This window comes from Solibacillus sp. FSL W7-1464 (genome assembly GCF_038004425.1).
Taxonomy (GTDB): Bacteria; Bacillota; Bacilli; order Bacillales_A; family Planococcaceae; genus Solibacillus.
Window position 1 is genome coordinate 3,605,172 of sequence record NZ_JBBORC010000001.1, and the last position, 57,671, is coordinate 3,662,842.

Sequence of the window (57,671 nt, forward strand, 5' to 3'; positions counted from 1 at the left end):
GAAATTATTTTGAGTTTTCTTAAAGACAAAAATTTATCAAAAAACAAAAAAGCTAAAGTACAACGTCATGGCAACGTACTTTAGCTTTATATTTCCATTATTATTTTACAACATAAATTTCATATTTCTGATAATCCGCCTCTTTAAGCTCAAGCGTTAATAATGTACCCTCTTCTTCATACTCCGTTTCCAAAACAGTTGCCTGCTCATTTAAATAGGAAACAATTCCACCCTGATTATATGGAATAAGCATTTGACATGTAACATAATTCGCAAAAATTTGTTGTTTAATTTGTTGAAGCAACTCTTCAAGTCCTACATCTTCCTTCGCAGAAAGCCAAATATTATCCCCGCTAACTAACGGATATTCCACATCAGCCAAGTCTGATTTATTGTATACATATATAGTAGGAATATTTTCAACATCAATCGCTTTTAATGTTTCATTCGTTACATCCATCATAAAACGGTATTCCTCATTAGAAACATCGACTACATGCAGCAGCAGGTCGGATTCTCGTGCTTCTTCCAATGTCGATCGGAATGCTTTTACTAAGTGATGCGGCAGTTTACTGACAAAACCAACCGTATCAGTCAGTAAAAAGGATTTATTATCTTCCAGTTCAATATTGCGGACCGAAGTTTCAAGTGTCGCAAACAGCATATCCTTTTCAAACACTTGCTTCGTATTATCCTGCCCTGCCTTAGCAAGCAGCTGGTTCATAATTGTGGACTTCCCTGCATTGGTATAACCTACAATTGATACGACAGGTACTGCATTTTTACGGCGTTGCTTCCGCTGTGTTTCACGCTGTTCTTTAACGGATTCAAGCTCTTTTTTGATTTTCGAAATCTGATCTTCAATTTTACGGCGGTCGAGTTCAAGTTTTGTTTCCCCTGCACCACGGTTTTTAAAGCCGCCGCCTGTTCCTCCCCCTTGACGGGATAGTGAAGCATGGAGCCCAACTAGGCGCGGGAGCATATACTGTAATTGAGCGAGCTCTACTTGTAATTGTGCTTCACGTGTTTTCGCACGGCGACTGAAAATATCTAAAATAAGCATTGTACGGTCAATTACTTTACATTGCAAATCACGTTCTAAATTACGGATTTGCGATGGTGATAGTTCATCATTAAAAATAACAATGTTGGCATCTGTTTCGTCAAAAAATGCCTTAATTTCTTCAATCTTTCCTGTACCTACATAATGTGAAGGTGTCACACGTTCCAGATTTTGCGTCACCATGCCGACAACTTCTACATCTAAAGCTTGTGCTAAATTTGCCAACTCTTCCATTGAATAATCAAAATGCTCATCCTTTTGTAAATTGACGCCAACTAATATACCGCGTTCAATCAATACTTCAACATCTTTCAAATTAATGCCTCCTTGCTTCCATCCTTAGTTTTTCCCATCGTATCATACAATTCAAAAGCCTGTACAATGACAACATATAAGCGCATTATGATACTATAGTGACACAATTACACCGAGTCGTAATTAATGAAAAAAGAAAAGGCGGTTTTTATGGAATTCGAACAAATGAAAGTGCAGCTTCATGCACTCATTTCTAATAAAACACTACTGCAGGCTACTATTAGCCAGCCACGTCAAAAATCCAGTGACTTAAAACGGGTCAAACTCAAGCCCGTGGAAATTCGCGGAGAATATATGATTCAGCTGGAATATCAATATGAGCGCATTTTAAAACATGAAAATATTACACTTGAAGATTTACCCGCTAAGCTCGATACTCTTTTTGAACAGTTCCGTCAAGTACATGCTGAGTTTCAGGAGCAGACTGTACAAGTGCAACTCTCGAAGAAAAATAAAGTACTGTGGAAATCCGATAAAAATACAACAGCTAAACAGGTGAACTTATCCCATAACCGAAAAAAACAGTATTTATTGGATGATTCACGTGTTCACCCGTTTTTAGTCCGTTTAGGTGTGCAGTCAGAGGACGGGAAAATAAAGAAGCAGAAATACGATAAGTTTAAACAAATCAATCGCTTCGTTGAGTTTATCGATGATTCTTTAGCCCATTTGCCGAAAGACAAAACAATCCGTATTTTAGATTTCGGTTCAGGTAAATCCTATTTAACTTTTGCTTTGTATCATTACTTGAAAATTGAAAAGGGTCTTGATATCCATGTCACAGGCCTGGACCTGAAAAAGGAAGTGATTGAAGAATGTAACCGGATTGCGGCTGATTTGCAGTATGAAGATCTGCAATTTTTAGTGGGGGATATTAATGACTTCAATGAAGAGACTGCTGTAGATATGGTCGTAACCCTTCATGCTTGTGATGTTGCGACAGATATGGCATTAGCCCGAGCTGTAAAATGGGGCGCAAAAGTTATTTTAAGTGTTCCTTGCTGCCAACATGAGCTGAACCGTCAGCTGCAGGCACCTGCATTATCGATCATGACACAGCATGGTTTAGTGAAGGAGCGCTTTGCCGCATTAGCTACGGATTCAATTCGCGCTGAACTTTTATCCCTTGTCGGCTATGATACTCAGTTATTGGAATTTATCGATATGGAAAACACCCCTAAGAATATTTTAATCCGTGCTTATTTTACCGGAAAGAAGCCATCGAGTGAGCAGCGATTAAAGTATGACGAATTTGTACGGTTTTTGAATGCGAAGCCGTTTCTGGAAAATGAGCTGCAAAATTTACTTCCACAATAAAATTGTTTTCTCGTTTTTACGTATTTTTTCTAAATTATGACCAATTTAGATTTCTTATTCAACTTTTCCTTTTGTTACAGAATTGTAAAGATTGATAAGGTTAGAGTAAAATTTGTATAGATTTTTTTAAGTTTTTGTTATGATAATTGAGGTTAATTTTTAAAATTATTTTAATTATATATATCCAGGAGGCATTCCATGTTTAGTTCAAAGAAGCAAGATCCGTTTTTCTCAGCCTTATTGAAAATTGCTGAAAATATGCGTGAAGGTATCCATTATGCAAATGATTTCCGCATTGAAACGGTTGCAGACTTAAAGGAAATCAGCATTCGTATGAAACAATACGAAACAGCGGGTGATAAATTAATCCATGAATTAATCGTCATGCTTAATAAGTCATTTATGACGCCAATTGAGCGTGAAGATATTTTATCATTAGCAATTCGTATGGATGATGTGTTAGATGGCGCAGAAGGTACGATTGCACATTTTGAAATGTTCTCATTAACAGAGATCGATGAGTCGATGCGCGATTTTCTAGCATATATCGCAAAATCTACTGATGAAATTGTTAAAGCGATGAAACTATTGAACAAAAAAGATCTTGTTGGGATGCGCCAACACGCAATTTTAATTAAAGATTATGAGCGTGAATGTGATGAAGTGTTACGTTCTTCTATTAAAAAGCTGTTTTTAAATGAAAAAGATCCTATTCGTCTAATTAAATTCAAAGATATTTATGAGCAGTTAGAAGAAATTGCCGACTACTGTCAAACAGTTGCTAACACAATCGAAACAATCATTATGCGTAATGCGTAATTAATGAGGAGTCCTTTTAATGAATACACTACTTATCATTACTGTCCTAGTAGTCTTTTTTGCCCTTGCATTTGACTTCATTAATGGTTTTCACGATACGGCAAATGCGATTGCAACATCCGTTTCAACACGTGCGCTACCTCCTCGAGTAGCGGTAATCATGGCAGCGTTTATGAATTTCCTGGGTGCCATTACATTCGTAGGTGTTGCAAAAGCGATTGCGTCAGATATTGTTGATCCTTTTGCATTATCTTCACCTGATGCACCATTAATCGGTACTGTGGTTATATTGGCCGCTCTATTATCGGCGATCACATGGAACCTAGTCACTTGGTATTTTGGAATTCCATCAAGTTCTTCCCATACATTGATCGGTTCGATTGCAGGTGCTGCCATTGCAGCATCTGGAATCGGGGTTTTAAACTATAGCGGATTCACAAAAATCATCATTGCATTATTAGCATCACCAATCATTGCGATTTGTGCCGGCTATATCATGATGACAATAATGAAATTCATTTTTAAGAATATGAACCTTTATAAAACAAATAAAGGCTTCCGTATTATGCAAATATTCACTGCAGCCATTCAATCATTTACCCACGGAACAAACGATGCCCAAAAGGCGATGGGTATTATTACGATGGCACTTATTGCAGCAAATTGGCAAACAACGGATGATGTACAAGGTTGGGTACGTTTCGCCTGTGCTTTAGCAATGGGGCTTGGTACATCAATCGGCGGTTATAAAATCATCAAAACAGTCGGCGGTAAGATTATGAAAATCCGTCCTGTAAACGGCGCTGCTGCAGACCTTGCTTCCGCATCCATTATTTTCGGTGCGACATTAATTCACTTGCCAGTATCTACAACACATGTTATTTCTTCTGCAATTATGGGTGTCGGTTCGGCTCAAAATGTAAAAGGCGTAAACTGGGGTATGGCTCGGAAAATTGTTACAACATGGATTATTACAATGCCTATATCTGCTGTCATGGCAGCGATTATTTATACAGTATTAAATCTATTCTTTTAGTAAAGAGGGCAGGTATGTTTCGGAAATTTTTCCGGACAAACCTCCCTCTTTTCTTTTTTTCTATGAATCCATTACACTGTAATTATGGAAAAAGAAAGGCGGTAATTTATGAAACAGTTCGCAGTATTCATTACAAAATTTGCAAAACCGATCGTTCTAATATGGTGTGCAATTTTAGTTATTCTAGCATTTTTTGCACTTCAACTCCCTTCTAAACTGCAAGGGGATGGATTTTTCTATGATGGCGACCACTCGTATGTAACGAACGAGCTGTCAGATACATTCGATTTACCCGCAAAAACAATTTTTGTACTGTTTGAAAATAAAACAGATGAGGAAATCACGTCTGCCCTTGAAAGTTTAGAAACGATTGAAGAAATTCAAACAATCACATCTCCTGTAGGTGTCGAAGAATTAAATAAAGACGGCTATGCCTATGGAATGCTGGATTTTGATAATTCTGTGGATGATTATTTCCCGATTATTGATGAGCTGCGTGAAAAGCTCGGCGAAAATAACGGAATCTCCATTACAGGTGAACCGGTTATTTCAAAGGATATTAATGTTGCAAGTCAAAATGATTTAATTAAAGCGGAAACGATTGGCCTTCCAATTGCTTTAATTGTTTTACTGCTGGCATTCGGTACGATTGTAGCTTCTCTACTGCCGATTTTAGTCGGCGGTGCGACAGTTGTCATCACACTTGGTCTATTGGCTCTTTTAGGAGACAGTGTGAACTTGTCGATTTTTGTATTGAATATCGTCCCGATGCTCGGGTTGGCTTTAAGTATCGATTTTGCATTGCTGCTTATTAACCGGTACCGTGAAGAACGCAATACGCAATCGATTGAGCAGTCTGTTCAAATTGCGATTCAAACAGCCGGACGCTCGATTATCTTTTCTGCCCTCTGTGTCATGATTGGTCTTGGTGCAATGATTGTTATTGATGTGGAAATTTTCATGAACATCGCACTTGGCGGATCAATTGTCGTGTTTTTGGCTGTTTTAACAGGCATTACACTTTTACCGGCAACATTGATGCTTCTTGGTGACCGTTTAAATAAAGGCCGTGTTTTCCGTATAAAACCGACTGCCTCCCGTTGGCAGAAGTTCGCCGCCTTTGTCATGAAGCGACCTGTCACAATTATAGTTGTGGCCATCATATTGCTATGTGTTGCTATGGTACCTATCAAAGATATCGAGTTAACGATTCCTTCTACAGAATCATTGCCGGAATCGTATGAATCGCGCCAAACGTTCGATACGCTCGATGAACAATTCGGGCTCGGCGATAATACACCGGTATTCCTTCTGGCAGAAAATGAAGATGCCGATGCCTGGGATACGACAGATGGCCGCGAGAAAATATTCGATATTCAGCAGCAGCTGTTGGATGACCCGCTAGTCGATCGTGTAACGTCGATGTTTACAGTAGCTAATATCGAATCCGTTGAAATGTGGGAAATGGCAAACAGCAACCCGCAAGCACCCGGTGCACTGGATGAAGTGGCGGAAAGTTTCATTCAGGAAGATAAAATGTATATGGTCGCTTATTTAAATACAGAAGGTTCGTCATTCGAAGCGCAGGATTTTGTACGCGAGTGGAGTGAAAAAGACTTAGGTGTCGATTTCGCCTTGTCCGGCCAGGCAAAGTTCAATCAGGAAATCTTTGATGAGATTGCCGGTAAAGTTCTCATTGCCATTACGATTATAATTGTATCTACCTTCTTTATTTTAATGATTGCATTCCGTTCGATTTTAATTCCGTTGAAAGCGATTCTAATGAACATTCTTGGCTTAGGTGCGACATTCGGTATTCTTGTCTACATTTTCCAATATGGCCATTTCGGTCTGGAAGCGACGACAATTGTATTGATTATTCCGGTGCTGACCTTCTGCTTAGTATTCGGCTTAAGTATGGACTATGAAGTATTTTTAATTTCCCGTATTCAGGAAGAATATCTAAAAGGGGCAACAAATACAAAAGCAACGGTCGATGGACTTGTCTCGACAAGTAAAATTATTACATCCGCTGCGCTTATTATGATTGTTATTACCGGTGCATTCGCATTTACGGACGTTATGCCCGTGAAGCAAATCGGAGTCGGCATTGCTATCGCGATTGCCATTGATGCATCAATCATCCGCCTGATGCTCGTCCCTAGTTTCATGAAGCTGTTTGGCGACTGGAACTGGTGGCTGCCGTTTAAGAAGAATACGAGATAATGTTCTATAAATAGTCGTCCGGCCTGTTGTAAATAGGCTGGGCGGCTGTTTTTGTTTGGGTTTTGAGTTTATTAGAACAATTGTCGGGGATATTGGACCTTCCGTAGCTTTTATTAGAAAACCGCGGGATACGGGTGACTTTCCTTTCAATTAGAGGGCGGCCGGGTGACCGGTTTTGAGTTTATTAGAACAATTGTCGGGGATATTAGAAGAAGTTGTGCGGATATTAGAACTTCCATAGCTTTTATTAGAAAACCGGTTGTATCGGGTGACGGTTACGCTGTTTTTCCTTATATTAGAGGGGTTCCGGGTGACCGGTTTTGAGTTTATTAGAACATCTTGCACAGATATTAGAACAACTAGTTATGATATTAGCACATCCGACCCCGATATTAGAAAATCTTAAACACTTATTAGCACATTGAGCAAAGATATTAGAAGACCGGACTTTTATTAGAACATTTTAAAATATATTAGAACATTCTACCTGGTTATTAGAAAACCACCACCACCGCCCACCACCTAACACAAACAATAATCCCCCTCGCCACGATGCCGGCGAAGGGGATTATTTAACCTATATAGAACTGTTCCTCATACGGATGCAACAATGATACTGCACCGCTCGATGCTTCACTTTTGTTCAACTCGATTTGTTTCGGGTCTTTCGGTTCCCACAACATGTAAAATACTTGAATTACAATGACAATAGCAATGGATACTACTAAAATTGTACCGATGATAATTTTGACCATTTTATTTCCGGACATTTCCTTCGATGAATTCTGCTGTGTCATACTTCAATTCCCTCACTTATCTATTTTGAAAGTCGGAAACCTTCCTCACGTAAATAAGCAATAGCGTCTTCACGCGTACCGAAAGATTCCTCCAGATTTCCTTGATGATAAATATTCCAAGAGCGATCGTTAAATTCCAGTTCAAGTTTCGTGCCTTCACGCGATGTCCATGTTTCGACAATCGGTAAAATCTCTTCTTCTTCCTCAGATAAATAGTTGATTGCATCGCGTACGATTTCACGTAACGCTTCCTCGCTGTAATCTCGAATATTAACAAGCCCGTTGTCGCCTGCTTCTTTTTCATATTTCAATAAATCACCGACGAAAACAAAGCCATTGCCGTTTGGATGCAATTTTTCTACAACGATTGATTTTTCGTAAAGGCTTCCTTCAAAGTGATAATTCACACGTTTTAATGAAATTTCCTTTTTAGTCAACTGGGAAAACGATTCGATAATTTCTTGTTTTTGTTCAAATGTTAGCATTGTCTGCTCCTTTTAAATGTCTTTTCAATTAATAAGTATACCGTTTCCGGCGAAAATTAAAAAGCGAAGCATATGCTTATCACATATGTCCCGCTATATTAACCCTAGCTAAATCTGTTACACATTCTTCGTTGCTGCTTCTTTAATCTGTTTTCGTTGTTCATAAATATTTTGAACGATTACTTTAAGGACACAGTACGTAGGAATGGCGATTAAAATTCCAATGAATCCGGCAATATTTCCTGCTGCCAATACGATTGAAATGACTGTCAGCGGGTGAATATCCAAAGATCGCCCCATAACATTCGGTGTAATCAGGTTACTTTCTACTTGCTGTGCGACAAGCGTTACAACACCGACCCAAATAACGTCAAATGGATCATTAAGAAGTGCTACAATCACCGCCGGTACAAGGGAAAGCCACGGACCGATAAACGGAATCATATTCATGAAAAATGCAAATAGAGCAAGTAATAATGAATACTCCAACCCAATGATTAAATAACCGATGTACATCATGATCGCGAGTAAAAAGCTGACCAATACTTGTCCTTGGACATAGCTTCTTAATACGTTATCAATGTCTTCTAATGTTTTCTTTACCCATGTGCGGCTCTCACCGTTAAATATACCGTAAATTTGAGGCGCGAATTTTTCATGGTCTTTCAACATAAAGATAAAGAAAAATGGTGCCAGTACTAATGTTAATGTTACCGTTACCGCTCCACTTAAAAATGATACAAGATATTTACTGCTTGCAACCGCAATGTCTTGTATGGAATTGGTAACAGATCCTATAAACTCTTCAATTTGCGGTGGCAGCATCGGAATATTTTCCTTATTATCAATAATGAAATCAGCTGCTTCTTCAATATCCTTAGCGATTGTCGGTGCATTTTCAACAAGTTTGTTTACTTGGTTTGCAATTGGAGAACCGACTAAAACTAAAAAGGTTGTGAATAAACCCGCAATGATAAGGACTATTGTTATTAAACTTCCCCATCTCGGCATACCTCGTTTTTCCAATATGCGCTGCAATGGCTCTGAAATATAATAGAGCACCCCACCAAGTAATAACGGTACAAGAATTGTCGAAAAAATAATGATAATCGGATTAAAAATCGGATGAATTTCAATAAAATATTTAATAATTAATAAAGTAATTAAAATACCTACGCCAACTTGGAACCACAGTTTTCTAGTCATCGGCTCACTCACTTTCTCAATCTTTCTTTACTGTTAATTTTCACTATAACTATGTACGTTTTAGCATGCCATAAAGCTTCATAAAATACAAAAAATAAAAAGGTTTGTTTCGCAAAGTATTTATTGCGAATCGCACCTTTTAAATTTTATAGCTTTTTATCATCGATTGAATTTAAATAGTCTTCGATTGTTCCTACAACCGATTCCACACAGCCGTCGTCAAATGGCGAGATTAAGCCCGCTTCCTCAACAAGCTTTGTGAAAGCAAATGAACCGCCAAGGCTGCATAGATGCAGATAGTCTTTCCAAGCTCCATCAAAGTCTTCTCGTGAACGTTTCCAGAACTGGAATGCACAAATTTGCGCTAACGTGTAGTCGATATAATAGAATGGGCTTGAATAAATATGGCCTTGTCGCTGCCAGAAGGCTCCTGATTCTAAGTAGTCATGACCGTCATAATCGCGATGCGGTAAATACTTCGCCTCGATTTCCTTCCAGGCAGCATTGCGCTCAGCCGGTGTCATTTCCGGGTTTTCATACACGACATGCTGGAACTCATCAACTGCTACACCGTATGGCAAGAATAGTAACCCGCTGCTTAAGTGCGAGAATTTATACTTATCTGTTTGATGTTTGAAGAATAGCTCCATCCATGGCCATGTAAAGAATTCCATACTCATAGAATGGATTTCTGCTGACTCATATGTCGGCCATAAGTATTCCGGAATTCCAATATTTCGGCTTGAATACACTTGGAATGCATGTCCTGCCTCATGTGTCAGTACATCGATATCTCCAGATGTACCATTGAAGTTCGAGAAGATATACGGTGATTCGTAGTCTTCGATAAACGTACAGTATCCGCCGCTTTCCTTACCTTTTTTCGCAACCAGATCCATTAAATCATGCTCGATCATATAGTTGAAGAACTCGCCAGTTTCTTTAGAAAGTTCTTCGTACATTTTTTTACCGTTATTAATAATCCACTCCGGATCCCCTTGAGGAACGGCATTTCCTGTTAAGAATGTTAAACCCTCATCATAGAATTTGAAGTCTTTCACACCGATGCGTTCTGCTTGGCGCTCGTACAGTTTAGTTGCAAGCGGCACAATATATTCGCGCACTTGTTCGCGGAATTTCGCTACCATCTCTGCATTGTAGTCAATCCGGTTCATATTGACGTAGCCAAGTTCCACATAGTTTTTGAAGCCTAACTTTGTCGCGATTTCATGACGAAGCTTTACTAACTCATCATAAATCTGATCGAACTTTTCTTTGTTTGATGCATAGAAATCTGCACTCGCTTCACGTGCTGCTTTACGAACATCACGCTCAGTAGATTCTGCATATGGTCCAAGCTGTGCCAACGTCAGTGTTTTGCCGTCAAATTCAATCTGAGCTGAAGCAACTAGCTTGCTATATTCAGACGTTAGTTTATTTTCCTTTTGCATAAGCTCGATTACTGCAGGCGAGAAACCTTTTAATAAGTTTTCAGCTAAAGCAAACAGCTGCGTGCCCCATTTTTCTTCTAGTTGTGCACGGAAAGGCGATTTCACCAGTTCTGTATAGTAATTAAATACAAGCTCGTCTGCCATTGGGCTTACTTCATCGAAATGATCACGCTCTTTTTGGTAATATTCATCATTTGTATCAATCGATGCACGTACATATACGATATTAGCCATCGTAGAAAATGTGTTGCGAATTGCATTTAATTTTTCGATCACTTCGCTTTGTTCTTCTACAGTAGTTGCAGCTTTAAATTCTTCCAATAATGCTGCTGTCTGTTCTTTCATTTGTTCTAAATCCGGACGTTTATATTCAAAGTCTTTAAATGTTACCAAACTCATTCACCCCATCTGTTCACTTCATTCGGAATTCGAAATTCCTTCTTTTATTATTTATGATTCTGGCAGAAATTGCAATTATTTTCAGAATATTTGTCTGTCTTTGTTTCAGGTTAAAAGGCATAAAAAATAAGCAGCCGAGGAAAGTCTCAACTGCTTATGTCAGTCATTATATCTTGAACTTATCCATTTCCAATACGACTTGTTGTGAATGGCTATCCAATTCCTGAACCGCTTTCGTTAAATCATCGACTACAAGTGTTTGCTCATCTGAAGCATGCGCCAAATGTTTTGCATAGTCGGATGTATCATTTACTAAACGACTCATTTCCTCAGTGGAAGCTAAAATTTGTTCTGCACCTGCCGACATTTGCTCAACAACTGCTGAGTCGTCCTGAATGCGATTGTTGACGTTTAGTACAGAATTTAAAATCTTATCTAAGCGCTGGCCAATTTCACCTACCGCCATCGTTCCTTCTTTTACATCTGTTGTCGTCATATCAATTTCAACAAGCAAACGATCCGTAATATGCGAGAATTTTTGAAGATGACCTGAAATTTCCTCCGCAGATGTACGGGACATTTCAGCCAGTTTCTTCACTTCATCTGCTACAACCGCGAATCCTTTTCCGGCTTCCCCTGCACGTGCCGCTTCAATCGCTGCATTAAGTGCCAGTAAGTTCGTCTGATCCGAAATATTCGTTATGACTGTCACCATTTCTTTAATAGAGTGGAAATTCTCTCCCATTTCTTTCACCAGCGTAGCCGTATTTTCCACCGATTTTTCTACCCCTTGAATCTGGTAAACTACCTTAACGGAACTTTGTGCACCATCTTCAACAAGATTTGTCATGTCTGAAGAAATTTCAGCAATCTCATTGAATGTATCGGCCAGTTTCTGAATACCGATTGCCATTTCATTCATCGCAGCATTTACTTCATTATTGCTTACTTGCTGTAATGACCCGCTGTGTGAAATCGTGGTGATATTTTCCACCATTTTTTCATTTGATGTATTCACACGTTCTGTAGATGTTTCGATTAGATCCACTACTTCTCCGAGCCCATCTGTACGTTCCTTCAACACTTTGAATGTGGCTGATAACTCGACAAGCGAGCTTTGGAAATTTTTTGCGAATGCTGTTATCTCATTATTCGTTTTAAAATTCAGCTTGTCTAATATAGCCTGTGACTCAACAATATCACCTGAAGCCAGATTTTCCGCCGCCTTATTCAATGTTTGTAATGGCGATAATGCTCGACGGATATAAGTATAAATACCGAGTAAAGCTACTATAAAAATAATAATGAAAATGAGCGCAATAATCGGGACAATCTCTTTTGCTACATTCTTTGTTAAAGAAGCAACATACGATGCATCGATATCAACACCTAAATAGGCAATCGTTTCCCCTGCATCATTTTCAACCGGAACAATGCCGGTAATATATTCACCGAAATCACTGCTTAAAAGGTCTGTTGCAAATCGACCGTCTTCAATAACCCGCTCAATATGTTCGTACTTTGTAGAAGACGATGGGTCACCAAGCACCCCGGCGTTTTCAGTATCATCTGCTGGCATGCCATCAACTAAAAAGGTAACTTCCCCGTTTTCTTCCGGTACAAAATAGGTATAGGCATACATGACACCATTGTATTCGCGTAATTCATTTAACTGTTCGCGCAATTCCCAATATGTTGCATTTTCTTCTGGTTCTTCAATAAGCTGCTCATACTTTTCTACATCTATGTAATTTAAAATATTACTTGCTACTTCAATCGTACGTTCTTTCACAGATGACTGGACTGAACGCGCTGAATTAAATTGAAGCATAATAACTGTTAATAGCAAAATAATGGAAAATATAATGCCGATCATCAATATAATTCTACTACCTAATTTGTCCATTCTTTTCATAGCCTATTTTGTCTCCTAATATAATATTTGATTGTTAAATTTATTTTGAATTAAAGGTTAATTAAATGCAATGTCTTTTAGTGAATCCTATATATTATTAATGAATAATAAGAATATAGCACTACTCAATTCCCGTTAGTTTCCAATGGAAATTGCAGGCACAAAAAAGCCCGAAGAATTAATCTTCGGGCCGCTTTTTTTATTCGCCTAAATCAGCATTGTGGTATACGCGTTGCACGTCTTCCAAATCTTCCAATGCATCAATCATTTTTTCGAACTTCACTAGATCATCACCGGCTAAAGCAACATCTGTCATTGGCAGCATCGTTAACTCCGCTACAGTAAATTCTTCGATGCCTGCTTCTTTAAATGCTTCTTGTGTGGCATGGAATTGTTCCGGCTCAACATAAACGATAATTGTGCCTTCTTCGTCCATAATGTCACGCATATCCAGATCGGCTTCCATTAAAATTTCAAGAATTTCATCTTCTGATTTTCCTTCAATTCCGAAAACAGCTGTATTTTGGAACATATGCGCCGCTGAACCGGAAACACCCATGTTACCGCCATTTTTACCGAACGCTGCACGTACTTCAGAAGCTGTACGGTTTACGTTGTTTGTTAATGCATCAACGATTACCATTGTACCTGCTACACCGAATCCTTCGTAGCGTAACTCGTCGAATTGCTCATCGCCGCCGCCTTTTGCTTTGTCGATTGCTTTTTCAATAATGTGTTTTGGTACAGAGTAAGTTTTCGCACGTTCTAAAACTGTTTTCAGCGCACGGTTAGATTCCGGATTTGGTTCACCTGATTTTGCCGCCACGTAAATTTCACGACCGAATTTAGCATAAATACGACTATTTGCTGCGTCTTTCCCAGCCTTTTTATCTTTAATGTTATTCCACTTACGACCCATTTTATTCACTCTCTTTCATACTCTATTAGTAACGTTATTTAAAAACGAAAAAATATATTTAACTTATTTATTATACATAAACTTGAAATAATTTTAAATTACTCTGCATAAAAAAATGTAAAAACCTATAGCATTTTTTCTATGCTATAGGTCTCGTTTATAATTGTGAAGCTTCTAAGCTAAATGTATCGCCGCCTTGCAGTGTTCCGGCATTATAACCTTTTTTGAACCAGCGCATCCGCTGCTCGCTTGTACCATGTGTAAAGCTTTCCGGAACGACATAGCCTTGCGCTTCCATCTGCAGTGTATCGTCGCCAATGGCATTTGCTGCAGTTAAAGCCTCCTCGAAGTCGCCTTCCTCCAAATAGCCTTTGTCCTGGACATGGTGTGCCCACACACCGGAGTAATAGTCCGCCTGCAGTTCCAGACGCTTCACCGCTTCATTGTACTCGGCTTGCGATACTTTGCCGTTTAAGGCATGTACTTGTTCGGACGTGCCCAATAATGTTTGGACATGGTGCCCGACTTCATGTGCGACCACATATGCCATGGCAAAATCACCCGGTGCATCAAACCGGTTTTTTAACTCTTTATAGAAACTTAAGTCAATATAAAGCTTATAGTCTGCCGGACAGTAAAATGGTCCAACCGCAGCACTTTGCATCCCGCATCCGGAGCTTACACTATCCGTAAATAATACGAGCGTCGGATTTTCGTAGGTCAGCCCATTATCGGCAAACAATTGTTGCCATATATCCTCTGTATCCGCCAGTACTACAGAAACGAATTCCGCCAGTTCCTCTTCTTCGGCGGTCGGTTCATAGTTTTCGGACGTTGCACCATTTTGCGTAATACTCTTTGATACTTCCGAAACAACATCCCCTGCATCGCCGCCATTGAGCAATGTAAAAATAATGGCAATAATAATCCCGACTCCACCAAGACCTCCGCCGATTTTCCCGGCACTCATCCCCCGACGATCTTCCACGTTACTGCTTTTTCGTCTCCCCTTCACATCCATAGCTATTCCCTCCATACGAATCTTTGCATACTTTGACATATAATTACCCTCAACAATGCTACTTATAACAGGCTGTCGTAAATAACATTAGCTAACAAACAAAAGAATAATAAAAAAAGCGAAGCGGATGAAGTCCACTTCGCTTTTCCTTATAAATCCGCTTCAATTTTTTCCAGCAATGCCTCGCAGCCTTCCAAGCATAGATCGTACGTTTCCTGGAAATCTCCCGTATACCAAGGATCCGGTACATCTTTTTTATGTGTCGTCAGATCAAGGAAGCGGAACACTTTTGCATCTGCTTCGGCACGGAGCATTTCCATCGTATTTTTCACATTGCTTTCATCCATACACACAATATAGTCAAAGCTGTCTAAATCGGAGGTACATAATTGTCTTGCAAGCATGCCTGTTGTCACAATACCGTATTCCTGTAATTTCGCCGTCGTCCCTTTATGCGGGGGTTCTCCAATATGGTAATTGCTCGTGCCGGCTGAGTCGACTGCAATTTTATCCGTCAAACCGCGTTTAGCGATTAAATCACGCATAACGGCCTCCGCCATAGGAGAACGGCAAATATTGCCCAAACATACGAATAGTATTTGCTTCATCTTTTCTTTCACTCCTAATAAAGAAGCCGCACGAAGATTTTCGCGCAGCTCCTATTATTTTATTTCCGGATGCATTTCTTTTAAATGTGCTGTCAATCGGTTCAGTTCATCTTCCAAAAATTGAACGGATTGTTCACGGCCTTCTTTTCCGGCGCCAACCGTAAATGGCTTACCGTAAATCAAATAGCCTTTTTGACGTTTAAATACACCTTTTGCATCTTTAGGACCAATATAAGCAGCCGGTAAAATCTCTGTCTTCGCCAGTTGGGCAATCGTCACTGCTCCGGCTTTTAATTCCGAGTTTTCAGAGCTCCTTGTTCCACTCGGGAAGATTCCGACTACTTTTCCTTCTTTAATAAGCTGACGAGGAATTTTAATAACACTTGGTCCCGGATTGTCACGATCCACCGGGAATGCATTTAGTCTCGTAATAAGCCAGCCTAATCCTTTCACATCAAATAGTTGTTTCTTAGCCATAAAATGTACTTCTTTTGGCAGCATCGAAATCCCAAGGTTTAAAATATCGATATAGCCATTATGTGTACAGGCAACAACAAAGCCGCCTTCTTTCGGTATATTTTCTTTCCCGTATACCTTTGCCTTTGACCCGTTGACCCCTAAAATTCCATATACAACTCTTGCAATAAATTTATACACGTTTCATTCCTACCTTATCGTTAATCTCACTTCATTTTAATTGAAAGTCGTAACTACGTTCAATTACTGTTGCTTGACCGTAGTTCCTGCAATTTGCTCGATTAATGGAGTCAGCCAATCTTCAAGCTGGCTGAACGAAAATCCTAATTGCTCCGCCTTGTCATTTTTCATATACCATGTTGCGGGAATCGCGTATGGCGAACGGATTTCCTCTGTCCCAAGAAGCGCAATTTTGGCACGCTCGCCTGTCTTTTCTTCAATAAGAGAAATAAGGTCTTTTAAAGAAATGACACCATTTGCTGTCGCATTAATCGGTCCTTCCACATAATTATTACCTGCCCACTCTAAAAATCGAGCCGCTTCTGTTGCCTGAATAAAGGACATTTCCGCATCCATGTTCACAAATCCGATCGGTTCTTTATTAATGATGCGCTCAATATGGAAATGCAAACGGCGTGTGTAATCATCTTCTCCCATAACTATCGGGAAACGGACTGCGACTACAGGGAACTCGGCAAACTTATAAAATACCGCCTCTGCCAGGCGTTTACCTTCACCATAAGTAAATTCATGTGTGTCTCCCATGATGATGCCATATGAAGTCGGATCGAAATCTTCTTCCGGATGCGGCTTGCCATCTGCCTCATATACAGCTAGTGTAGATGTGAAAACGAGCTTGCCGATTTTCCCATTGAACAGATTGCACAGCTGTTTTGCTTCGTTTGGCGAATAGCAAATATTATCATACACAATATCAAATGTACGATTTTCCAGAGCTTTCTCGAAAGCCGCTGTATCTTTACGGTCCACTTTAATATGCTCCACCGCATCGCCAAAAGGATTTTCCGACATTCCGCGTGTGACAATTGTTACTTCATGCTTTTGCTCCAATAAAAGTTCAACTAATTTACGGCCAAAAAATCGTGTCCCGCCTAATACTAGGATTTTCTTCATCTACGATCACTCCATTCCAATTAATAAATCTAAATCAATTGTAATTTCCTGTAATTGAATACTTTCTTTATCGTCAATATGCCAGCCCATCGGTGTCATTTCAAGCAGGTTTTGTACTAAATGTACTTCAAGCGGTACTGTATACGTAATTCTTTTTACTTCGGTATTTGCAAAACTTGCTTTAAAGCGCTCTACAGTTTGGGCATTTGTATAGCTTTCCTTATCCGAATCTGCAAACGCCTGTTTACGCAGTTCACTTAAATAATTTTCCTGTGGCACAACTTTTATTACTTTGCCGCCTCGCTTTAATAGACGTTTAAATTCATCGTAATTTGCAGGGGATAAAATATTTAAAATCGCATCAAAAGATTGCTCGTTGAACGGACTATTCGCTAAATCACCGACACACCAAAGCTCTTCGGGGTTATACTTTGCCGCTGCGATGATCCCTTCCTTAGAAATATCGATTCCTACACCAACAGGACGATCAAGCTGTTCGCAAATACGATGTAAATGAGAACCCTCACCACAACCTGTATCCAAAATTACCGGTTGTGCTACATTGATTTCCCGGGCAATCGCCGCTTGTAACCGATCATAAATGCCTGCTTGAATGACCATATGGCGCGAATCGAATAATTCTTTTCCATACATTGATTGGACAGGACGGTTTAACATATAAACATAGCCTTGTTTTGCCACATCAAATGTATGATTCGATAAACAGCTCATTTTTCCTTCATTACTTATCTCTATTTCCTGTTTGCAAATAGGACATGCAAACAATCGGCTATTGAATTGAAACTGCTGAATACTTAACGCTCGTTTTGATAATAGACCCATGATGGATCCTCCTTCATATGTGTTCGCTAGTATCGTACCATAAACTCATTCAAATAAAAAAAGGAAATAGTGGTCACTGCTCCCTTAGCTGGTGAATAAAAAAAAGCAAAGCAGAAAATACTGCTTTGCTCTGTTTACTATTAACTTACCGGCGGTGTAGCGGTTTTTGAACGTAATATTGCCTTTTCCCCGTGCATTAAGGATTCCAATGTCGCGTACAAAGTTTCAATCTCAGTTTCTGATAATCGTTTTCCTTCAAGTGTTGCTGCCCACTCTTTCAATTCCGCGATTTTCAGCACTTCGACATCGGATGATTGAATTTCAATATGCTGGAATGAACAATTATTCGTAAAAACTACCATTGTTTCAAAAAGTGATCCATCTACTTCCGTTAGTCGGTCTTTTAATGCATGGGTTAAACGCTTTGTTTCATGGATTGGGTTATTAAATACTCTTTTTTGATCTTTATGCAATAGCTCCATCCATTCGATGCTCTGTTCCCGTCCGTTAATCCAGCCTGACTTCTCTATCACATTCACTACATAAACCCCTGATTCATGCAGTAAAAGTGCGTCAATTGTTTGTACTTCATTGTGAACAGGAAGTTGCAGATTCACCATTATTTTTTTTGTACCTTGAATATGCTCCAATTCCTTCGTAAGTTGGTAGGAAGTTCGGACACTTTTATTCATGAGGACATTAAAATAGGAATAGCCGGTCAATTGATAAAACGTTGAATTGTCATGAATATATAATTTAAAACTAAAATAACCTATAATCGCAATTAGAACGACCAGAAAAAATAAGGTCATTGCGTTCACTCCTTGCTGCATCATCGCATTTCATTTTATATAATACTTAAAGCCTTTACTAAATTTTCACAGGCTCTTGAGAGTTAGCTTTATGACTGTTTATAATCGGTAAAAGTTGATCCAGCTTTTGTATTTCATAAGTGGGACGAATTGTTGATGGTACTGTATTCAACGGGTTGAGCCAGCATGTATCGATTCCGGCATTAGCGCCCCCGGTAATATCCGCACTGTAAGAATCACCAATAATCATCGCCTTGTTCGGGTCGAAATTCGGAATCCGTTCAAACACATAATCAAAAAATGGCTTCATCGGCTTTTGATAGCCTGTATTTTCCGAAACGAAAACTTGCTTAAAATAGGGTGCCAACCCTGTCACTTGGAGGCGTTTTATCTGGGTCTCCGCCAATCCATTCGATGTAATATATAGTTCGTATTCAGGTGCCAATGTTTGAATCAGCTCCAATGCCCCTTCTACAAAAACTTTACTTTCTGCTAAATAGCCACGGTACTCAGCGTCCAATGCCCGGCCATCCACTTCAACTCCAAAATGCTCGAATGTTTTGCCAAAGCGGTTTTCCATTAAAAAGTTACGAGTAATCAGCCCTTCTTCAAGAGAGCGCCATAAACCTGTATTAATTTCCCGGTAAACTGCTTCGATTTGAGGCGTTAATGGTAGCTGATGTGCTTCAAACAATTTCGGCAAAGCTAATCTTTCTGCCGCTTTAAAATCCAATAATGTATCATCCAAGTCAAATAATAAAAATCGATATTCCTTCATTTGTGTACTCCGTTTCCATTATACTAATATATTACCTTATCATAATCGAATCATAATTTTAACTATTTACACTACTCCTGATTTTCGATAGCATGAGTGTATTGCTCTATGTGAAGAAAGAAGGGTTTTTTTTATGGGATTTGAGTTAGACCCACAACTAGTTATTATTTTAATTTGTTTTGGTTTTTTAGCAGCATTTATCGATTCTGTTGTGGGAGGCGGTGGTCTTATTTCACTGCCTGCATTAATGTTTGCCGGGCTCAGTCCCTCTGCAGCTGTTGCGACAAACAAACTCGCCGGGACAATGGGATCCTTAACGAGTACTATTACCTTTTATCGGTCTGGAAAGCTAGATATTAAATCCGTCATGAAGTATTTTCCGTGGGTTTTTATCAGTTCGATGATCGGGGCTTGGATTGTCCATTTACTTGATCCTAACTTATTGAAACCATTAATGCTGATTATGTTGGCTGCTGTAGCGGTCTATACAATTTTCAAAAAAGATTGGGGCAGTATTTCTGCGGTTAAATCACTGTCAAAGACAAAGTATATTCTATTTTTCTTTGTAATTTCACTGATTGGTTTTTATGATGGTTTTTTAGGTCCTGGTACTGGATCATTCCTGATTTTTGCATTTCTAATGGTCGGCTATGATTTCTTAAAGGCAGCCGGTAATGCAAAACTCCTTAACTTCGGGAGTAATATCGGGGCGCTTTTAATGTTTATCTATTTAGGGCAAATTAATTATACATATGGCTTGATAATGGGGGCCGCTCAGATTGTCGGAGCGATTGTCGGTTCAAGGTTTGCAATTAAGCGTGGAAGCGGCTATGTGCGTGTCCTTTTCATCATCGTCACAATTACATTACTTGCAAAAAATAGCTATGATTTTTTCCTGAAATAAATGTACCGGATGTCCAACTTGAAAATTGGACATCTTTTTTTCATCAAAAAAGCCCCGAAACATGTTCGAGGCTCAGTTCTTATTGCATTTCTTTTGTAGGTCCCATTACTGGCGGTACTGTCAAGCCTGCTTGGCGTAGTAATACAGTCATTTGGCCAACATGATGTGTTTGGTGTGAAATTACTTTGCCGAGTAGTTCGCCGCGCTTCATCATACCGCCAAAAGCAGATACTTCTTCTAAAAGCTGCTCCTCTGTTAATGCTGCCGCTTCTTTTTTATACGCTTCGCGCACCATTTCATACTTCTCCACGATTTCCGCCATTGTCGCTGGCTGTGGCATATCAGGACCCGGTCCCGGAATTTGCAATCCTGCAAAATGGCCGAATGCGCCTGCTACACTTACTAAATGCCATGATAACCATCCTAATGAATTGTGCTCATCTACAATGGCGATATGCATTTTGTCATCTGGAATAGCTTGCATTACTTTCAATGCACCTTTTGATGAGATTGCCCAATCTTTTACAAAATCTTCTGCTACACGATACATTTATAAATCCCCTTTACTACGGTTTGTTTTTATCATACCGAATAAGATCGGATTGCGCTATCAATCAACAGTTAAGATTTTTGATTAAGATAAATAATCCAGCAAGATGCTCCATATCTCAACTTTTTCATCAAAGCTTTTAATATTCTTTCCTGGAATCGGGCTTGTAGATGGCATTTTTTTATACGCCCTTCCGTCCAATACATCGAGTCCAATATGTCTTTTAAAAACATCGAAGCTTTTCCCGCCGTTAAATAGGACGAGCTGTATTTGCGGATATTTTTTAAAGAGCTCCGAAAAGTTATTCGGTACTTCATTTTTTATTGTTGCATCAAGGCTGCCTTCGCGTTCACAGCTTTCGATCGAGTCCCATAGCCCAATATGATGTTTACGAAGAAGTGCAATTTTTTCATTATAGTCTTCCGGAATATCGGTTGCTAGAAGCCTTTCTATAATCGGCCAAAAGTGATTCCGTCGGTTGCCGTAGTATTGCTGCTTTTCCAGTGATTGCTTTCCTGGCATCGAACCAAGGATAAGCACTTTTGTTTTTTCATCCACAATTGGAGGTAATATATTTTGGATAGATTCCATCACAACTTTCACCTTTTCTTTCCAGTCATTTTTATTAATGATAAAAGAACCACATAAATGTATGCGGTTCTTTCACTATAGTATGAATTATTTTTTATATACGATTTTTCCTCCAACAACGGTCAACAATGCATTCGTCTTTAAAATTTCTTCCGTACTGCAGTTCATTAAATCCGTATCAAGTATTGTAAAGTCTGCATCATACCCTTTCCGGATATAGCCGCGTACACCTTCTTTACAGATCGCCTCGGCACTTCCAACTGTGTACATCTTCACTGCCTCAAAACGGGAAAGTTTCTGCTTAGGGTTATAACCTTCATGTGGATCTGTTGGCTTCTTTCGCTCGATGGCTGCATAGATCGTTTCGAATGGACTCATTGCTTCAATCGGCGCATCGGTACCTGCAGCACATATGAAACCTTCATCTATAAACGTTTTCCAAGCATAATGGTGACCAGCGCGGTTTTCACCAAGCTTCTCAGTTACCCATGGATAGTCTGATGTAACAAAGGCCGGCTGCAAATCCAGTATAACCTGCAGTTTCTTCATTCGGAAAAGCTGTTCTTCTGATACGACGCAACAATGAATCAGGCGATCGCGCTTCCCTTCAGCTACAGGATATTTTTCTAAATATTGAAGCACCTGTTCCATAGCACCATCACCGATTATATGAATGGCCACCGCTTCATTATATTTTCGCGCTAATTGAATGAGCGCTTCCATTTGAACATCTGTATGAATGAGCATCCCTTTATTATGTTCTTCATTTGCATATGGAGCCAATAGTGCAGCAGTAGAGCCACCTAACGAACCATCGGCGAAAATTTTCATCGCACCAGGTTCGATAAATGGTTCATTAAATTGCGCATTATTCATAATCATTTCCTCAAATACAGTATGATGACGCAATAAGTTGACGCGGAAATGCTTCCGTTCTCCGACTACGCGCTGATAGGCCGTTAATGGATTCATATAATGACCATAATAGCTCATCTCTTCTGTATGTCCACCAGTTAAACCGTAAGACTGCATATGTTCAATCGCCAGCTGCAAGGACTGCTCCAAGCTTTCAATATAGCTTTCTCCCTCTTGTTTAAATAGTGAAGATACTAGATTTGTTGCCTGTTCGTACAACAATCCGTTTAGCTCACCATTTTCATGTCGTCCTATCTTTCCTCCTGCCGGATCTTCATTACCTATTGTAATCTCCGCTAATTGGAGTGAGGCTGTATTGACTAAGGCAACATGATGGCATACACGATTAAGGAATATCGGGTTTTTAGTTACTGCATCTAATTCTTCTTTTGTTGGGATGCGGCCATCTGTAAATTGATTTTCATTCCAGCCATCCCCAATGAGCCACTGCCCTTCCTGAAGTTGATCTGCAGCGTTTTTCACCAATTGTACAAGCTCTTCACCGCTTGTCGCTACCGTCAAATCAAGGCGCATCAACTTTTCACCGTGACCAATCATATGAAGATGGCTGTCTACAAAGCCCGGGTACATAACTGCACCATGCAAATCGATAATGTCATCCGCATATACTTGTAAATCCTCGAATGTCCCTGTTTCTACGATCTTACCATCGTGTACAAGCACTGCCTGCACGGTCGACCCTTCTTGTTCCATCGTATAGATCGTGCCATTAGTCCATAATTGCTTCATCTTCCGCTATCCCCCGTCTACATCTCAAAATCTTCTCGTTTATAGGGTAATCCTATATTCATATGATCCAGGATTGGTTCGTCCGATCCTTTATATAGAAATGTCACTTCCTGTAATTCAGGTAAATTTTCAAAATAAGAACGCGCTAACGTTTCTACAAACATATTGGCACCTGCAGAACCTTGAATCGTGTATATGTCGTCACCTAAATTAAGCATCAAGCTTTTATCTTCGTTTTCCATCGTATAATCCAGCAGCTCTACATCATGTTCATTTACTTTTGAAAAAATAAATGGTACGAGTTCTTCTTCACCGCTATCAAAATTCTCATCAAATGGAACTGTGTTTTCAGCATTGTCATCTGATTTATATAAAGTAATCTTTTCCCCTTTTGCTTCAGGGCTACCCTGTGTCACATTGTCTGAATTATTTCCCGGGACATTATTTATATCATCGCTCGTTTCTTTTGTCCCGCAAGCTGCGAGCACAAGTGCTAATAGCATGACCAATAATAGTTTCTTCATCGTTATCTCACTCCTTTTGATATATTACTTTCAAGATACAGAATAAACAAACAATTTTCAAACTTCCGGTGGCCTTTTTCCAAGCTGCATTTACGGTTGTAGTAAGGCGAAATATTTTTCACAATGAAAAATCCAATAAATTACAACACTGAAAATAAAATGTTTTCAAAAAATATTGACAACAATAATTGCCTACACTAATATTAAGGAACACTAAATAAATTAAAACAAAGAAAGGAGTTAAGGGATATGATGACATCAATTGTGAATTTACACATTCCAACAGCGACAATTTCATATTGCCCTAACCTGAACTTTTGTTTTAATTTTGCACGTACATGTAAATAAAAGGCACAGGTGTGGATTTCCCTGTGCCCTTTTTCGTTTTGACACCTTTTCGAAAAATCGGAATAGGTGTCTTTTTTGTTTTACATTGTACCGGCGTTTAAGTTTCGGCGAAGAAATGTACGGTGCTTTTTAGTGTAACAACATATCAGGAGGGCTTTATATGACTATCTTTTTGCATCGAAAACTATTAAAAATGGATCGATATGATGATGGGTAGCAACATGATCAACTTTGAAGAAAGAAGGTATACGTAATGTTTAATGTATTTGTGAAATTAAAGTGGTTTTTAAAAATGTACCGTAAACAATATACAATTGCGATTGTACTCCTTATGCTGGCGAGCTTTATAGAAGTTTTGCCTCCATGGATTTTAGGGGAAGCCATTGATGACATGACAAGTGGTGATATGAATCAGACGCAGCTGCTGAAGTATGTAGGCTTCGTTATTGGCGCTGCCATCGTGAGTTACGCTTTAAACTTCATATGGCAATATCAGTTATTTGGCGGTTCGATTACACTTGATCGTATTTTGCGGAAAAAACTGATGCATCAATTTTTAAAGATGACCCCGACGTTTTATGAAAAAAACCGTACTGGTGACTTAATGGCAAAAGCTACAAACGATTTAAATGCTGTTACATTAACAGCCGGTTTCGGTATTATGACCCTCATTGATTCAACGGTCTATATGGCACTGATCATTTTAGCAATGGGCTTTTTCATCTCTTGGAAGCTGACATTCTTTGCGATGCTCCCAATTCCAATCATGGCTATTATTATTCAATATTTAGGGAAAATTGTTCATGAGCGCTATATGAAAGCACAGGATGCATTCGGTGAGATGAATGACAATGTGCTGGAATCTGTTGCGGGAACCCGCGTTATCCGTGCATATGTTCAAGAAGGAAAAGATGAAGAACGCTTTGCGGAAATGAGCGAGAACATATTTGCAAAAAACATGCGTGTCGCTTATATTAACGGGCTCTTTATGCCAATTACGAAAATCGGAACTGGTATTTGTTATGTAATCGCATTAGGCTACGGTGCTGTCCTTGTTTCAAATACTGAGCTAACGGTCGGTCAGCTCGTTTCATTTAACGTCTATTTAGGATTGGCAATTTGGCCTATGTTTGCGATTGGGGAGCTTATTAATGTCATGCAGCAAGGAAGTGCTTCACTTGACCGTGTACAGGATACATTGGAATATGAAGCGGATGTCCAAAATCCTCCTTCACCAATGACACATCATGTACCGAATTCTATCGGGTTTTCTGACTTTACATTCCAGTACCCTTTATCTCAGGTGAAAAACTTGCAGCAAATTTCACTGAACCTCAAAAAGGGGCAAACACTTGGTATTGTCGGCAAAACAGGTTCAGGAAAGACAACATTTATTCGTCAGCTGCTGCGTGAATATCCGTTAGGCAATGGGCAAATTGCTATCAATGATACGGACTTGGCACAAATGACAAAAGAACAGATATTGGACTGGATCGGCTATGTGCCACAGGACCATGTATTATTTTCCCGTACCATCCGTGAAAATATTTTATTCGGGAAAGAAAATGCTACGAACAGTGAAATCGAAGAAGCGATTCGACTGGCAGACTTTGAAAAAGATTTATCAAATTTACCGCTTGGCATTGAGACACTTGTCGGTGAAAAAGGCGTATCTTTATCAGGTGGCCAGAAACAGCGTGTATCAATTGCACGTGCATTGATTAAAGATCCCGAAATTTTAATTTTGGACGATTCTTTATCTGCTGTCGATGCGAAAACAGAATCAAAAATTATTGAAAATATACAAACAGAGCGCGCTGGAAAAACGACGATCATTTCAACTCACCGCCTGTCAGGTATTCAGCATGCAAATGAAATCATCGTGCTGGATGATGGTTATATCGTTGAACGAGGTACACATGAAGAGCTCCTACGCTTGGGTGGTTGGTACAAAGAGCAGTTTGACCGCCAGCAGCTTGAGGAGGTGGAGCAATGAGTACATCAAAACGACTGTATCTATATGCTTTAAAATTTAAAAAACCGATTTTAATCGGGTTAGCTTTACTAACAATTGCGGTCGCAACTGATATTGCAGGACCGTTCATCGCCAAATATATTATCGATCATTATATGGAACCAGGTAATCTGCAAGTAGAACCGATTGCGGTACTGCTGGCGATCTTCTTCCTGTTATCTGTGCTGACTGCTGTGTTCCGTTATTTAATGTTCATCTTTTTACAACGTGGTGCAAACTTCGTAATTCAGCAGTTACGGAAAGATGTATTCGGACATATTCAGAAGCTGCCGATCGAATACTTCGATAACTTGCCTGCCGGTAAAGTTGTTGCCCGTGTCACAAATGATACAGAGGCAATACGCAATCTGTATGTAACGGTACTTTCGCAATTTGCGAACAGCTTTATTACGATTGCAGGGGTATATATAGCTTTATTTATTTTAAATTGGAAAATGGCACTCTTCGCTCTATTACTCGTCCCGATAGTTTATATTTGGATGATTTTATACCGGAAATTTGCTTCACAGTACAATCATATTATTCGAACAAAAATAGCGGATATCAATGCAATGATCAATGAATCGATTAACGGGATGACGATTATTCAGGCATTCCGCCGTGAAGAACAGATGAAGCAGGAATTCGATGAGATGAATGATGAACATTATAAATACAATCGGAAGCTTTTAATGTTGGACTCCGCGACGTCACATAACCTGGTAAATATTTTACGACTCGGAATGTTCGCAGTATTTGTTTTTTACTTCGGTACACAATCAATGACATTACCTGAAGCGGTAACAGCTGGTACGCTTTATGCGTTTGTTGATTATATTACACGCCTGTTCAATCCGATTACGAACTTAGTCAACCAGTTCTCCCAGCTTGAACGTTCACTTGTTGCAGGTTCACGAGTATTCGAACTGCTTGATCAGCAAGGGGAAGCTGTAAGTCCGGAACGAATTGAGCGCTATAAAGGAAATGTTGTGTTTGATCATGTATCATTCGCATATAAAAATGATGAATATGTGTTGAAGGATATTCACTTTGAAGCAAAAGAAGGCGAAACAATTGCACTTGTCGGTCATACAGGATCAGGGAAAAGTTCGATTATGAATTTACTGTTCCGCTTCTATGATCCGCAAAAAGGCCGTATTATCATTGACGGGAAAGATATTACGAAGCTTCCGCGCCAAGCGATTCGCGAGCATATGGGAATCGTATTGCAGGATCCGTATTTGTTCACTGGAACGATTGCCTCGAATATTAGCCTCAATGATAAGCGCATTTCAAGAGAAACCGTTGAAAAGGCGCTTGAAGCGGTCGGGGGCGAACGTGTCTTATCGAAATTCGAAAAAGGGATTGATGAGCCTGTAATCGAAAAAGGAAGTACCCTTTCTTCCGGTCAGCGCCAGTTAATTTCGTTTGCACGTGCACTTGCATTTGATCCGGCTATCCTTATTTTGGATGAGGCCACATCGAATATTGACTCGGAAACAGAGGAAATCATTCAGCATGCAATGGATGTACTGAAAAAAGGTCGTACAACCTTTATTATCGCCCACCGACTTTCCACTATTAAAAATGCAGATAAAATTTTAGTATTGGACCGTGGTGAAATTGTTGAACAAGGCAACCATGATGAACTTGTAGCACTTGGCGGCAAGTATGAACTCATGTATCGCCTGCAGTCCGGTTCGTTAACATCTTAGAACAAAAGCGCTAAAGCGCCCGTTCAACTCCGCAAGCCATTGGAAGGCCCGACACAAAAGTAAAATGTTCACCACTTTTGTACGGAGGGACTGAAATGGCCAAGGAGTTGGCGCTTTAGCCTGGACGTGGACAAAACTTTATTTCAGGTGATCCACAATGCGATATTCTATAATTTCCTTAACACTAAAAAAAGCGTATAGCCCCTTTAAAACTAGGGATCTATACGCTTTTTGCTATTTTTCGAGCTTTTTGTTCGGCCAGTATGACCATTTACCAAATACTGTAATCAGGGATGGTACGAGTAATGGACGTACGACAAAGGTATCAAGCAATACCCCTACCGCTGTTACGATACCGAACTGTACTAACAGTTGGATTGGTAACGTTGCTAATACTAGGAATGTACCAGCTAAAATCAGACCAGCAGATGTAATAACCGCACCTGTTGAAGCAATACCATTTGAAATGGCTTCTCTATGCGCAATACCGCGCTTGCGGTTTTTCCATATATCAGAAATCATGAAAATATTATAGTCATTACCTAATGCGATAATAAATACGAAACTGTACAACGGAATCGAACTAGCCATCGCTTCATGACCTAAACCGTAATGGATAATCAGCCAGCCCGCACCTAAAGCAGAGAAGAAAGATATTACTACCGTTACCATTAATTGAACCGATGTGATTAAAGCACGTAAGTATGCTAATAATACGATGAAAATAATAATAATCATGACAGGTTGAATGATTTTTTCATCGCCTGACTGAACGACTTTTGTATCAAGTTGAGAGCTCGTTTCGCCCCCGATCCAGAATTTGCCGTCTTCCAGATTGTTATCCGCAAGAATAGCCTTCACATCGCCCTTCATTTGCTCAACATCATCCATCGCTTCATTCGAGTATGGATTTTTATCCAAATCAACTTCATAAAGTTGGATATTGTTGTTTGTTTCACCTGTACGCATTTCTTTTACTACACCGACATATGGGAGTTTTAACAGTTGCTCTGTAATGTCCAACTCAGTTCCTTCACTGTCTACCAACAACTGAACCGGTGCTAATTCACCAGGTGTAAAGTTCTCTTCAATGATTGTAAATCCTTCACGTGAAGGCATATCTTCAGGGAATGAAGATATTAAATCATAGTTATATTTAATATTTGTGGACGCAATTGCCAAACCAATTAATATCGCTCCTGCAACAATTATGACAAGCCATGGTTTCGAAGTAACAAATTCACCGACCTTACGCATATAGCGGTGATTAGGCTTACGTTGTTTATATGGTTTGTTTTTCTTTTCGGCATTTGCTTTTTCAGCTTCCTCTGTACGAGGAACAAATGGCCAAAATGCTGCGCGTCCTAAAATACCAAGAATAGCCGGAAGCAATGTAACTACTGCAAAACCTGTAATTAATACACCAAAACTAAACGGAACAGCAAAGCGCTGGAATGCGCCGTAATCCGCCAATGCCAATGTCGCTAAACCGATTACTACTGTTAAGCCACTCATTACGATTGCGCCTGTTGATTCACGAACAGCAGATGCCAATGCTGTAAATTTATTATCTTCAGTCAGCAATATATCTCTGTAACGTGTGATTAAGAATAAACAATAGTCCGTACCTGCACCAAACAGTAATACAATCATAATCGCTACCGCTTGTGCATCTTTATCGATCCATCCGTTTTCAGCCATCACGCCCAACAATGGACTTACAACCAAATAGGCTACCCCTACAACAATTAACGGGATAATCGCTAAAATTGGTGAACGGTAAATAACTAATAAGATGACTAAAATGATAATTACAGTGGCAACCATTAATTGCACATCAGCTGCTTTAAAAAGATCTGTCGCATCAATCGAAATACCAACCGGTCCAGAGAATCGAGCATGAAGTCCATCATCCTCTAAATTAGTATCATATGGATTTTCGCCAAATTGACTTTCTGTACGTTCTTTAATAATCGCTAAATTTTCTTTTAGAACATCTGAATTTTTATCTGTTGAAAAGAAAACAGGTGTGACAAGTGCTGCACCGTTCTCAGAAAGTGACCCCATCAATGCTTGAACAGGAAGATCATGGAATGGCGGGAGTGTTTCCTGTCCATCTAACGGTTCATCCGCAAGCTGTTTGTATAACCCTTGAATATTTGTCAAATCTTCTTCCGTAAGACCCGATTCGTTATACCAAGTAATTAATAACGGTATCCCACTATCAGAAGAAAACTCTTCCTCCATTATTTTTCCTGCTTGAATTGATGTATAAGTATCAGGGATTTCATCGCCCACAAAGTTTTCAACACTATTAATTTGCGGGAAGATAAGTGCAAATACAACGGCAAACATAATCCATAAAGCCAAAACGACCCAACGTGTCTTCTTACCGCCCATTACACTTCCCCATTTTTCCAATGGATGTTTAGACATTACATAGCCTCCTCTTATTTTCTCTTCCAAATTTTACTAAGGAATGATACTTTTTAATAATACCCCTCAATCTAAGTTATACAAACATTGTACATTATACGAAAAACATTTGACAAGTACTTTCTTTTTCGGTTGAATAGAGTTTAACAAGGATTCCTTTTAGGAGGTGGTAAAATATGACTAAAAAAACTTACTCGATACAACAAGTATCTAATTTAACGAATCTTTCTAAACAACTGATCCGAAAATGGGAAGATCGCTATCAAATCATTCAACCTGATAGATTAGACAATGGCTACCGCGTATATACGGAAGATGAAGTTCAAACGTTAATGCAACTGAAACAATATATAAATAGCGGTATGACGATCAAACAAGCGGTAGATCACTATATTAAAAATAAGGATGTACCAGAAGAAGACCCTGTATCGTTCTTCCACAAAGCACTAATTCAAGCTGGTACCGAAGCGAATGAACATGAAATTTTACATTTACTTGAACAGGCTCACCATAAATTTGGCGTTGAGAAGCTAATTCAGGACATTGTCGTTCCCTTCCTTCATGAAGTCGGACAGCTTTGGTGCGAAAAAGCATGGGGTGAATACCAAGAAGCGATAAGCAGTCAAACAGTGCGTGACTTTTTAAGCAACCTTCGTCGACATTTTTATGTTCCGGACGACGCACCACTCGCATTAGGGAGCTGTCTACCTGGAGAAAGACATGAAATCCCTATGCAAATTCTGCTTATCCAATGTATGTTGCGGGGTTACCGTACACTAATGCTCGGTCCTTCACCTGCTCCAACTGCGATACAATCCGCTATCGCATTAAAGAAGCCTGCCATTGTACTGCTGACAGGATCTACCGAGATTGCTTACAACGAATTTGCCCAGTCCATTCATACACTTGAAAAATTGGCACAGGTTCACGAGCATATTTCTTTTTATATTGGTGGTTCAGGGACAGAACTTTTTTATGAACAGTTCCAATTAAAAGCGTTAAAACTAGCAAGAACAATTGACGATATCCTTCCAACTGCTAACCTTTAGGCATGATTCTTACCGAGAGGCTGGGACATAAGTAGAATAACCGTTAAATAACAGGAAAACCTTTATTAAGAAACGGATATTTTGCAAAATTGATTGGAATGCAGGTCGAGTGTTCGTGCTGACGGTTTCACCTTTCGCACTGTTAAAACACTAGCTGTCGGCTACGCCTTTCGCTACAAGCAAAGCTTCCTGCGGGAATAGCGTGACGCCTGAGACGTTCGTGTAAGGCCACGCCCGCGGAAAGCGTCCCGGAATGGAAATCAATTTTAACGCTCAGCAAATGCTATTTTTCTCTCAGAGAAAAATAGCATTTTTGGGTTATGTCCCGGCCTGTTTTTCTGATTCTATTCGAAAAGAAAAAATTGACCACTTTGCTTGATTTGCAAAATGGTCAATCTTTTTGTACCTACTATCATTTATGCGTCTTTTGTTTCGTCCGGCTGGTTTTTACGCTCACTGCCGGAAGTAGTTTTTGTTCTCGCACGATGTTTTTCATCTTTTACTTGGTCATTCAACTCTTCCATTGGAATTGGATCTACAAATTTCATTTCCTCATCTATGTCGAAAATGCTTTCCTTTTCGGTATTCAATAAATCCGGATTGTCGAGCTTTTTATGCTTTATTTTATCGTCTTTCATATATAAAAGCCTCCTTTTCGAATAGTCTCTTATCTAGTACCCGAAAATAGAGGTGGTTACACTTTTACTTTTATGCAATAACTTTTTAACTTTTAAAATTTATGTTTTTCTCGGCCATTGCATGTTTTAAGATAGGCAATGAAGAAGGCCCGATCCCATGCAATTGCAAAATTTCTTTTTCCGTATATTCAGCAAAATGTTCCAACTCGGTAATGCCTACATTTACTAATGCATTACGCGCAGGTGAGGATAAACGAGATAAAAACCCTTCTGACGGTTTATTCGCCCGCTCACACTTAGGACAAGTTCCACAATCTGTACTTTTATAATACCGGTGCCCCATTGGACAAATACGCAATGTCCGCTTCCTTTCCACCACCATCAACCCCTGTTTCATTTATCATCTTTCTTTAATCACCATTATTCTACCCTTTAAAAAAATCCGTTGCACGATTTTACGTACAACGGATTCTATATTATGCTTCTACAAATTCACGTGAATCAACATTACGGATCATATAATCAAATGCCCCTAAAGCAGCTGTTGCCCCAGAGCCCATTGAAATAACAATTTGCTTGTATACTGTATCTGTGCAATCGCCTGCTGCAAAAACTCCAGGAATATTAGTTGCACCGTGCTTATCGACAATAATTTCGCCATGCGCATTCATTTCCACAGTTCCTTCAAGGAATTCTGTGTTTGGCAATAAACCAATTTGAACGAATACACCTTGTAACTCGATATGCTTTTCTTCACCTGTTACAACATCTTTATAAGTTAGACCATTCACTTTATCAGTTCCTGTAATTTCAGTAGTTGAAGCATTTGTAATAACTGTTACGTTTTTCAGGCCGCGAACACGCTCCTGCAACACTTTATCTGCCTTCAACTCACTGTTGCGTTGTAGTAACGTAACATGGTTTACAATACCTGCTAAGTCGATCGCTGCTTCTACGCCTGAGTTACCGCCACCGATTACCGCAACATCTTTCCCTTTGAAAATCGGTCCGTCACAGTGCGGGCAATAAGCAACGCCTTTATTTTTAAATTCTTCTTCACCAGGAACCCCAAGTTGACGATAGCGAGCCCCTGTAGAAAGAATAACTGTTTTCCCTTTTAATACCGCGCCATTTTCCAACGTTACTTCGATCAGATCTTTTTTCTCAATTTTTGCTGCACGTTGAGATTTCATCACATCGATGTCATAGTCTAATACATGCGCTTCTAGGCTCGAAACAAATGCAGGACCTTCTGTAGCCTTTGTCCCGATAATATTTTCGATTGATAGCGTATCGTTAACCTGTCCACCGAAGCGTTCTGCAACGATACCCGTACGAATCCCTTTACGTGCTGAATAAATAGCAGCCGCAGAACCTGCAGGACCACCACCTACTACCAATACATCAAAAGCTTCTTTATCTGCAAATTCCGAGCCGTCCGATACTTCGCCTAACTTCGTTAAAATATCTTCCAACTCCATACGACCGCCACCGAAGTTTTCGCCGTTTAAATAGACAGTAGGAACCGCCATAATGCCACGATCTTTAATTTCAGCCTGGAATGCTCCACCTTCGATCATCGTGTTCGAGATGTTCGGGTTTAAAACCGCCATAATATTTAATGCCTGCACGACATCAGGACAGTTATGGCAAGTTAAACTTACGTACGTTTCAAACTTCAATGGCTGCTTAATCGCCTGAATGCGTTTTACAACGGCTGCATCGATTTTCGGTGCACGACCTGAAACTTGTAAAAGTGCTAAAACTAATGAAGTAAATTCATGACCAAGTGGCAACCCCGCAAACGTAACGCCAGATTCCCCTTCACCTACTTTATTAATACTGAAACTCGGGGTACGTTCTAATATTGCATGCTGTACCGTGATGCGGGATGACATCTTTTCCAGCTCTTCCACTAAATTGAGCATTTCTTGCGATGTTTTGTCGTCATTAACACTCACTTTAATTAATAAATCACCTTCCAGCATTGATAAATACTGTTGTAATTGTGCTTTAATCTGATTATCTAACACTGCACAAGCTGCTGTATGAACACCTCTTATCGTTCCTTCCCGAAAAATAAGCGGCGATTCTCTCTCTAATACAGCCAGCCTTCCACCTCTTTTCTATTTAATTTAGAAGGTAGAGAGCTTCCCATTCTTATCTCAAGTTAAAAACAGAGCGACAAAAACCAAGCCATAAAGGTTGTTTTTGTCGCTTACTTGTTTGTTATTTACTACTCAGATTAGATTTTACCTACAAGATCTAAGCTTGGTGTTAAAGTTTCGCCGCCTTCTTCCCATTTAGCTGGGCAAACTTCACCTGGATTGTTACGTACATATTGAGCCGCTTTAATTTTGTTTACTAAAATTGAAGCGTCACGGCCGATACCGCCAGCATTGATTTCTAATGCTTGTACAACACCGTCTGGATCGATGATGAATGTACCGCGTTCTGCTAAACCGTCTTCTTCGTTTAATACGTCAAACGCTTTAGAAATTGTATGAGATGGGTCGCCAATCATGATGTACTCAATTTTGCCGATTGCTTCAGAAGTATCGTGCCATGCTTTGTGAGTGAAGTGTGTATCCGTCGATACAGAGTAAACTTCTACTCCTAAAGATTTTAAAGTAGCATATTCGTTTTGCAAGTCTTCTAACTCAGTTGGGCAAACGAATGTGAAGTCTGCTGGGTAGAAGCACACAACTGACCATTGTCCTTTGAAGTTTTCTGAAGTTACGTCGATGAATTCACCTTTTTGGAATGCTTTCGCAGCGAATGGTGCGATTTCTTTACCGATTAATGCCATTTTAAAATTCCTCCTATATAAATATCAATGAAATAATTATTATAAAATAATTATTATTACCATCTAGAATTATCTTATATTAGTATTATTTCGTCAACCATCTGCAACTTAAATTCAGGAAATTATTCTTTATAAATCTCAAATTAATGTCACAAAGAATTTCGGAGGGTGTTTTAATGCAGTTAAATCATACTTTATAAAGAAAATATGTCTTTAAAACGTTATTTTTGTATATTTTATTTGTCGGAAAATAATTATCCAATAATTAATGTTCTCTCCCATGTTTTTGACTAACAGCAAGAGTTTTTCTAATAGTCGCTATTCTCGATTAACGTAACATCTCCCTAATAAACGAGAAAGATGGACATATCTACTCTCGATATTACCTTACAAATAAAAAAGCCTATGCAGAAACTTTCTACATAGACCTTTCTTTAACTAGTTTGTAAACGACAGAACTGCATTTTTGTATTTCGCTAAAAATGCTGCAGCCTCGCTTTTCGTTGTGTATTCGAACATACGAATATCATTAGGATTATTGAACACTGTTACTACCCACATATTTTACCGCTCCTTTTCCATGTTTTGTTTTTTATTTTGTATATGATAATATCGCGTTTGTATATTTTTCTAATTTTGAAGTCGCTTCAAGTTTCGTCGTATATTCAAATATACGAATATCATTTATATCGTTAAATACTGTTACTACCCACATGTTCCATTTCTCCTTTTTTATAAAACTGTATTATAAATAGTCGATTCTCCCGTGACAGTTGCAGATTGTTATATAACACACTTCCTGTTTTCTATTTTACTCCATTTCATTTAAAAAGAAACCTCCTAACCCCTATTTTCACAATGTGTTCATAATTTATCTGATTTATTTGAACACTTTGTGAAAGTCCTAATTTCATGGTTTTAAACAAAAAATAGAAGAATAGAAGTTAAGGTAGCTAGTTCTGTCCTAGTACAGAATAATAACGCTTACATATAAAATTATGTTCATATTTAATTGGTAGTTTCTTTATTTTCGTTACGATAAATGAAAACTAAAAAAGGGATGTATAAAATTATACATCCCTTTTCCTATTACGCTTTTCGCTGAATAATACCCATTGCAGTATTGGTCCAACGTTCTACCTCTGCTTGTCGTTGTGGATCATTGTTTGCTTTCTTCATAACCTTCACAGTCGCATCATGTGACACATCGCTCACTTGGTTCAATACATCACCTGTGTGTTTGACGGATTGAATGACAGACTGGATAGATTCTTTTTTAAATTCGATATCTGCCTTCATGCGATCGACCGTTGTAGTTAATTTCGTTGTTTCGGTTTGAATAGGGTTCAGCTGTTTTTTAATTCCTTCAATATGTGCCAGCAGCAGTGTAACAACTTTTTTTATTGGTCCAATTACTACAATAATACAGACAATTAGCAGAACTACAGCAATTCCCAATATAACGAGAGCTGTCAAAAACCATGGATTCATAAAATATGCCTCCTTATTAAAATTCCTTTATTCCTTACATATACCCAACTTACTCCTAACAATACACTAAATATTTCACCATGTAAGTTAAAACGAAACGTAATATAAATATGCCATCAATTATAAATAGCGTCGCGCACCTGAGTAGTTCTTTTTATAAACACCGTTGTTCATCGATTCGATTTTTACTTTTGAAGCGTAGTTTGGTGCATGCAACATTTTACCATCACCGACGTAAAGGCCAACATGATACACTTTCCCCTTGCCACCGTTATACGCAAAGAATACAAGGTCCCCCGGCTTTAAATTCTTCTTCGCAACAGCTTTTCCGCCTGTTGCCTGATAAAATGAATCCCTCGGAATCATGATGCCGTGTGTACGGAATACCGCATATAAAATACCCGAGCAGTCATAACCCCATGATGAGGTTCCTGCCCAAAGATACGGCAAGCCCAAATAACGCTTTGCTTCATTAATAATTGTAGTAGCTGTCGGTTTTGGAACCTCGCTATAGGATGCATACGCTTTTGCTGCACTTTTCTTTAGTAGTTTAACCCCATCACCTGGTGTCTCTACATAATAATATTTCGCTGTCTCTTCAATTACCGGCAAAATTGTTGCATAACTGATTTGTAAAAATTTCGTTTTCTCATCTTTTTCTAACAGATTTGTTTTATCTGCAGTAATAATCGCAATGCCGCAATCATCATAGTTTTTATTTGTTGCCACAACATGAGATTGTGGAACCCATCCAGGATAACCAGCCTTTAAATACGGTACATATTGGTCTTTTGCCGCGACACGTTGCCATTTCCCTTTTGTTTCAAGCAAAGATACTTCATCGCCATATAACGCTTGGGTATCTGTTCGTCCAACAAGCCATTTCTTTTGAGACAAACTTAATGATGAAATCCATTTTTGCATTTCTACCGGATTTTTTGTCGAAGGATAATCGACAGCACGTGCCTGGTTAGATTTATTCCATAAATTCGTTACTGCGACATCGATTACATAACGCTTTTTTGTGGTTTCTTTTACACAGCTTTGGAACACAGGCTGTTCGGGTTCAGCAGGTCTTAATGATGGCTCAATAATTCTTGCAAGATACGAAACAAAATTCCCACGGGTCATCATATCACTAGGATAGAATTTTTGATTGTTTACAGGGTAGACAATTTTATGTGCTACCAAAGCTTGGATTGCAGGTGCGGCACTATGATTTTTTTCAATATCCGTATATGGTATTTCAGCCTGTCCAGTTAACTGAAATGCACGCGTCAAAACTTGTACCGACTGTGCACGCGTTATCTTTGCATCGGGATTAAATTTACCATCATACCCTATCATTATGCCAAGCTCAGTAATTGCTGCAATGACAGGCATTCGCGGATCATCTGTCTGGATGTCTAAATATGTAGGAATTGCACTCATTTCTAAATCGATTTGCAATGTACGTACGATAAACTCTGCCACTTCATAGCGGGTAATAAGATTATCTGCACGAAAATTGTCGTTTGGCGATTGTGTTATTCCACCTAAATTATTTAACACTGTAAGCTCTTCATTTAATTTAGAGTCACTTTTTACATCCGAAAACATTTGGGCGTGGCCTGTATTTGTTACGGCTACGATTAGCAAGCAGACTATCCCAATTTGAAGTAAAATTTTCCTAACCCTGTCCATATTCCTACTCATCATTTTCTAACCCCCATAATATTAAATTCTCCTAGCTGTGTACGACCTTACCCTTTCTTTCTAACTATAATAGTATTTATTGTTATTTTTTTCTATATTATCTCTTCATTATTTTCAGATTTTTATAAAAATTTATCATTAACTATTAGTTAACTGGTTCATTTTCAGTTGGAATTTTTTCACGTGAAACATAATGTGACAACTTTCGATAAATAAGCCCATTATTTTTTTGTACTACAGGCTTCTATTGATTTACCGCAAATTCATTATATTAATATTTATCAATCGTTTTTATTGCATGTTACGTTACGTCAGCTTTTATACTACATATAAGGAGTGAGGGATATGTATTCAATTGGGGAATTCTCTAAAAAGACCGGCATTACAATTCGGACTTTACGTTATTACGGAGAAAAGGGTTTATTGATACCTGCACGTATTTCTGAAGGCGGACAGCGCTATTATAATGATGCTAATATCATCACTGTCCAAAAGATCGTGACTTTCAAATATCTTGATTATTCTTTGGAGGAAATTAAAGAGCTGCTCCAAAAAGATGATTCTTTGCTTCAATCTTTGGAACATCAGAAGTTGCAGTTACTAAAGAAGAAAAAGCAGCTGGAACAAATGCTTGCAACGATCGATACAGCCATTCACATTCACCAGGAAAGCACGGCTGTTGATTCCACTACATTGCTGCTCATCATACACAGTTTACTGACAGAGGATGCCCAGAAGGATTATTTAAGACAGTATATACCGGAGCCGCTCATTGAACAGATATACAATTATTTAGATTTGAATTTTATCGAAATTAATCGACGTTACATTGAAAGTCTCTATGAAATTAAACAGGCTTTCCTGCATCCGCCGGAAGATGAGGAACTAAAACAACTGATCGAACAGTTATTTTCAATAATCCCGCCAGAACTAACGAAAAGTTTAGCGCAGGAATTTGAAAAACATGCAAATATTGATTTTGATAATTGGTTATTTACGATTCCGCTTTCTAATGAAGAAGAAAATTGGCTATTGGATCAAGCTGCACGATTGAACATATTAGAGGGGGTTATTACATGAACATTCAGCTAAAGCAATTATGGGAACTCATTAAAAAAAGCAAATTTCCCAAAAAGCTCGTCATCATTGTTTTTGTATTAAGTATTATCGAAACACTCGCTTCACTCGCTGTACCGTTATTTACGATGAATATGATCAACGATTTTTCGACTACGGGTTTTGCCTGGACAGCAGTCACTGCTGTTGCTCTAATTTTAGTTATACAGGCAGTTCTTAGTGGTTTGACCTACTTTCTAATGCGTATGCTCGGTGAACGGATTGTCGCGAACTTGCGAAATACACTCTGGCAGCATATTTTACACTTAAAAACCCCTTATTTTGATGCCCACGAATCCGGGGAAACGATGAGCCGTATTACACAGGATACAAGCGTAGTAAAAGAACTTGTAACCGATCATCTAGTAAGCTTCGTATCGGGTATTTTCTCTATAATCGGTGCAATTGCAATTTTACTTTGGATCGACTGGAAAATGACGCTTCTTATGTTAATAGCCGTACCGCTTGCAATTTTTGTTACATTGCCACTTGGACAAAAAATGCATAAAATTGCTAAAGCCAATCAAGACGAACTCGCTTCATTCAGTGGCCACCTTGGACGGGTATTATCAAATATCCGACTTGTAAAGTCTTCGCAAACCGAAACATTGGAAAAAGAACGGGGTGACAACCGGATTGAGCAACTTTACGAATTTGGTTTAAAAGAAGCAAAGATTCTCGCTATTTTATCTCCGATTATGACGCTCATTATGATGATTGTGCTGATTCTTTTATTCGGGTATGGGGGCACACAAGTATCTTCAGGAGCAATTTCTTCAGGGGAGCTTGTTGCGATTATGATTTACCTTGTGCAGATCATTATTCCTTTTACACAAATGGCAACTTTTTTCACAGCTTTGCAAAAAGCACTTGGCGCAACAGAACGTATTCAATCGATTATCGCTCAGGAAACCGAAAGAATATCCGGTCTTTCAATTCCTGCGGCAGCACAAAATATCATTTTTCAAAATGTAAAGTTTCAATATGCCGAGCAGCCTATTTTAAAAGGGATGAACTTTACGATTCCCTCCGGAAAGACAACCGCATTTGTAAGCAGTAGTGGCGGTGGGAAAACGACGATGTTTTCTTTAATCGAACGCTTTTATGAAGTGACTGAAGGCAAAATCTTATATGGATCGGCAAATATTGAACAGTATGATTTATATGAATGGCGGAAATTGTTTGGCTATGTGACACAGGACGCCCCCCTTATGAATGGTTCAATCCGCGAAAATGTTCTGTATGGTCAAAACGAAGCAACAAACGAACAAGTAATGGAAGCATTGAAGGCCGCCTATGCCTATGATTTTGTGATGGCACTTGAACATGGAATTGAAACGGAAGTTGGAGAAGGCGGCATTAAATTATCAGGGGGCCAAAAGCAGCGGATTGCGATTGCCCGTGCAATTTTACGCAATCCCCAAATATTGCTGCTTGATGAAGCGACATCGAATTTGGACAATGAATCTGAACGTGAGGTCCAGCTTGCATTACAGACATTAATGCAAAACCGGACGACCATCATTATTGCACATCGCCTTTCTACAATTACTAACGCCGACCAGATTTTACTGTTTGAAGACGGTCAGCTGTCAGGCGAAGGTACACACGCGGAGCTTATTGAAGCCCATTCCTACTACAAACAGCTTTGGTCCAAAATGCAAATGGTTTAGAGTAAAAAGTGCTCCGAAGAAAACTTCGCAGCACTTTTTTTCAGCTATTGAAAAACACGCCAAAACTTGATTACTTTTAACGTGATATATTTAAGCTTTCAATTGAGAGAACTGTATATTTTTACAGCGTTTTTTCAGGATATCCAATACTTCGTTTAAAAAACTAATTTCATCTTTTTCGACCATCCAGGCGTTTTCATCATGCTGAGCAACATACGTACTGCTTACGTACGGGGCATTTTCCGCTGTAATCAGGCGCACATAACCGAATGTCATACCGGCTTCCTTGTAATCGACTCTCAAAATTTCATCATATGAAATAGTCTTCATCCGAGGTTTAGATTTATTTATAAATAGAAACTTTTCGCCAGCATAGTCAATTGTTAGTTCTGTTTTATCTAGTATCACCTTATAGCCACCAAATAATTTAAAGCTATATGTTTTCATCGTTAACGACTCCATTTCAACTATCATTAGTTTTATTATACGGATTGTATCGATGAATTTCTAACTTTTACATAGATTACTGAGCCAAAAGATCCTCAACCGTAATTTTCCCCTTAGCTCAACTTTCCTTCATTAAAACCTTCTATACGGTCTGTCATTCGAAAAATGGATCGCTGTCCACATTAGAGTCGCAATTAACACTAACTCAAAGGCATTTGTAATCGCGTTACTGCCAATATCAATCGGAAATGCACTACCGATCGTCATAACGATTGTACCGACAAGCATCCACCACCATTTTCTTTTCCAGGCAAGCATGATAGAGGCGATTAGCAAGGCAACAAGGACAATCAAAATCATTGGCGGCGGACCGGATGCTGCTTCTGTTGTACTGTAGCTAAGTACACCATACGATTCCTCCGGAGCTAGTTCCAATCCGCTCAGCTCTGCAAAATATTCAACAATCATGGCAACAACCCATAAAGCACCAAATGTAAAAGGAACCCATTTCTTATAGGCAAAATGAAGGTTTGCCTCTTTCATTACAAACAATGAAAAAAGTATTAAAGTAGGTGTGAATATTGCATGAAGCCAAAAACGACCATAGCTTAGGTTTTTAAGAAGGTCTCCCTCTCCTATGACATGGCCTAACGCTAGTACTGCATTATCATAAATCAGGGCAGCGACAACTAAAAATAATATGGCGGATGCAGTTTTTTTATGTTTTGCCATTCCCCAGACGAAAATGGCAATATAGGCAATCGTGAAAAATCCGAAAATATAAGGATCCATCATACCCCTCCTCTTAGTTTCTATTCTTTCCCCTTTACCCCGAAATTAAATTATTAAAAAGATTAGAAACAGAACGAAGCGGGAAATATTCTTTAGATAATACAAGGGGGGACTATTTATGGAATTACACAATGGTTTATTATTTTGGCCAACGACACTTTTAAAAGAACCACACACGAACCCACCAATTAAACCTCATTATGATGCGATTATCGTAGGTGCCGGAATGAGCGGAATACTGACGGCGAAAGCATTAATCGATGAAGGTTTAACGGTAGCAGTTTTAGAACGAAACGAGCTCGGCTCCGGCAGTACTTCCGCCAATACAGGACTACTTCAATATTCAAATGATATTCAGTTACATGAACTAAGTGATTTAATCGGAGAGGAGGATGCTGTACGTTTTTATAAACTTTGCTTGGAGGCAGTTGACCGCCTGGCGGAAATTGCGCAACCATTAAAAGACCAGGCAGATTTCAATCGACGTCCAAGCATCTGTTTTGCCAGTGAAAAAAAAGACGTGTCAAAGCTTGAAAAAGAATGCGAAATATTGGTAAAGAACGGGTTCCCTGCTGAATTTTGGAATGAACTTGTCGTAGAAAAGCGCTTGCCTTTTAATGCGCCTGCTGCTTTGTACACACAAAGCGATGCGGAAATGAACCCTTACAAATTCGTGGTTTCATTAACTGAGCAGCTTATCGCTAAAGGGCTGGACTTATTTGAAAACACGTATGCCAACATCATTGAGGATGAAGGAAATGAGATCATTTTGCATACTATGAACGGAATCTTTAAAACATCCCGTATTGTATACACGACCGGCTACGATCGGCTGCCATATGGAAAAATGAAAGGTGCTGATATTAACCGCTCTTATGCGATTGTCACAGAGCAAAAACCCGGCTTTGAAGGTTGGTACGAAAATGCACTCATTTGGGAAACTGCCCGCCCGTATTTATATATGCGAAAAACAGTGGATCACCGTATTATAATCGGGGGATTAGACGAAAAGAGAGCCGATCCTGCCAAACATGAAACAAAAGTGGAAGCAATGGCAAACGAATTGCTTGATAAACTTCATGAACTATTGCCTGATGAAACCTTCCATGCCCCATATAAATATTGTGCTTCCTTTGGCGAGTCATTAGACCATCTTCCTTTCATCGGACAGCATCCAGAACAGCCGAATCACTATTACCTGCTCGGATTTGGGGGTAACGGCACGGTCTATAGTATGCTTGGCTCGCATATTATTGCCGATTTAGTCATGAATCGCCCGAATGACGACGCGCGTCTCGTGACATTGGACCGGAAATATGGAATTAAATAATCGAAAAACCTGTATTGTTGGAATTGTATTTTTAAATTTTGCCTCTTTGTTATAAGCTATTAAGCAGAAGGGGGGACTTTTTCATGGTTTTTAAATCGAAGGTGGATATTTGGATGGCTATTATATTTATTTTAGTTCCAATCTCTATGATATACGGGGTCATTACAGAGCCAAGTGCAATTTTGCTCCTTATTACGGCATTCATGATTGTCTTATTGTGCATACTGTTTTTTGGTACAAAATACGTCATCGAAAAGGACGTACTCATCGTTTACGGCGGTATTTATAAAAAGCGAATCCCAGTTAAACAAATACGCAGCTTGCGCCCATCGAAAAATCCTTTATCGGCTCCGGCTATGTCAATCGACCGGATTGAAATTACCTTTGATCCGCATATTCAAATCATTCTTGTATCTCCAAAAGAAAAAGAGCTGTTTGTAAAAAAGCTACTTGAAATCAATCCAGGTATTGCGCTCAAGTCATAGAAAAGTCCACGCAAACTGAATGATCAGTCTGCGCGGATCTTTTAAACGAGTATTCCTTTTTCACTTAATCGTTGTGAAAAATCGTCAATCGTCAATGGACGGCTATAATAGTAGCCCTGGACAAATTCACAGTCAAACTCCCGTAAAAGGTGCAAGTCTTCATGTTCCTCCACACCTTCCGCCACTACTTTTAAATTAAGTGCACGCGCCAAAGAAATCATCGCTGAAACCATGGCAATATCCGCATTGTTTTTATACATTTTGTGGATGAACGTACGATCGATTTTCAGTAAATCAATCGGAAATTTCTTCAAATAGCTTAATGAGGAATAGCCTGTCCCAAAGTCATCAATAGCCAATGTAATATCCATTTCACTCAATTGTTCGATCGTTTTGAGCAAATCTGAATTTTGATCCAGGAAACTCATTTCTGTAATCTCGATTTCCAGTACACTTGGTGAAATTCCATGCTGCTGTAAAATTCGGTTTAAACGATCAATAAAATTATCTGCTTTCAAATGGCTTGGTGAAATATTAACAGCCACACGAAGATTTAAGTTGAATTGTTCATTCCATTCTGTTGCTTGGCGACCGGCTTTAGCAATAACCCACTCACTTATGTCACTGATCAGTCCAAAATCTTCTGCAAATGGGATGAACTGATCCGGCGGTACAAAACCAAGCTCCTCGTCAAACCAGCGTATCAGTGCCTCCATCCCTTCAATTTTATTTGTTTGCAGGTTCACTTTAGGCTGGTAATACAATTCAAATGCCTCGTTTTTAATTGCATCATGTAACTTTGTTTCCAATGTCAGTAGTTGGTTATGTGAAAAGCGTTGTTGTTTTTTATATATGACAAAACCCTTATTATTGCTCTTTTTGCCTCATGCATCGCAATATCCGCATATTTCAATATATCATGCGCAGATTGACCATGCTCCGGGTAATTTACCGCTCCTATACTGATCGATGCATAAAAAGTATGGTTATTTAAATTGAATTGACGTTTAAATAGCGCTTGTATATCTTCTGCGGCACTTTCAAGTAATGCTGAATCTTTTAAAATACAAATGAATTCATCTCCACTTAAACGGTAAAAAGTCATCAATGGACTGTTCAGTATTTTTGTTCGTACCGCAATTTCTGCCAAAAACATATCTCCGACACCGTGCCCTAGGCCATCGTTAATATTTTTAAACCGGTTCACATCAAATAATATGAGTGAAAATGGCTGCTGTTCCACTTCAATCAGTGTTTTTAAATCCGTAAGCAACATCCTGCGATTTGGCAGCTCTGTCAAATCATCATGATGTGCAATATGTATCATTTCCCCAATTTTCTTTTGCGCGGTAATATCTGTACGAATCGAAATATACTGATAGGGTTTTCCTTTTGCATTTAAAAACGGCACAATTGTTGTCTGTACCCAATATGTTGAACCATCCTTTGCACGGTTACATACTTCTCCGTGCCATGTCTTACCTGAACCGATTGTACGCCACATTTCCTTAAAAAAAGTATTCGGATGATAGCCTGAATTTAAAAGTCGGTGATCTTTACCAATGAGTTCACAACGTTCATATTTGGAAATTTTACAAAACCGGTCATTTACCATTGTGATAATGCCTCTCTGATCTGTAACAGCCAAAATGGACGACTCGTCTAATGCAATTTTAATATTTTGTAATTCTTCTACGGTCAGTTGCATTGAACTTAGTACATTTTTATCTTCTGTTTTCACCATCTATCCACCAACTTCTATTTAGTGATTCTTTTCTAATATATTTTCGGAAAATTTGCATTCTTTAATCTATAATTATAGTTCTTATTTAATGATTTTAGTAGTACTTTTAGATAGTTTCGGCTGTTTTCCATATTTTTTTACTTTTCGCCCTTCATTTTATAAATGAAATTATTTTTTCCCTTTTCGTTTTCAGAAACTATAACGTATTTTTTCTCTATTAAATATTCCACAACTCAACATTTAGTGGAATATTCTGATAAAATTATAGTAATTTCCAGTGAAAGGATTGATAAAAATGAAACCATTTATGAAAGTGATTGAAAAGTAATCTTTCAACTCTTTTCAATCAAACAGACATAAAAATTAATTTGAAAAGAGGAAAACGATGTATACAGACCAGGACTTAGTTATACGACCAATAACGGAACAAGATATGGAACGTTTATGGGAGCTGATTTATAAAGATGAACAGCCCGAGTGGAAAAAGTGGGATGCTCCGTACTATCCGCATAGAGCGATTCCTTTTGAACAGTTTATCCAGACAAAGCAGGATTGGATCGGGGATGAAGGCTCTTGGATCATTGAAGTGGAAGGCATTGTACGCGGAATTGTCTCCTATTACTGGGAACATGAACCGTCAAAATGGCTTGAAATAGGTATTGTTCTGCATGAAGGGCAATCATGGGGAAAAGGGATTGGAACAAGAGCATTAAAATTATGGATTGCACACTTATTTCATACAATGCCATTAGTGCGTATCGGATTTACGACATGGTCAGGCAACGAACGCATGATCCGTGTTGGCGAAAAACTTGGGATGCAGCTAGAAGCAAGAATCCGTAAAGTTCGCTATTACGAAGGGTATTATTATGATTCGATTCGCATGGGGTTACTTAGAGAAGAATGGGAAACATTGAATAACGAATAATTTTTCAGGGGTGGAAAAGATGAGCGTAAAAGAGAAACTGCAAGCAAACTTTGAGGTCATGGTTGAAATCCGAAGACATCTGCATATGTATCCGGAGCTTTCATTCAAAGAAATTAATACACCAAAACTTATTGCCGAAAAACTTCGCTCTTTTGGGATTGAAGTAAAAGAGAAGGTGGGAGGAAATGGGGTTACAGGTTATTTAGAGGGTGCCTTCGACGGACCGACAATTGCGTTCCGAGCAGATTTTGACGCACTTCCGATTCAAGATGAAAAAGAAGTGCCCTACAAATCGAAAGTCGATGGGGTAAGCCATGCATGTGGTCATGATATCCATACAGCCGCACTGCTCGGATTGGCAAAATCACTTGCTGATAACCGTGACGTACTTCACGGCAATGTCGTATTCATCCATCAATTTGCGGAAGAAGTCGTACCAGGTGGCGCGAAGGCAATGGTAGATGCAGGTTGCCTGGACGGTGTGGACTATGTATACGGTTCCCATGTCTCATCCTGGAGCGAATTGGGCACTGTGCTGTTTTGTGAGGGCTACGCAATGGCAGCTGCCGACTTTTTTGAACTTACTATTCAAGGTAAAGGCGGACATGGTGCATCACCTCATGAAACAATAGACCCGATTGTTGCTGCAGCACAATTTGTATTTGGTGTGCAGCCGATCGTCAGCAGAAATACCGATCCGATTGAATCTGCTGTTATTACAATCGGAAAAATTGAAAGTGGCACAGTTGGCAATGTCATCCCTGATAAAGCCCATTTAACAGGAACTGTTCGTACATTCAATCCAGCAATTCGCGATATGGTCGAAGAGAAGCTAAACAACTTATGCAAAGCGATTGAAATTCAATACGGTGCTACGCTTGAATTTAACTATACTCGCGGCTATGATGCCGTCTATAATCACCCGGCCGAAACCGCTATGCTTCGGGAAGCTGTCTCAGTAAACCTGCCAGACCTGCAAGTATTGTATGCCCCGCCTCGCATGGGAGCAGAAGATTTCACCTATTATTTACAGGAAAAGCCCGGCACGTTTTTCTTCACAGGCGGCGGCAATCCGGAAATCAATGCAGTCTATCCGCATCACCACCCAAGATTCGATGTGGATGAACAGTCCATGCTTAATATTGCCGATGTGTTTGTGGAAGCATTAAAGCTACATGGTGTTGTAAAATAATTTTACTGGAACTGCCAGGTTCTTTAAGGGGGTTTATAGAAAATGAAAAATGTAAAAAATGAGCTGTTTGAATGGATTAAAGTTATCGCCATAACCGCCTTGTTTGTTGTCGCTATTCGCACGTTTATTTTCACTCCGATTGATGTGGAGGGTGCTTCTATGATGCCGACATACGAAGACGGAGACCGGATTATCGTCAATAAAATCGGGAAATCACTCCATGATTTTGATCGATTCGATGTCATTGTGTTCGATGGGTTAGAAAGCGAATATTTTATTAAACGTATTATTGGACTTCCAGGTGATCATATCGAATATAAAGACGATGTACTTTATATAAATGGGCAGAAAACCGACGAACCCTATCTGGATGAGTACAAATCCGCGCTTAACGATCCTGGTAATTTGACTCTCGATTTCACACTGGAAGATATAGCTGGTGTATCAGAAATTCCGAATGACTATTATTTTGTAATGGGCGATAATCGCCGCAAAAGTAGTGACAGCCGAGATCCACGCATCGGCCTAGTTTCAAAAGAACAGATTCTTGGCTCCACATCCATTCGTTTTTACCCGCTCGATTCAATAGGTTTGGTGAAATAATTCCGATTTGTAGACTTGCCGCGACTGCTGTAATTAGCAGTCGCGGCTTTTTATGTTTTTTAAAAGTATAAAATAAATTACAATATGACAAATATAAATTGCATTTAGAATTATATATTGTATAATAAGCTTAACAATATTAACTTTGGAGGAGATAAAATGGGGTTTTGGAACAAAAAAATGGTAGATGAGCGTGTGTACAACGCGCAAAATAAAATTTACCGGGAAATCTATATACTTACAATGATCATCGTTATCGTTTCGATTGTGGTTAAATTTTACCGTTTCGGAGTAAGTATGGAGTCTGTTGCTACTGAGATGATCATTTTAATAGGTGCCAGTCTATACTACGGCTTCCGTTCTTCACAACTTGGGGTATTTTCGGATGAAGTTGAACTTCATGATGCCAACAGCAAGTTTTCATACAGCACAAAACAGCTGATTCTCGGTGTTGGATTTGGTCTGGTCATCGCACTTTTCATGGGAATTAACAGTGCATACCAATATGCGGACAGTTCTTCTCAGGCAATTGAATATTTCTTTGTAGTGTTCATCGTTTCGCTCATAATTTATGTTCCACTTTATTTACTGCTGTTATTTGCTGCCTTTAAAAGCGCCTTGAATAAAAGTCAAAAAGTGAACAGCAAAATGCTTGAGGAAGATGATGATGAGGCGGGGCGAAACCAATGAAAAATATTCGTTTGAAAATGGCCAGAATTGAACATGATCTTTCACAGGATGAGCTTGCAAAAAAGGTTGGGGTTACACGCCAAACAATCGGACTCATCGAGCTCGGCAAGTATAATCCGACATTAAGTGTCTGTATCGCCATATGCAGAACATTAAACAAGACTTTGGATGAACTGTTTTGGGATGACCAGTCCTAATAACGGCAGCCATTATTAAAGGGAGCGGAAAAGTTATTTACTTTTCCACTCCCTTTTAATGTTCTATAATTCCAGCTTGTACAGCTGATCATCCTTCTCTCCGGGTGCACCGCGTCCGTCCGTATTATTTGTAATCCAGTACAATGTATTCCCTTCAATCCATACATCGCGGATTCGCCCCAAAACATTGACGATTTCTTTTACTTTTTTTGATTTCAAATCAAATTCAAGCACTGCTGTTCCCCGCAGCGCAGAAACATATAGCTTGTTATCGTAGAACGCCATACCTGAAGGGGCCCAAGTATTATCATTACCTGAAGTGAATAATGGGGATATGAACCCTTCCTGCTTTTCCTCTCCTTCAATTAAAGGCCAGCCATAATTTTTCCCTGCTTCAATTTTATTGATTTCATCATTTGCACTTTGCCCATGTTCACTTGCATACATTGTGCCGTCCGGTGACCACGTAATACCTTGCGGGTTTCGATGTCCGTAGCTGTACACATATGAATGTGGAAAAGGATTGTCGTCCGGAATGCTCCCATCCAGATTCATGCGCAGTATTTTTCCGCCGAGCGTAGTCAAGTCCTGTGCATTTTGCGGATTCGATGCATCACCTGCTGTCGCATAAAGCTTTTGATCCGGGCCGATTTTTACACGCCCACCGTGATGATACGTACCACTAGGAATTTCATCGAGCAGTATGCTTTTCTCCAGCCAGTTATTATTTTCAAGCATAAGCAATACAATCCGGTTAAACTGGTCGTTCCCATTTTCATACGTATAATAAGCATATGCCTCATTGGATTGTTCAAAATCCGGTGCCAATTCAAAGCCAAGCAGCCCCGCCTCTGATGTGGTGGACAGTGTTTTTTCAAGCTTTACGTCCTGTCTTGTCACTTCTCCTTGCTCGACTTTTACAATATGCCCTGTTCGCTCCGATATATAAAAGATTTCCCCAATTTTATTAATTGCCCACGGTGCATCTAAATTAGCAGCGATTGTTTCGTATTGCTCCACCGTTTGCGGACTGCTACTTCCAATGGACACAGATTGTTTTTCATTTGTAGAACATCCTGTTAAACATAGCAGGGAAATACCCAACCCGACGAATAACTGCTTCACAGAAAACCTCCTTTGCGGTACATATCTTTTCAATGTTTCTTCATTTAAAAATCTATAAAAAACGGCTGTTTCGTTGCGTCCAAACAATATTCTATTCTTTGACGAAAGTTGCCTACTGTCACCATTTCCAGGGCCTCTTCAATTGGGAAATACCCGACTTCCAGACTTTCCGGTGAAGCGGTATACCCCCGATTGGTTTCGCTAAGAAAAGCGTGTTGCAAATACATTTCTCTACATTTTGAAAAATACCGCAGAATTGGAGTATCTCCACATCTATTCCTGATTCTTCTTTTGTTTCTCTAATCGCTGCAGCCGTCAAAGATTCGCCTTCTTCTACTTGACCACCCGGCATTTCCCATCCTCTTTTAGGCCCTTTAATAAGCAGAATCTCATTTTTACTGTTCAGTACGATGGTTGCTGCAGATACGATATGTTTCGGGGTTGTTTTTATTTTCTGCTGAATTTGTTCCATTTCATCAGTCCTTTTAAATTAAAAGTTATTCCATAAAATATTCTTCAGCTAAAACAGCTAAATAATCCATATCTTCATATATATCATCTTTTAAAAATTCCTGTCTGTGGCATCCTTCCCAAACCATACCGGACTTCTCCATTACTTTTCTTGAAGCAATGTTTCTAACCATACAGCGGCTGTAAATTCTATTTAACTGATGTTCCTGAAATCCGTAATCAATAATTCTTTTGCATGCTTCTGTGGCATAGCCATTACCCCACTCTGCGACATCGATAAAATAGCCCACCTCTGCATTACGATGGTTTTTTGAAACTGTAACGAGCCCGCAATTCCCGATATAGCGCCCACTTTGTTTTAAAAATACAGCAAACTCATAGGCTGTCCCTTGCTCAAAGCTTTTTTGCAAATAGGCAATCCACCGATCGACAACTTCACGTGGATATGGATGCGGAATCATGACCATTGTGTCCGCAATCTCCCTATGCTTTACTACTTCAAAAATAGCATCTGCAAATTCAACTTCATACGGCTTTAACAGGAGTCTTTCCGTTTCTAAAATCATTTCCTCATCCCCTAAACTATTTAATGAAATATTCCATGTAAATGTCATTTTCTTTAAAACCGATTTTTTTATATAACGGTTTTCCCATCGGTGAAGAAATTAAAAATATGTGATGTACATTTCTTTCTTGGGCTTCTGCCAATAATCGCTTAACCAACTGTTTGGCAAGTCCCCGACCTCTGCTTTCCGGTGCTGTGTACATATTTAAAATATACCCGCGAATGCCTGTAGTATTGGAATAACTCGGAGGAAAAGATATAAACTGAATGCCCCCGGTAGCGATTACACTTTTCTCTTCTTCAATGATCCATTGAACAAATTGATCAGAATTCAATTGCTTCTCAAAAAAGCTCCTTAATTGTTCATCGATATCAGAAGAAACGGATTGCCCTTCCTCCACTAATAATCGCTTGCGTAAATCTATTAATAACTCCATATCCTCTATAGTAGCTAATCGAAATTCCATTCATATTCCCCTTCCTGATTTTATTGAGTCTCTTCTATTCCCTATCTAGAATGACGATCTTTTTCGTCTTGATCTTTTCTGAAACAGCATAAATAAGTGTGATGATAAGTGCTGTAATACTTGGATAACCTATCATTACAACAACGTTTGTATGTTCGACTAAACTGAATTCTCCCCATTCAAGCCATAGACGCCAGCCCATTCCGAGAGCACTGAATAATAACGAGATGAAAAAAAACAGTTCCGTTTTTTGAACAAAAATCCCTACAAAGACATTTGCAACAACAATATAAATAAAGAAAACTATAAATGTAGAGACTAAATCAAATCCTTTTAAATTAGGAATAACGGAAGTAAAAGATATTCCAGTAAAAAACAGGATCGTAATGAGATTAAATAACAGGAAATATTTTCTATTCTTTTCTATTTTTTTATAATCATCTGTACCGAATATTCTATTCACCTCTTTTACTTATTGTAACAATTAATGGAATATATAGGAGTGGGAATTGCTGAATACGCTTTGAAACTTTCCGAATATTCTAACGTCCATTTTGCATATAGCTGAAAAAGGAGGATGAACATGCCAAAATTAAACTCAATCTTTTTAAGAACATTGATTATTTCAACTGGTGTACTCGTATTGATATTATGTATATTTGTTTTACCGTGGCTAGCTCAGGAAACTGCGCATTTAAATCCGGAAGTCGCTTATTTGCAATATCCAATTTTGCTAGGTATGTATGCAACTGCAATTCCATTTTTCTATGCACTTTACGAAACAGTGAAGATGATTAAGATTATAGAGCGGGAATCCATTTTCTCCAGTCGCCTAGAACAGGGATTAAACTATATTAAATATTGCGCCTATGTCATACTCGTTTTATACATTTCGGGCTTTTTCCTGCTCGATTATACTAATGCACTGCCTCCGTTAGTGGCGTTGCTCGGTATTGTTATCATATTAATTACGATTCTTGTTGCTGCAGGTGCCACTTTTTTAAAACATGCACTTATTAAAAGCCGATTGAAGGTGAATTAAAAACAACCACTCCGTCATTTTTCGGAGTGGTCGTTCAATTTTTATGATTTTATTTCACTAATATCCAATAGCTTTTCTGCCGTGCTGTTCACACTTCCATATGCGTCGTTCAGTTCATGCATACTTGTGGCAAACTGTTCTGTAAATGCTGCGATTTGGCTTGTCGTTCCATTAACTTCTTCAATAGAAGTGCGAATCTTGTTAAGCTGCGCAGCAATTTTTTCTGCGCTTTCTTTGCTGTTCTGCGCCATTTTTTGAATTTCCTTCGCTACAACAGCAAAGCCTCTTCCATGCTCACCGGAACGAGCAGCTTCAATTGAGGCATTTAATCCTAAAATTTGTGATTTCGATGCAATTCCTTTTACTAGATCAACCATTTGGTTAATTTCCACAATATCAGCCGTCATCATTTCCGTTGAGGAAACAAGTCCATCCAAGCGGTTTGATACGTCCATACTCGCGGCAGTCAACTCTTCGTTCGTTGCGGTCATTTCCTCTACAGCACTTGATAACTCTGTCGCTAATTGACGCATAGAATCCATTTTTTCATTTGAAATAATAGCACTTACTACTCCAATAATTTCTGTTCCATCAAAAATTGGCTGTGCGGATGAAATATAAGCAAAACCAAATCTCTCCGGACCTTTTTCTTCTCTTAAAAAGCGCTTTGTCGTCAATGCACGCTCTGTAACGGTGCCGCGGAAATCTACCATTTTCAACCCTACATCAATTTTTAAATCTATGTACTTTCCCGGTAAATATGCGACAACTTCTTCATTGCTCCCTACAATGATACAAGCATCTTCCGGAAAAGTTGCCTGGTATAACTCCATCGTGTCTACTACTGCTTGTAGTTTTGTATGCATGCCCACCACCCCTTTGAATATATTATATAATAATATTTTAATACCACAATCTTCCGAAATGTCTATAATCTATCCTATATGATTCAACAAAAAATCGCCTTCTACAAAAGAAAGCGACTTTTTTTATTGTTCTTCCATTGCTGCGGCTGCAGTCAGCATATCATCGAAGCCTTCTTCTTCATAGACTAAATTATAGATTTTCCACAAGTCGTCTTCTGTTTTCTTTAAGTATGCTGTTCCTGATAAATCTAATGTCATTTCCAGATTAAAATCGATTTCCAGGTCAGTCATCTTGATATGAACTTTCAAATCATCAATTTTCACTGCGGCAAAACGTTTATTCAGTGAGATTAATTTACTTGAATACTCGCCGATTTTTTGAGATGAACTAGATCCAGTTGAAAAATCTGCGCCTTCCAATAGCAATTGGCTATCAAGTGAATAGGCTAAATAGTAGCCCGTTGTTGTTTCACGATAGAGCGCATCCATATCCTCCAAGTTTTCGCTTGCCATGTCTGAAGAAAACTCAAATTCTTTATCAATATAGCGATTGACTGTCGCAATAATTGAAGTTTCATCTTCTGCATTACCACTCTCTAAATGCATCGCACGGTCAATCATCAATACGGCATGAGAACGAGTTGCATAATCATCCGGTTTAAACATTTCTCCATAACCATTTACAATACCGGCTCCCGCAGTTTTCACAATCGCTTCATAAGCATAGCTATTTGGTTTTACATCATTAAATGATTTTCCTTTTTCAGGAAAATTAACTGTCCCATTAAATGCACGATAAATCATCGTCGCCATTTGACCACGTGTAATTTTATCATCCGGTTTAAATGTACCGTCTTCTTTTCCGGTAATAATGCCCTTACTGCTGGCAATATGAACAATGTCATAATACCATGCAGAAGAATTTACATCGGAGAATTCCTTTTTACTTTCGCCGTGCGTTAAGTTCATTGCATTTACTAAAATCTGCGTAAACTGTGCACGCGTAATACTGTTTTCGGGCTTTAAAAGAATGGAAATATATTCGTAAACTTCCCCATCTTCTTCATAGACTGTCGGTTCTTCATATCCGTCTATAATATTTGCATATAGGAAACGTTCCAACTGCTCATATGCGCCATGTTCATAACTTACATCATCCATGTAATACTGATCGATTGTTTTTTCTGCTGCAGACGCTGGCGTTGCAGTAATAAAACTGACTGTAAAAATTAATAAACATACTAACTGAAGTACCTTCAATCTAGTTACCCCACTTCTGCAAAATCTATAATAGCTTAATATATTACTTAAACAGAATTTATATGAATGCAAGTATACTTTGGTAATGTTTCGAAAAAAATTAATAGCCCAAATAATAGTAAAAGATGAATGCAATGGCGAAGTTTGGAATTGCCATTATAAGTGAACACCATGCAATTTTATTTCTTTGAATCCAGCTTTCTTTCGTTTCATTTGCCCAGTTTGCCCGCATTCTATCTCCATTTACAAAGGCTCCCGAGAAAAGACAAGCCACTATTAAAAAAATAAAGCCAATCCCGCTCGTAACATTGGAAATCATATGAACATCCCAAATAATAATGGCCAGTAAAATACCGGTCAAAGATAATCCAGTCCCAATTAGAAGATATTTCATATTCATTCCTCCTTCCCCTATATACACCAATATTTCAGGAAAGGTTTCAAAATAAATTAATAAAACCAGATTTTTCTTAGGCATCCTCTGGAACTAAGTAATAATCTACAATACTTAAAAATGCCTTTGCCGAATTTTTCATTGCCTGTTCATCGATATTAAATTTTGGATGGTGATGTGGGAATTTGGTACTGGGGTCATCTGTAGCTGAACCAGTATAAAAATATATTCCCGGAACTTGCTGTAAATAATAGGAAAAATCTTCACTTGCCATAATAGGAGGGATTTCAATTACACTTAAATGATTGATATTTTTGAGCAGGCTTCTCACAATTTCCGCCTCTTTATCGGTATTTACTAACGGCGGGTACCCTCTCTTATATTCCAGCTCATAAGTCGCCCCGTAAGTTACTGTGACATTGTTGAGAATATGCGTTAAAAACGTTCTGACATTATCCCTTTGCTCCTCGTTAAATGTACGGACCGTACCCGCAATTGATGCTTCTTCGGGAATTACATTTATCGCTACGCCGGAATTGAACATAGTAATTGCCGCCACTACCGGTTGGACCGGATCAACTTTTTGGCTCAACAGCATATGAATTTGATTGACTATTTGTGCGCCTATCACAATTGGATTGACTGAAGTGTGGGGAGCAGAAGAATGTCCACCTTTACCGATTATTCTAATTCTTACATAATCACTGGAAGCTGTCGCGCTCCCTTTTGGTACTGTAAAGTTCCCTAATGGAACGGAAGAAAGTACATGATTGCCGAAAATTACATCCACTCCTTCCAGCACACCTTCTTCTATCATTTGAATGGCCCCGCCCGGAAATTGTTCTTCAGCAGGTTGGAATATGAATTTAACCGTTCCATGTAATTGATCTTGATATTTGCTTAATATTTTTGCTACCCCTAACATTGTTGCCGTATGTGCATCATGACCGCATGCATGCATAACATTCGGAACTTGGGATCTGTAGGGGACGTCATTTTCCTGTTGAATCGGCAATGCATCCATATCAGCTCTTAGTGCAATGGTTGGCCCTGGATTCCCTCCTTTTAAAATACCGACTACACCTTGCCCGCCTATATTCCGTTGAACTTCAATTCCATATCCGGCTAAAATATCGCCGACCATTCTAGCCGTTTGCACCTCCTGAAATGGCAGTTCAGGATTCTCATGCAAATGTCTTCTCCAAGCAACCATTTGATCGTACACTTCCTCTACATCTTCATGCCACTCTTTAAGCACTTGAACACTTCCTCTTCTTGTTTGTTCTTATGCATCAAATTAGTATATACATTTGTTATACGAGGTGTTCGGCATAGGTATTTGTCCAATAAAAAAAGAGCTTCGGCATTAATCCGAAACTCCTTTTTATTTTATTCTTCATAATAGCCGGCAACAACCTGCCCAACTGCTTTTGCTGCTACTAAAAGAGCATCCTCATCGATATCAAATTTCGGGTGATGATTGAAGAAAGGTTTTTCCACTCCTTTTGGTGTACAGCCAATATAGAAGAAACAGGACGGAAATTTTTCCGCATAATAGGCAAAGTCTTCAGATGGCGACATTGGCGGTACTTCCTTCACCTCTTTAATGTCCGGATCATCCGCATCTATTAAATAACCCGCTACTTTCGCTGTTAGCTCCGGATCATTATATAACGGCGGATAGTCGTTTTCATACGTCAATTCGCAAGTAACACCGAATTGTTCTTCAAGACCTCTTACTAATCTTTTTACTTCCGCTTCAATCTTTTCTTTCGTTTCTAGCGTCATATAGCGAATATCGCCTTCAAGTTCCACGCTGTCTTTAATCACATTGAATGTCCCTTTACCATCGAATGAGCCGATTGTCATCACACCGATGTCAAACGGACTTAAGCGGCGGCTAATAATTGTTTGTGCAGCAGTGACAAAGTGTGCGCCGGCAACAATCGCATCGTTTGCCAAATGTGGTGAGGAACCATGTCCGCCTCGTCCTTGAATTTTCAGCTTCAAGTACGCACGGCCATTAAAGGCAAAACCTGAATTATAACCGACAAATCCTGCAGGCCCCATAGGCAGCAAGTGGATCCCGAAAACATTATCTAAATCATCGAGAAGACCTGACTCTACAATACTTTTCGCACCGCCCGGCGGAACTTCTTCAGCATGTTGGTGAATAATTTTAATTGTCCCTGCAATCTCATCTTTCAACTCGATTAAACAGTCCGCCAATACAA

At 39.1% G+C, this 57,671-nt stretch carries 58 protein-coding genes and 1 pseudogene (1 of these 59 only partly in view); 18 read left to right on the forward strand and 41 right to left on the reverse strand.

Annotated features, from left to right (window positions below; genetic code table 11):
- Positions 1–100: 100 nt before the first annotated feature.
- Positions 101–1,378, reverse strand: a complete 1,278-nt coding sequence (gene hflX / locus MKZ25_RS18000) for a GTPase HflX (RefSeq protein ID WP_340802675.1) — start codon at positions 1,376–1,378, stop codon at positions 101–103.
- Between the two features lie 150 nt (positions 1,379–1,528).
- Between hflX and MKZ25_RS18005 the strand changes: the two genes are divergently transcribed.
- The 4 genes from MKZ25_RS18005 to MKZ25_RS18020 all read left to right on the forward strand — a co-directional run bounded on the left by MKZ25_RS18005 (position 1,529) and on the right by MKZ25_RS18020 (position 6,776).
- Positions 1,529–2,695, forward strand: coding sequence for a class I SAM-dependent methyltransferase (locus MKZ25_RS18005; RefSeq protein WP_340802676.1), 1,167 nt, complete (start codon positions 1,529–1,531; stop codon positions 2,693–2,695).
- A 198-nt stretch (positions 2,696–2,893) separates the two neighbouring features.
- Positions 2,894–3,514 (forward strand): DUF47 domain-containing protein, encoded by a 621-nt coding sequence (locus MKZ25_RS18010; protein WP_340802677.1) that lies wholly within the window; start codon positions 2,894–2,896, stop codon positions 3,512–3,514.
- 19 nt (positions 3,515–3,533) lie between these two features.
- Positions 3,534–4,550: an inorganic phosphate transporter gene (locus tag MKZ25_RS18015; protein WP_340802678.1), complete on the forward strand. Its 1,017-nt coding sequence runs from the start codon at positions 3,534–3,536 to the stop codon at positions 4,548–4,550.
- Between the two features lie 108 nt (positions 4,551–4,658).
- Positions 4,659–6,776, forward strand: coding sequence for an MMPL family transporter (locus MKZ25_RS18020; protein WP_340802679.1), 2,118 nt, complete (start codon positions 4,659–4,661; stop codon positions 6,774–6,776).
- Positions 6,777–7,348: 572 nt separating this feature from the next.
- Here MKZ25_RS18020 and MKZ25_RS18025 read toward each other — a convergent pair.
- From MKZ25_RS18025 to MKZ25_RS18085, 13 genes are all read right to left on the reverse strand, one after another.
- Positions 7,349–7,573: a hypothetical protein gene (locus MKZ25_RS18025; protein WP_340802680.1), complete on the reverse strand. Its 225-nt coding sequence runs from the start codon at positions 7,571–7,573 to the stop codon at positions 7,349–7,351.
- A gap of 20 nt (positions 7,574–7,593) precedes the next feature.
- The gene (locus MKZ25_RS18030) at positions 7,594–8,058 is read right to left on the reverse strand and encodes a hypothetical protein (protein ID WP_340802681.1); all 465 of its coding nucleotides are present in this window, start codon (positions 8,056–8,058) and stop codon (positions 7,594–7,596) included.
- Between the two features lie 117 nt (positions 8,059–8,175).
- Positions 8,176–9,264 (reverse strand): AI-2E family transporter, encoded by a 1,089-nt coding sequence (locus MKZ25_RS18035; protein WP_340802682.1) that lies wholly within the window; start codon positions 9,262–9,264, stop codon positions 8,176–8,178.
- A gap of 146 nt (positions 9,265–9,410) precedes the next feature.
- Positions 9,411–11,108, reverse strand: coding sequence for a M3 family oligoendopeptidase (locus tag MKZ25_RS18040; protein WP_340802683.1), 1,698 nt, complete (start codon positions 11,106–11,108; stop codon positions 9,411–9,413).
- Between the two features lie 172 nt (positions 11,109–11,280).
- On the reverse strand, positions 11,281–13,029 hold the full coding sequence (locus tag MKZ25_RS18045) for a methyl-accepting chemotaxis protein (protein ID WP_340802684.1): 1,749 nt from the start codon (positions 13,027–13,029) through the stop codon (positions 11,281–11,283).
- 199 nt (positions 13,030–13,228) lie between these two features.
- On the reverse strand, positions 13,229–13,948 hold the full coding sequence (locus tag MKZ25_RS18050; RefSeq protein WP_340802685.1) for a YebC/PmpR family DNA-binding transcriptional regulator: 720 nt from the start codon (positions 13,946–13,948) through the stop codon (positions 13,229–13,231).
- 157 nt (positions 13,949–14,105) lie between these two features.
- On the reverse strand, positions 14,106–14,969 hold the full coding sequence (gene ypfJ / locus MKZ25_RS18055; protein ID WP_340803046.1) for a KPN_02809 family neutral zinc metallopeptidase: 864 nt from the start codon (positions 14,967–14,969) through the stop codon (positions 14,106–14,108).
- Positions 14,970–15,118: 149 nt separating this feature from the next.
- On the reverse strand, positions 15,119–15,577 hold the full coding sequence (locus MKZ25_RS18060; protein ID WP_340802686.1) for a low molecular weight protein-tyrosine-phosphatase: 459 nt from the start codon (positions 15,575–15,577) through the stop codon (positions 15,119–15,121).
- 54 nt (positions 15,578–15,631) lie between these two features.
- The gene (locus MKZ25_RS18065; RefSeq protein WP_340802688.1) at positions 15,632–16,234 is read right to left on the reverse strand and encodes a lysophospholipid acyltransferase family protein; all 603 of its coding nucleotides are present in this window, start codon (positions 16,232–16,234) and stop codon (positions 15,632–15,634) included.
- Positions 16,235–16,297: 63 nt separating this feature from the next.
- Entirely contained in the window at positions 16,298–17,188 is an 891-nt protein-coding gene (locus tag MKZ25_RS18070; RefSeq protein WP_340802689.1) for an NAD-dependent epimerase/dehydratase family protein, read from the reverse strand.
- Positions 17,189–17,194: 6 nt separating this feature from the next.
- Positions 17,195–18,031 carry a putative RNA methyltransferase gene (locus tag MKZ25_RS18075; RefSeq protein ID WP_340802690.1) on the reverse strand — a complete coding sequence of 279 codons (837 nt, stop codon included), beginning with the start codon at positions 18,029–18,031 and terminating at the stop codon, positions 17,195–17,197.
- A 140-nt stretch (positions 18,032–18,171) separates the two neighbouring features.
- The gene (locus MKZ25_RS18080; protein WP_340802692.1) at positions 18,172–18,843 is read right to left on the reverse strand and encodes a nuclease-related domain-containing protein; all 672 of its coding nucleotides are present in this window, start codon (positions 18,841–18,843) and stop codon (positions 18,172–18,174) included.
- 58 nt (positions 18,844–18,901) lie between these two features.
- The gene (locus MKZ25_RS18085; RefSeq protein ID WP_340802693.1) at positions 18,902–19,621 is read right to left on the reverse strand and encodes a YjjG family noncanonical pyrimidine nucleotidase; all 720 of its coding nucleotides are present in this window, start codon (positions 19,619–19,621) and stop codon (positions 18,902–18,904) included.
- Between the two features lie 133 nt (positions 19,622–19,754).
- Between MKZ25_RS18085 and MKZ25_RS18090 the strand changes: the two genes are divergently transcribed.
- The gene (locus MKZ25_RS18090) at positions 19,755–20,525 is read left to right on the forward strand and encodes a TSUP family transporter (protein WP_340802694.1); all 771 of its coding nucleotides are present in this window, start codon (positions 19,755–19,757) and stop codon (positions 20,523–20,525) included.
- A 79-nt stretch (positions 20,526–20,604) separates the two neighbouring features.
- Here MKZ25_RS18090 and MKZ25_RS18095 read toward each other — a convergent pair whose 3' ends face one another.
- The 4 genes from MKZ25_RS18095 to MKZ25_RS18110 form a co-directional block, all read right to left on the reverse strand.
- A complete protein-coding gene (locus tag MKZ25_RS18095; RefSeq protein ID WP_340802695.1) occupies positions 20,605–21,075 on the reverse strand; it encodes a DinB family protein in 471 nt (156 codons plus the stop codon).
- Positions 21,076–21,159: 84 nt separating this feature from the next.
- Positions 21,160–21,666 carry a DNA-deoxyinosine glycosylase gene (locus MKZ25_RS18100; protein ID WP_340802696.1) on the reverse strand — a complete coding sequence of 169 codons (507 nt, stop codon included), beginning with the start codon at positions 21,664–21,666 and terminating at the stop codon, positions 21,160–21,162.
- An 87-nt stretch (positions 21,667–21,753) separates the two neighbouring features.
- Positions 21,754–23,331 carry an amidohydrolase gene (locus MKZ25_RS18105; protein WP_340802697.1) on the reverse strand — a complete coding sequence of 526 codons (1,578 nt, stop codon included), beginning with the start codon at positions 23,329–23,331 and terminating at the stop codon, positions 21,754–21,756.
- Between the two features lie 17 nt (positions 23,332–23,348).
- A complete protein-coding gene (locus tag MKZ25_RS18110) occupies positions 23,349–23,855 on the reverse strand; it encodes a fructose-2,6-bisphosphatase (RefSeq protein ID WP_340802698.1) in 507 nt (168 codons plus the stop codon).
- Between the two features lie 601 nt (positions 23,856–24,456).
- On the opposite strand from MKZ25_RS18110, the gene MKZ25_RS18115 reads away from it, so the two are divergent.
- Together MKZ25_RS18115 and MKZ25_RS18120 are read left to right on the forward strand one after the other, a co-directional pair.
- Positions 24,457–26,199, forward strand: coding sequence for an ABC transporter ATP-binding protein (locus MKZ25_RS18115; RefSeq protein ID WP_340802700.1), 1,743 nt, complete (start codon positions 24,457–24,459; stop codon positions 26,197–26,199).
- Positions 26,196–27,932 (forward strand): ABC transporter ATP-binding protein, encoded by a 1,737-nt coding sequence (locus MKZ25_RS18120; protein ID WP_340802701.1) that lies wholly within the window; start codon positions 26,196–26,198, stop codon positions 27,930–27,932. The genes MKZ25_RS18115 and MKZ25_RS18120 overlap by 4 nt, the downstream gene beginning before the upstream one ends.
- A gap of 234 nt (positions 27,933–28,166) precedes the next feature.
- On the opposite strand, the gene MKZ25_RS18125 is transcribed toward MKZ25_RS18120, so the two are convergent.
- Positions 28,167–30,368 (reverse strand): MMPL family transporter, encoded by a 2,202-nt coding sequence (locus MKZ25_RS18125; protein WP_340802702.1) that lies wholly within the window; start codon positions 30,366–30,368, stop codon positions 28,167–28,169.
- 176 nt (positions 30,369–30,544) lie between these two features.
- Between MKZ25_RS18125 and MKZ25_RS18130 the strand changes: the two genes are divergently transcribed.
- The gene (locus MKZ25_RS18130; RefSeq protein WP_340802703.1) at positions 30,545–31,417 is read left to right on the forward strand and encodes a MerR family transcriptional regulator; all 873 of its coding nucleotides are present in this window, start codon (positions 30,545–30,547) and stop codon (positions 31,415–31,417) included.
- Positions 31,418–31,833: 416 nt separating this feature from the next.
- Here MKZ25_RS18130 and MKZ25_RS18135 read toward each other — a convergent pair whose 3' ends face one another.
- From MKZ25_RS18135 to MKZ25_RS18170, 8 genes are all read right to left on the reverse strand, one after another.
- Positions 31,834–32,055 carry a hypothetical protein gene (locus MKZ25_RS18135; protein WP_340802704.1) on the reverse strand — a complete coding sequence of 74 codons (222 nt, stop codon included), beginning with the start codon at positions 32,053–32,055 and terminating at the stop codon, positions 31,834–31,836.
- A gap of 85 nt (positions 32,056–32,140) precedes the next feature.
- The gene (locus tag MKZ25_RS18140; RefSeq protein WP_340802705.1) at positions 32,141–32,452 is read right to left on the reverse strand and encodes an RNA polymerase alpha subunit C-terminal domain-containing protein; all 312 of its coding nucleotides are present in this window, start codon (positions 32,450–32,452) and stop codon (positions 32,141–32,143) included.
- Positions 32,453–32,531: 79 nt separating this feature from the next.
- Positions 32,532–34,088 (reverse strand): alkyl hydroperoxide reductase subunit F, encoded by a 1,557-nt coding sequence (ahpF, locus tag MKZ25_RS18145; protein WP_340802706.1) that lies wholly within the window; start codon positions 34,086–34,088, stop codon positions 32,532–32,534.
- 212 nt (positions 34,089–34,300) lie between these two features.
- Positions 34,301–34,864 carry an alkyl hydroperoxide reductase subunit C gene (gene ahpC, locus MKZ25_RS18150; protein ID WP_087618112.1) on the reverse strand — a complete coding sequence of 188 codons (564 nt, stop codon included), beginning with the start codon at positions 34,862–34,864 and terminating at the stop codon, positions 34,301–34,303.
- Between the two features lie 438 nt (positions 34,865–35,302).
- On the reverse strand, positions 35,303–35,425 hold the full coding sequence (locus MKZ25_RS18155; RefSeq protein ID WP_008405892.1) for a hypothetical protein: 123 nt from the start codon (positions 35,423–35,425) through the stop codon (positions 35,303–35,305).
- 31 nt (positions 35,426–35,456) lie between these two features.
- A complete protein-coding gene (locus MKZ25_RS18160) occupies positions 35,457–35,579 on the reverse strand; it encodes a hypothetical protein (RefSeq protein ID WP_340802707.1) in 123 nt (40 codons plus the stop codon).
- Between the two features lie 374 nt (positions 35,580–35,953).
- On the reverse strand, positions 35,954–36,355 hold the full coding sequence (locus MKZ25_RS18165) for a DUF948 domain-containing protein (protein ID WP_340802708.1): 402 nt from the start codon (positions 36,353–36,355) through the stop codon (positions 35,954–35,956).
- 120 nt (positions 36,356–36,475) lie between these two features.
- The gene (locus tag MKZ25_RS18170; protein WP_340802709.1) at positions 36,476–38,053 is read right to left on the reverse strand and encodes an NlpC/P60 family protein; all 1,578 of its coding nucleotides are present in this window, start codon (positions 38,051–38,053) and stop codon (positions 36,476–36,478) included.
- A 342-nt stretch (positions 38,054–38,395) separates the two neighbouring features.
- Here MKZ25_RS18170 and MKZ25_RS18175 point away from each other — a divergent pair, with 342 nt between their 5' ends.
- Together MKZ25_RS18175 and MKZ25_RS18180 are read left to right on the forward strand one after the other, a co-directional pair.
- On the forward strand, positions 38,396–39,130 hold the full coding sequence (locus tag MKZ25_RS18175) for a MerR family transcriptional regulator (RefSeq protein ID WP_340802710.1): 735 nt from the start codon (positions 38,396–38,398) through the stop codon (positions 39,128–39,130).
- A complete protein-coding gene (locus MKZ25_RS18180; protein WP_340802711.1) occupies positions 39,127–40,839 on the forward strand; it encodes an ABC transporter ATP-binding protein in 1,713 nt (570 codons plus the stop codon). Before MKZ25_RS18175 ends, MKZ25_RS18180 begins: the two co-directional genes overlap by 4 nt.
- 90 nt (positions 40,840–40,929) lie before the next feature.
- Here the strand turns inward: MKZ25_RS18180 and MKZ25_RS18185 are convergent, their stop codons facing one another.
- Together MKZ25_RS18185 and MKZ25_RS18190 are read right to left on the reverse strand one after the other, a co-directional pair.
- A complete protein-coding gene (locus MKZ25_RS18185) occupies positions 40,930–41,286 on the reverse strand; it encodes a hypothetical protein (RefSeq protein ID WP_340802712.1) in 357 nt (118 codons plus the stop codon).
- A 132-nt stretch (positions 41,287–41,418) separates the two neighbouring features.
- Complete coding sequence (locus MKZ25_RS18190) at positions 41,419–42,078, reverse strand: phospholipid phosphatase (RefSeq protein ID WP_340802713.1); 660 nt, start codon at positions 42,076–42,078, stop codon at positions 41,419–41,421.
- A 118-nt stretch (positions 42,079–42,196) separates the two neighbouring features.
- On the opposite strand from MKZ25_RS18190, the gene MKZ25_RS18195 reads away from it, so the two are divergent.
- Together MKZ25_RS18195 and MKZ25_RS18200 are read left to right on the forward strand one after the other, a co-directional pair.
- Positions 42,197–43,408 (forward strand): NAD(P)/FAD-dependent oxidoreductase, encoded by a 1,212-nt coding sequence (locus MKZ25_RS18195; protein ID WP_340802714.1) that lies wholly within the window; start codon positions 42,197–42,199, stop codon positions 43,406–43,408.
- An 83-nt stretch (positions 43,409–43,491) separates the two neighbouring features.
- Positions 43,492–43,893 (forward strand): PH domain-containing protein, encoded by a 402-nt coding sequence (locus tag MKZ25_RS18200; RefSeq protein WP_340802715.1) that lies wholly within the window; start codon positions 43,492–43,494, stop codon positions 43,891–43,893.
- 41 nt (positions 43,894–43,934) lie between these two features.
- On the opposite strand, the gene MKZ25_RS18205 is transcribed toward MKZ25_RS18200, so the two are convergent.
- Both MKZ25_RS18205 and MKZ25_RS18210 read right to left on the reverse strand, forming a co-directional pair.
- A complete protein-coding gene (locus MKZ25_RS18205) occupies positions 43,935–44,657 on the reverse strand; it encodes a putative bifunctional diguanylate cyclase/phosphodiesterase (RefSeq protein WP_340802716.1) in 723 nt (240 codons plus the stop codon).
- Positions 44,658–44,704: 47 nt separating this feature from the next.
- A complete protein-coding gene (locus tag MKZ25_RS18210; RefSeq protein WP_340802717.1) occupies positions 44,705–45,637 on the reverse strand; it encodes a sensor domain-containing protein in 933 nt (310 codons plus the stop codon).
- 385 nt (positions 45,638–46,022) lie between these two features.
- On the opposite strand from MKZ25_RS18210, the gene MKZ25_RS18215 reads away from it, so the two are divergent.
- From MKZ25_RS18215 to MKZ25_RS18235, 5 genes are all read left to right on the forward strand, one after another.
- Positions 46,023–46,565 (forward strand): GNAT family N-acetyltransferase, encoded by a 543-nt coding sequence (locus tag MKZ25_RS18215; RefSeq protein WP_340802718.1) that lies wholly within the window; start codon positions 46,023–46,025, stop codon positions 46,563–46,565.
- 19 nt (positions 46,566–46,584) lie between these two features.
- Positions 46,585–47,757 (forward strand): M20 metallopeptidase family protein, encoded by a 1,173-nt coding sequence (locus tag MKZ25_RS18220; protein WP_340802719.1) that lies wholly within the window; start codon positions 46,585–46,587, stop codon positions 47,755–47,757.
- Between the two features lie 42 nt (positions 47,758–47,799).
- On the forward strand, positions 47,800–48,360 hold the full coding sequence (gene lepB / locus MKZ25_RS18225) for a signal peptidase I (protein ID WP_340802720.1): 561 nt from the start codon (positions 47,800–47,802) through the stop codon (positions 48,358–48,360).
- A gap of 159 nt (positions 48,361–48,519) precedes the next feature.
- Entirely contained in the window at positions 48,520–49,050 is a 531-nt protein-coding gene (locus MKZ25_RS18230; RefSeq protein ID WP_340802721.1) for a DUF6773 family protein, read from the forward strand.
- The gene (locus tag MKZ25_RS18235; RefSeq protein WP_340802722.1) at positions 49,047–49,247 is read left to right on the forward strand and encodes a helix-turn-helix transcriptional regulator; all 201 of its coding nucleotides are present in this window, start codon (positions 49,047–49,049) and stop codon (positions 49,245–49,247) included. The genes MKZ25_RS18230 and MKZ25_RS18235 overlap by 4 nt, the downstream gene beginning before the upstream one ends.
- Positions 49,248–49,310: 63 nt before the next feature.
- Here MKZ25_RS18235 and MKZ25_RS18240 read toward each other — a convergent pair whose 3' ends face one another.
- The 5 genes and pseudogenes from MKZ25_RS18240 to MKZ25_RS18260 all read right to left on the reverse strand — a co-directional run bounded on the left by MKZ25_RS18240 (position 49,311) and on the right by MKZ25_RS18260 (position 52,338).
- Positions 49,311–50,372: a PQQ-dependent sugar dehydrogenase gene (locus MKZ25_RS18240; RefSeq protein ID WP_340802724.1), complete on the reverse strand. Its 1,062-nt coding sequence runs from the start codon at positions 50,370–50,372 to the stop codon at positions 49,311–49,313.
- 44 nt (positions 50,373–50,416) lie between these two features.
- Positions 50,417–50,844 (reverse strand): annotated as a pseudogene (locus tag MKZ25_RS18245) (NUDIX hydrolase).
- 25 nt (positions 50,845–50,869) lie between these two features.
- The gene (locus MKZ25_RS18250) at positions 50,870–51,409 is read right to left on the reverse strand and encodes a GNAT family N-acetyltransferase (RefSeq protein WP_340802726.1); all 540 of its coding nucleotides are present in this window, start codon (positions 51,407–51,409) and stop codon (positions 50,870–50,872) included.
- A gap of 16 nt (positions 51,410–51,425) precedes the next feature.
- The gene (locus tag MKZ25_RS18255) at positions 51,426–51,875 is read right to left on the reverse strand and encodes a GNAT family N-acetyltransferase (RefSeq protein ID WP_340802728.1); all 450 of its coding nucleotides are present in this window, start codon (positions 51,873–51,875) and stop codon (positions 51,426–51,428) included.
- 34 nt (positions 51,876–51,909) lie between these two features.
- Entirely contained in the window at positions 51,910–52,338 is a 429-nt protein-coding gene (locus MKZ25_RS18260; RefSeq protein WP_340802729.1) for an ABC transporter permease, read from the reverse strand.
- A gap of 120 nt (positions 52,339–52,458) precedes the next feature.
- Between MKZ25_RS18260 and MKZ25_RS18265 the strand changes: the two genes are divergently transcribed.
- A complete protein-coding gene (locus tag MKZ25_RS18265) occupies positions 52,459–52,917 on the forward strand; it encodes a DUF2975 domain-containing protein (protein ID WP_340802730.1) in 459 nt (152 codons plus the stop codon).
- A gap of 41 nt (positions 52,918–52,958) precedes the next feature.
- Here the strand turns inward: MKZ25_RS18265 and MKZ25_RS18270 are convergent, their stop codons facing one another.
- The 5 genes from MKZ25_RS18270 to MKZ25_RS18290 form a co-directional block, all read right to left on the reverse strand.
- Complete coding sequence (locus tag MKZ25_RS18270; RefSeq protein WP_340802731.1) at positions 52,959–53,783, reverse strand: methyl-accepting chemotaxis protein; 825 nt, start codon at positions 53,781–53,783, stop codon at positions 52,959–52,961.
- 123 nt (positions 53,784–53,906) lie between these two features.
- Positions 53,907–55,043, reverse strand: a complete 1,137-nt coding sequence (locus MKZ25_RS18275) for an S-layer homology domain-containing protein (protein ID WP_340802733.1) — start codon at positions 55,041–55,043, stop codon at positions 53,907–53,909.
- Between the two features lie 100 nt (positions 55,044–55,143).
- On the reverse strand, positions 55,144–55,437 hold the full coding sequence (locus tag MKZ25_RS18280; protein ID WP_340802734.1) for a DUF5316 domain-containing protein: 294 nt from the start codon (positions 55,435–55,437) through the stop codon (positions 55,144–55,146).
- Between the two features lie 76 nt (positions 55,438–55,513).
- Positions 55,514–56,695, reverse strand: a complete 1,182-nt coding sequence (locus MKZ25_RS18285; RefSeq protein WP_340802735.1) for a M20 metallopeptidase family protein — start codon at positions 56,693–56,695, stop codon at positions 55,514–55,516.
- Positions 56,696–56,826: 131 nt separating this feature from the next.
- Positions 56,827–57,671, reverse strand: partial view of an amidohydrolase gene (locus tag MKZ25_RS18290; protein ID WP_340802737.1) — the 3' portion only. 340 nt of this gene lie beyond the right edge of the window; 845 of the gene's 1,185 nt are visible here — the last part of the coding sequence; its start codon lies off the right edge, out of view; its stop codon occupies positions 56,827–56,829.

Coding starts and splice junctions, on each gene's coding strand:
- MKZ25_RS18005 (WP_340802676.1), top strand. CDS start 1,529: ATGGAATTCGAACAAATGAAAGTGCAGCTTCATGCACTCATTTCTAAT.
- MKZ25_RS18010 (WP_340802677.1), top strand. CDS start 2,894: ATGTTTAGTTCAAAGAAGCAAGATCCGTTTTTCTCAGCCTTATTGAAA.
- MKZ25_RS18015 (WP_340802678.1), top strand. CDS start 3,534: ATGAATACACTACTTATCATTACTGTCCTAGTAGTCTTTTTTGCCCTT.
- MKZ25_RS18020 (WP_340802679.1), top strand. CDS start 4,659: ATGAAACAGTTCGCAGTATTCATTACAAAATTTGCAAAACCGATCGTT.
- MKZ25_RS18025 (WP_340802680.1), bottom strand. CDS start 7,573: ATGACACAGCAGAATTCATCGAAGGAAATGTCCGGAAATAAAATGGTC.
- MKZ25_RS18030 (WP_340802681.1), bottom strand. CDS start 8,058: ATGCTAACATTTGAACAAAAACAAGAAATTATCGAATCGTTTTCCCAG.
- MKZ25_RS18035 (WP_340802682.1), bottom strand. CDS start 9,264: ATGACTAGAAAACTGTGGTTCCAAGTTGGCGTAGGTATTTTAATTACT.
- MKZ25_RS18045 (WP_340802684.1), bottom strand. CDS start 13,029: ATGAAAAGAATGGACAAATTAGGTAGTAGAATTATATTGATGATCGGC.
- MKZ25_RS18050 (WP_340802685.1), bottom strand. CDS start 13,948: ATGGGTCGTAAGTGGAATAACATTAAAGATAAAAAGGCTGGGAAAGAC.
- ypfJ (WP_340803046.1), bottom strand. CDS start 14,969: ATGGATGTGAAGGGGAGACGAAAAAGCAGTAACGTGGAAGATCGTCGG.
- MKZ25_RS18060 (WP_340802686.1), bottom strand. CDS start 15,577: ATGAAGCAAATACTATTCGTATGTTTGGGCAATATTTGCCGTTCTCCT.
- MKZ25_RS18070 (WP_340802689.1), bottom strand. CDS start 17,188: ATGAAGAAAATCCTAGTATTAGGCGGGACACGATTTTTTGGCCGTAAA.
- MKZ25_RS18075 (WP_340802690.1), bottom strand. CDS start 18,031: ATGGGTCTATTATCAAAACGAGCGTTAAGTATTCAGCAGTTTCAATTC.
- MKZ25_RS18080 (WP_340802692.1), bottom strand. CDS start 18,843: ATGACCTTATTTTTTCTGGTCGTTCTAATTGCGATTATAGGTTATTTT.
- MKZ25_RS18085 (WP_340802693.1), bottom strand. CDS start 19,621: ATGAAGGAATATCGATTTTTATTATTTGACTTGGATGATACATTATTG.
- MKZ25_RS18090 (WP_340802694.1), top strand. CDS start 19,755: ATGGGATTTGAGTTAGACCCACAACTAGTTATTATTTTAATTTGTTTT.
- MKZ25_RS18095 (WP_340802695.1), bottom strand. CDS start 21,075: ATGTATCGTGTAGCAGAAGATTTTGTAAAAGATTGGGCAATCTCATCA.
- MKZ25_RS18100 (WP_340802696.1), bottom strand. CDS start 21,666: ATGGAATCTATCCAAAATATATTACCTCCAATTGTGGATGAAAAAACA.
- MKZ25_RS18105 (WP_340802697.1), bottom strand. CDS start 23,331: ATGAAGCAATTATGGACTAATGGCACGATCTATACGATGGAACAAGAA.
- MKZ25_RS18110 (WP_340802698.1), bottom strand. CDS start 23,855: ATGAAGAAACTATTATTGGTCATGCTATTAGCACTTGTGCTCGCAGCT.
- MKZ25_RS18115 (WP_340802700.1), top strand. CDS start 24,457: ATGTTTAATGTATTTGTGAAATTAAAGTGGTTTTTAAAAATGTACCGT.
- MKZ25_RS18120 (WP_340802701.1), top strand. CDS start 26,196: ATGAGTACATCAAAACGACTGTATCTATATGCTTTAAAATTTAAAAAA.
- MKZ25_RS18125 (WP_340802702.1), bottom strand. CDS start 30,368: ATGTCTAAACATCCATTGGAAAAATGGGGAAGTGTAATGGGCGGTAAG.
- MKZ25_RS18130 (WP_340802703.1), top strand. CDS start 30,545: ATGACTAAAAAAACTTACTCGATACAACAAGTATCTAATTTAACGAAT.
- MKZ25_RS18135 (WP_340802704.1), bottom strand. CDS start 32,055: ATGAAAGACGATAAAATAAAGCATAAAAAGCTCGACAATCCGGATTTA.
- MKZ25_RS18140 (WP_340802705.1), bottom strand. CDS start 32,452: ATGAAACAGGGGTTGATGGTGGTGGAAAGGAAGCGGACATTGCGTATT.
- ahpC (WP_087618112.1), bottom strand. CDS start 34,864: ATGGCATTAATCGGTAAAGAAATCGCACCATTCGCTGCGAAAGCATTC.
- MKZ25_RS18155 (WP_008405892.1), bottom strand. CDS start 35,425: ATGTGGGTAGTAACAGTGTTCAATAATCCTAATGATATTCGTATGTTC.
- MKZ25_RS18160 (WP_340802707.1), bottom strand. CDS start 35,579: ATGTGGGTAGTAACAGTATTTAACGATATAAATGATATTCGTATATTT.
- MKZ25_RS18165 (WP_340802708.1), bottom strand. CDS start 36,355: ATGAATCCATGGTTTTTGACAGCTCTCGTTATATTGGGAATTGCTGTA.
- MKZ25_RS18170 (WP_340802709.1), bottom strand. CDS start 38,053: ATGATGAGTAGGAATATGGACAGGGTTAGGAAAATTTTACTTCAAATT.
- MKZ25_RS18175 (WP_340802710.1), top strand. CDS start 38,396: ATGTATTCAATTGGGGAATTCTCTAAAAAGACCGGCATTACAATTCGG.
- MKZ25_RS18180 (WP_340802711.1), top strand. CDS start 39,127: ATGAACATTCAGCTAAAGCAATTATGGGAACTCATTAAAAAAAGCAAA.
- MKZ25_RS18185 (WP_340802712.1), bottom strand. CDS start 41,286: ATGAAAACATATAGCTTTAAATTATTTGGTGGCTATAAGGTGATACTA.
- MKZ25_RS18190 (WP_340802713.1), bottom strand. CDS start 42,078: ATGGATCCTTATATTTTCGGATTTTTCACGATTGCCTATATTGCCATT.
- MKZ25_RS18195 (WP_340802714.1), top strand. CDS start 42,197: ATGGAATTACACAATGGTTTATTATTTTGGCCAACGACACTTTTAAAA.
- MKZ25_RS18200 (WP_340802715.1), top strand. CDS start 43,492: ATGGTTTTTAAATCGAAGGTGGATATTTGGATGGCTATTATATTTATT.
- MKZ25_RS18210 (WP_340802717.1), bottom strand. CDS start 45,637: ATGGTGAAAACAGAAGATAAAAATGTACTAAGTTCAATGCAACTGACC.
- MKZ25_RS18215 (WP_340802718.1), top strand. CDS start 46,023: ATGTATACAGACCAGGACTTAGTTATACGACCAATAACGGAACAAGAT.
- MKZ25_RS18220 (WP_340802719.1), top strand. CDS start 46,585: ATGAGCGTAAAAGAGAAACTGCAAGCAAACTTTGAGGTCATGGTTGAA.
- lepB (WP_340802720.1), top strand. CDS start 47,800: ATGAAAAATGTAAAAAATGAGCTGTTTGAATGGATTAAAGTTATCGCC.
- MKZ25_RS18230 (WP_340802721.1), top strand. CDS start 48,520: ATGGGGTTTTGGAACAAAAAAATGGTAGATGAGCGTGTGTACAACGCG.
- MKZ25_RS18235 (WP_340802722.1), top strand. CDS start 49,047: ATGAAAAATATTCGTTTGAAAATGGCCAGAATTGAACATGATCTTTCA.
- MKZ25_RS18250 (WP_340802726.1), bottom strand. CDS start 51,409: ATGATTTTAGAAACGGAAAGACTCCTGTTAAAGCCGTATGAAGTTGAA.
- MKZ25_RS18255 (WP_340802728.1), bottom strand. CDS start 51,875: ATGGAATTTCGATTAGCTACTATAGAGGATATGGAGTTATTAATAGAT.
- MKZ25_RS18265 (WP_340802730.1), top strand. CDS start 52,459: ATGCCAAAATTAAACTCAATCTTTTTAAGAACATTGATTATTTCAACT.
- MKZ25_RS18270 (WP_340802731.1), bottom strand. CDS start 53,783: ATGCATACAAAACTACAAGCAGTAGTAGACACGATGGAGTTATACCAG.
- MKZ25_RS18280 (WP_340802734.1), bottom strand. CDS start 55,437: ATGAAATATCTTCTAATTGGGACTGGATTATCTTTGACCGGTATTTTA.